This is a genomic window from Anaerococcus lactolyticus ATCC 51172 (genome assembly GCF_000156575.1).
Lineage (GTDB): Bacteria > Bacillota > Clostridia > Tissierellales > Peptoniphilaceae > Anaerococcus > Anaerococcus lactolyticus.
This window is the reverse complement of record NZ_GG666055.1, coordinates 1-57,671: the sequence shown is the minus strand read 5'-3', so window position 1 is coordinate 57,671 and position 57,671 is coordinate 1. Positions and strand designations below refer to the sequence as shown.

45 protein-coding genes, 2 pseudogenes and 1 other annotated feature (1 of these 48 running past the window's edge) are annotated in these 57,671 nt (G+C 36.0%); of the genes and pseudogenes, 31 read left to right on the top strand and 16 right to left on the bottom strand.

What is annotated here, in order from left to right; translation table 11 throughout:
• From HMPREF0072_RS11190 to glmS, 10 genes are all read left to right on the top strand, one after another.
• Positions 1-1,299, top strand: partial view of a peptidoglycan amidohydrolase family protein gene (locus tag HMPREF0072_RS11190; RefSeq protein ID WP_004829877.1) — the 3' portion only. Its footprint begins 582 nt before the window's first position; the window shows 1,299 of its 1,881 coding nt (coding positions 583-1,881); its start codon lies beyond the left edge, outside the window; the stop codon is at positions 1,297-1,299.
• Between the two features lie 172 nt (positions 1,300-1,471).
• Positions 1,472-2,404, top strand: coding sequence for a DMT family transporter (locus tag HMPREF0072_RS09415; protein WP_004829875.1), 933 nt, complete (start codon positions 1,472-1,474; stop codon positions 2,402-2,404).
• Between the two features lie 468 nt (positions 2,405-2,872).
• Positions 2,873-5,074, top strand: a complete 2,202-nt coding sequence (locus HMPREF0072_RS09410) for an ABC transporter substrate-binding protein (RefSeq protein ID WP_004829874.1) — start codon at positions 2,873-2,875, stop codon at positions 5,072-5,074.
• Between the two features lie 348 nt (positions 5,075-5,422).
• Positions 5,423-7,618 (top strand): ABC transporter substrate-binding protein, encoded by a 2,196-nt coding sequence (locus HMPREF0072_RS09405; RefSeq protein ID WP_004829872.1) that lies wholly within the window; start codon positions 5,423-5,425, stop codon positions 7,616-7,618.
• A gap of 565 nt (positions 7,619-8,183) precedes the next feature.
• On the top strand, positions 8,184-9,146 hold the full coding sequence (locus HMPREF0072_RS09400; protein ID WP_004829869.1) for an ABC transporter permease: 963 nt from the start codon (positions 8,184-8,186) through the stop codon (positions 9,144-9,146).
• Position 9,147: 1 nt separating this feature from the next.
• On the top strand, positions 9,148-11,100 hold the full coding sequence (locus tag HMPREF0072_RS09395; RefSeq protein WP_004829866.1) for an ABC transporter permease subunit: 1,953 nt from the start codon (positions 9,148-9,150) through the stop codon (positions 11,098-11,100).
• A gap of 8 nt (positions 11,101-11,108) precedes the next feature.
• Positions 11,109-12,107 (top strand): ABC transporter ATP-binding protein, encoded by a 999-nt coding sequence (locus tag HMPREF0072_RS09390; RefSeq protein WP_004829864.1) that lies wholly within the window; start codon positions 11,109-11,111, stop codon positions 12,105-12,107.
• Positions 12,097-13,713: an oligopeptide/dipeptide ABC transporter ATP-binding protein gene (locus HMPREF0072_RS09385; protein WP_004829861.1), complete on the top strand. Its 1,617-nt coding sequence runs from the start codon at positions 12,097-12,099 to the stop codon at positions 13,711-13,713. The genes HMPREF0072_RS09390 and HMPREF0072_RS09385 overlap by 11 nt, the downstream gene beginning before the upstream one ends.
• Positions 13,710-13,898 carry a hypothetical protein gene (locus HMPREF0072_RS09380; protein ID WP_004829859.1) on the top strand — a complete coding sequence of 63 codons (189 nt, stop codon included), beginning with the start codon at positions 13,710-13,712 and terminating at the stop codon, positions 13,896-13,898. Before HMPREF0072_RS09385 ends, HMPREF0072_RS09380 begins: the two co-directional genes overlap by 4 nt.
• Before the next feature lie 1,229 nt (positions 13,899-15,127).
• Entirely contained in the window at positions 15,128-16,951 is a 1,824-nt protein-coding gene (gene glmS, locus HMPREF0072_RS09375) for a glutamine--fructose-6-phosphate transaminase (isomerizing) (RefSeq protein WP_004829855.1), read from the top strand.
• A 61-nt stretch (positions 16,952-17,012) separates the two neighbouring features.
• On the opposite strand, the gene HMPREF0072_RS09370 is transcribed toward glmS, so the two are convergent.
• Positions 17,013-17,216: a YkvA family protein gene (locus HMPREF0072_RS09370; protein WP_282633193.1), complete on the bottom strand. Its 204-nt coding sequence runs from the start codon at positions 17,214-17,216 to the stop codon at positions 17,013-17,015.
• 173 nt (positions 17,217-17,389) lie between these two features.
• On the opposite strand from HMPREF0072_RS09370, the gene HMPREF0072_RS09365 reads away from it, so the two are divergent.
• The 8 genes from HMPREF0072_RS09365 to HMPREF0072_RS09330 are packed head-to-tail and all read left to right on the top strand — an operon-like array spanning position 17,390 to position 27,006.
• On the top strand, positions 17,390-18,376 hold the full coding sequence (locus tag HMPREF0072_RS09365; RefSeq protein ID WP_004829851.1) for a LacI family DNA-binding transcriptional regulator: 987 nt from the start codon (positions 17,390-17,392) through the stop codon (positions 18,374-18,376).
• Positions 18,377-18,423: 47 nt separating this feature from the next.
• Complete coding sequence (locus HMPREF0072_RS09360) at positions 18,424-19,323, top strand: ribokinase (RefSeq protein ID WP_081447041.1); 900 nt, start codon at positions 18,424-18,426, stop codon at positions 19,321-19,323.
• 40 nt (positions 19,324-19,363) lie between these two features.
• Positions 19,364-20,476, top strand: coding sequence for a BMP family ABC transporter substrate-binding protein (locus HMPREF0072_RS09355; protein WP_004829847.1), 1,113 nt, complete (start codon positions 19,364-19,366; stop codon positions 20,474-20,476).
• Positions 20,477-20,533: 57 nt separating this feature from the next.
• A complete protein-coding gene (locus HMPREF0072_RS09350) occupies positions 20,534-22,054 on the top strand; it encodes an ABC transporter ATP-binding protein (protein WP_004829844.1) in 1,521 nt (506 codons plus the stop codon).
• Positions 22,055-22,064: 10 nt separating this feature from the next.
• Entirely contained in the window at positions 22,065-23,135 is a 1,071-nt protein-coding gene (locus HMPREF0072_RS09345; protein WP_004829843.1) for an ABC transporter permease, read from the top strand.
• A complete protein-coding gene (locus HMPREF0072_RS09340) occupies positions 23,110-24,036 on the top strand; it encodes an ABC transporter permease (protein WP_004829840.1) in 927 nt (308 codons plus the stop codon). Before HMPREF0072_RS09345 ends, HMPREF0072_RS09340 begins: the two co-directional genes overlap by 26 nt.
• The gene (locus HMPREF0072_RS09335; RefSeq protein ID WP_004829837.1) at positions 24,033-24,974 is read left to right on the top strand and encodes a nucleoside hydrolase; all 942 of its coding nucleotides are present in this window, start codon (positions 24,033-24,035) and stop codon (positions 24,972-24,974) included. The genes HMPREF0072_RS09340 and HMPREF0072_RS09335 overlap by 4 nt, the downstream gene beginning before the upstream one ends.
• The gene (locus HMPREF0072_RS09330; protein WP_004829836.1) at positions 24,961-27,006 is read left to right on the top strand and encodes an ADP-ribosylglycohydrolase family protein; all 2,046 of its coding nucleotides are present in this window, start codon (positions 24,961-24,963) and stop codon (positions 27,004-27,006) included. Before HMPREF0072_RS09335 ends, HMPREF0072_RS09330 begins: the two co-directional genes overlap by 14 nt.
• A 187-nt stretch (positions 27,007-27,193) precedes the next feature.
• Here HMPREF0072_RS09330 and HMPREF0072_RS09325 read toward each other — a convergent pair whose 3' ends face one another.
• On the bottom strand, positions 27,194-27,430 hold the full coding sequence (locus HMPREF0072_RS09325) for a YkvA family protein (protein ID WP_039931409.1): 237 nt from the start codon (positions 27,428-27,430) through the stop codon (positions 27,194-27,196).
• Between the two features lie 175 nt (positions 27,431-27,605).
• On the opposite strand from HMPREF0072_RS09325, the gene HMPREF0072_RS09320 reads away from it, so the two are divergent.
• Complete coding sequence (locus HMPREF0072_RS09320) at positions 27,606-28,595, top strand: DUF4236 domain-containing protein (protein ID WP_004829832.1); 990 nt, start codon at positions 27,606-27,608, stop codon at positions 28,593-28,595.
• 1 nt (position 28,596) lies between these two features.
• Complete coding sequence (argF, locus tag HMPREF0072_RS09315; protein WP_037326552.1) at positions 28,597-29,616, top strand: ornithine carbamoyltransferase; 1,020 nt, start codon at positions 28,597-28,599, stop codon at positions 29,614-29,616.
• 80 nt (positions 29,617-29,696) lie between these two features.
• Here the strand turns inward: argF and HMPREF0072_RS09310 are convergent, their stop codons facing one another.
• A complete protein-coding gene (locus HMPREF0072_RS09310) occupies positions 29,697-30,023 on the bottom strand; it encodes a methyltransferase family protein (protein ID WP_231549499.1) in 327 nt (108 codons plus the stop codon).
• A gap of 474 nt (positions 30,024-30,497) precedes the next feature.
• On the opposite strand from HMPREF0072_RS09310, the gene HMPREF0072_RS09305 reads away from it, so the two are divergent.
• The 5 genes from HMPREF0072_RS09305 to HMPREF0072_RS09285 all read left to right on the top strand — a co-directional run bounded on the left by HMPREF0072_RS09305 (position 30,498) and on the right by HMPREF0072_RS09285 (position 35,939).
• The gene (locus HMPREF0072_RS09305; protein WP_004829824.1) at positions 30,498-30,830 is read left to right on the top strand and encodes a DUF6110 family protein; all 333 of its coding nucleotides are present in this window, start codon (positions 30,498-30,500) and stop codon (positions 30,828-30,830) included.
• Positions 30,830-32,905 carry a heavy metal translocating P-type ATPase gene (locus HMPREF0072_RS09300; protein ID WP_004829821.1) on the top strand — a complete coding sequence of 692 codons (2,076 nt, stop codon included), beginning with the start codon at positions 30,830-30,832 and terminating at the stop codon, positions 32,903-32,905. Before HMPREF0072_RS09305 ends, HMPREF0072_RS09300 begins: the two co-directional genes overlap by 1 nt.
• A gap of 143 nt (positions 32,906-33,048) precedes the next feature.
• Positions 33,049-33,278, top strand: a binding site (T-box leader).
• 47 nt (positions 33,279-33,325) lie between these two features.
• Positions 33,326-34,312 carry an ABC transporter substrate-binding protein gene (locus tag HMPREF0072_RS09295; protein WP_004829820.1) on the top strand — a complete coding sequence of 329 codons (987 nt, stop codon included), beginning with the start codon at positions 33,326-33,328 and terminating at the stop codon, positions 34,310-34,312.
• Complete coding sequence (locus HMPREF0072_RS09290; RefSeq protein WP_004829818.1) at positions 34,313-35,188, top strand: ABC transporter permease; 876 nt, start codon at positions 34,313-34,315, stop codon at positions 35,186-35,188.
• On the top strand, positions 35,175-35,939 hold the full coding sequence (locus HMPREF0072_RS09285) for an ABC transporter ATP-binding protein (RefSeq protein WP_004829816.1): 765 nt from the start codon (positions 35,175-35,177) through the stop codon (positions 35,937-35,939). Before HMPREF0072_RS09290 ends, HMPREF0072_RS09285 begins: the two co-directional genes overlap by 14 nt.
• A 137-nt stretch (positions 35,940-36,076) precedes the next feature.
• Here HMPREF0072_RS09285 and HMPREF0072_RS09280 read toward each other — a convergent pair whose 3' ends face one another.
• The 10 genes and pseudogenes from HMPREF0072_RS09280 to ahpC all read right to left on the bottom strand — a co-directional run bounded on the left by HMPREF0072_RS09280 (position 36,077) and on the right by ahpC (position 47,592).
• Positions 36,077-36,871, bottom strand: coding sequence for a metal ABC transporter permease (locus HMPREF0072_RS09280; protein WP_004829814.1), 795 nt, complete (start codon positions 36,869-36,871; stop codon positions 36,077-36,079).
• A complete protein-coding gene (locus HMPREF0072_RS09275; RefSeq protein WP_004829812.1) occupies positions 36,865-37,536 on the bottom strand; it encodes a metal ABC transporter ATP-binding protein in 672 nt (223 codons plus the stop codon). Before HMPREF0072_RS09275 ends, HMPREF0072_RS09280 begins: the two co-directional genes overlap by 7 nt.
• Positions 37,496-38,910, bottom strand: a pseudogene (locus HMPREF0072_RS09270) (metal ABC transporter solute-binding protein, Zn/Mn family). Before HMPREF0072_RS09270 ends, HMPREF0072_RS09275 begins: the two are co-directional and overlap by 41 nt.
• Positions 38,894-39,574 (bottom strand): ZinT/AdcA family metal-binding protein, encoded by a 681-nt coding sequence (locus tag HMPREF0072_RS09265; RefSeq protein WP_004829806.1) that lies wholly within the window; start codon positions 39,572-39,574, stop codon positions 38,894-38,896. The pseudogene HMPREF0072_RS09270 and the gene HMPREF0072_RS09265 overlap by 17 nt, the downstream one beginning before the upstream one ends.
• A gap of 514 nt (positions 39,575-40,088) precedes the next feature.
• Complete coding sequence (guaB, locus tag HMPREF0072_RS09260) at positions 40,089-41,540, bottom strand: IMP dehydrogenase (protein WP_004829805.1); 1,452 nt, start codon at positions 41,538-41,540, stop codon at positions 40,089-40,091.
• A 302-nt stretch (positions 41,541-41,842) separates the two neighbouring features.
• Positions 41,843-42,607, bottom strand: coding sequence for a MerR family transcriptional regulator (locus HMPREF0072_RS09255; RefSeq protein ID WP_039931407.1), 765 nt, complete (start codon positions 42,605-42,607; stop codon positions 41,843-41,845).
• Between the two features lie 108 nt (positions 42,608-42,715).
• A complete protein-coding gene (locus tag HMPREF0072_RS09250) occupies positions 42,716-44,047 on the bottom strand; it encodes a uracil-xanthine permease family protein (RefSeq protein ID WP_004829801.1) in 1,332 nt (443 codons plus the stop codon).
• Complete coding sequence (gene guaD, locus HMPREF0072_RS09245; RefSeq protein WP_004829798.1) at positions 44,048-45,397, bottom strand: guanine deaminase; 1,350 nt, start codon at positions 45,395-45,397, stop codon at positions 44,048-44,050.
• A 94-nt stretch (positions 45,398-45,491) separates the two neighbouring features.
• Positions 45,492-47,021, bottom strand: coding sequence for an alkyl hydroperoxide reductase subunit F (gene ahpF / locus HMPREF0072_RS09240; RefSeq protein WP_039931417.1), 1,530 nt, complete (start codon positions 47,019-47,021; stop codon positions 45,492-45,494).
• A 1-nt stretch (position 47,022) separates the two neighbouring features.
• On the bottom strand, positions 47,023-47,592 hold the full coding sequence (gene ahpC, locus HMPREF0072_RS09235) for an alkyl hydroperoxide reductase subunit C (RefSeq protein WP_004829795.1): 570 nt from the start codon (positions 47,590-47,592) through the stop codon (positions 47,023-47,025).
• 308 nt (positions 47,593-47,900) lie between these two features.
• On the opposite strand from ahpC, the gene HMPREF0072_RS11185 reads away from it, so the two are divergent.
• The gene (locus HMPREF0072_RS11185; protein WP_004829793.1) at positions 47,901-48,473 is read left to right on the top strand and encodes an FMN-binding protein; all 573 of its coding nucleotides are present in this window, start codon (positions 47,901-47,903) and stop codon (positions 48,471-48,473) included.
• Positions 48,473-49,768: pseudogene (locus tag HMPREF0072_RS12530) on the top strand (FAD-dependent oxidoreductase). The gene HMPREF0072_RS11185 and the pseudogene HMPREF0072_RS12530 overlap by 1 nt, the downstream one beginning before the upstream one ends.
• Positions 49,769-49,866: 98 nt before the next feature.
• Here HMPREF0072_RS12530 and HMPREF0072_RS09225 read toward each other — a convergent pair.
• Complete coding sequence (locus HMPREF0072_RS09225; RefSeq protein ID WP_004829785.1) at positions 49,867-50,769, bottom strand: DMT family transporter; 903 nt, start codon at positions 50,767-50,769, stop codon at positions 49,867-49,869.
• Between the two features lie 773 nt (positions 50,770-51,542).
• On the opposite strand from HMPREF0072_RS09225, the gene HMPREF0072_RS09220 reads away from it, so the two are divergent.
• From HMPREF0072_RS09220 to pepF, 4 genes are read left to right on the top strand one after another with little or no spacing between them, the layout of a single operon-like run.
• Positions 51,543-52,640: a glycerate kinase gene (locus HMPREF0072_RS09220; RefSeq protein WP_037326532.1), complete on the top strand. Its 1,098-nt coding sequence runs from the start codon at positions 51,543-51,545 to the stop codon at positions 52,638-52,640.
• Between the two features lie 15 nt (positions 52,641-52,655).
• On the top strand, positions 52,656-53,339 hold the full coding sequence (locus tag HMPREF0072_RS09215; RefSeq protein WP_004829779.1) for a rhomboid family intramembrane serine protease: 684 nt from the start codon (positions 52,656-52,658) through the stop codon (positions 53,337-53,339).
• Positions 53,340-54,164 carry a hypothetical protein gene (locus tag HMPREF0072_RS09210; RefSeq protein ID WP_004829777.1) on the top strand — a complete coding sequence of 275 codons (825 nt, stop codon included), beginning with the start codon at positions 53,340-53,342 and terminating at the stop codon, positions 54,162-54,164.
• A gap of 13 nt (positions 54,165-54,177) precedes the next feature.
• Entirely contained in the window at positions 54,178-55,956 is a 1,779-nt protein-coding gene (gene pepF, locus HMPREF0072_RS09205; protein ID WP_004829776.1) for an oligoendopeptidase F, read from the top strand.
• A 58-nt stretch (positions 55,957-56,014) separates the two neighbouring features.
• Here pepF and HMPREF0072_RS09200 read toward each other — a convergent pair whose 3' ends face one another.
• Together HMPREF0072_RS09200 and HMPREF0072_RS09195 are read right to left on the bottom strand one after the other, a co-directional pair.
• Positions 56,015-56,590, bottom strand: a complete 576-nt coding sequence (locus tag HMPREF0072_RS09200) for a zf-HC2 domain-containing protein (RefSeq protein WP_004829775.1) — start codon at positions 56,588-56,590, stop codon at positions 56,015-56,017.
• Complete coding sequence (locus tag HMPREF0072_RS09195; protein ID WP_004829774.1) at positions 56,580-57,071, bottom strand: RNA polymerase sigma factor; 492 nt, start codon at positions 57,069-57,071, stop codon at positions 56,580-56,582. The genes HMPREF0072_RS09200 and HMPREF0072_RS09195 overlap by 11 nt, the downstream gene beginning before the upstream one ends.
• Between the last annotated feature and the right edge of the window lie 600 nt (positions 57,072-57,671).

The window sequence follows — 57,671 nt, the reverse complement described above, 5'->3', positions numbered from 1 at the left end:
AGGATATATAGGGCTGATAAATTTGGTACTATTACAAATCCTAGGAATAAGTGGCTAAATATTGGCAAAGACATTTATTACAACAATAAAAATGGAAATATCCTTAAGGGTATTAACCAAATTGGTAAGTTTAAGTTCTGTTTTTCACAAGATGGTATTCTTGAGAGAAACAAAAAAGTTCTTACCAAAGATTCTTACTATGAAGTAGACAAGACTGGTAGGATGAAGACTGTTGCTAATAAGTGGGTCAATGTTAATAATGATATCTATAGGGTACTCGGTAATGGCAAGGTAGCCAGGGGTGTAACTAGGATTGGTAACAATGACTTCATGTTTGATAATGACGGCAAACTTCAAACCAACAAAAAAATGATTGTTTCAAACAAGTATTATGAAGTTAATGCCTCAGGTATAGTTACAAATCCAAAAAGCAAGTGGTTTGCTCTTGATGGCCAAACTTACTGGGTTAAGGAAGACGGCACTGTCGCTAAGGGTGCAGTTGAAGTTAACGGAAATACCTATGTATTTAACTATAATACTGGAGCAATGATTGCTGGTAGACCTTCCATAACTAATGGTCAATATTATATCACAGATGAAAAGGGTATATCTCAAATTATTAAGGATTCGTGGGTAACTTTTGAAGGTAAGACCTTCCACACAAATGAATCAGGCTATATCCAAAAGGGCCTTTGGGAAATTAATGGCAACCTATATTGTTTTGACAATGGTGGTTTACTTTTAAATTCTACCTATACTCAAAATGGAATCATATACAAGACAGATGAAAAGGGCATTGCAAGGATTGCAGGCTATACTGTAGTAGGCGATAAGGACATCGACTGCGTAATGCAATGGATGTTTGATGCTAAAAACAAACGCATGACTTACAATATGGGTCGTGGAAGAGTTACAGAAAAATCAGCAGACTGTTCATCAGCAGTGTTCAGATCCTTAATCTATGGTGGATTCTTAAAATCAGATGCCTATGTAGGCAATACCGAAACCTTATTTTCTATGGGAGATAAGGGAGAGGTAATGTACGAAATAGGCCCAGATGAGATAGACTATGGCGATATATTCGTAGCAGGTGTTCCAGGCAAGTCCTTAGGTGAGGGCGGCCACACAGGCTTTATCTTAAATAAAAACGAAGATACAATTATCCACATGAACTATTCAGGTAATGGAGTTTCAATCACTCCAAGGATAGGAAACATGGGAGATAAGTCAGGCAGACCTGTAAAATACTTTAGGCTAGTAGGTGGTAAGTCTGATAGGCGATTCGTTGATAAAAAATAATAAAACAAAAACTAGGTCAGATTGACCTAGTTTTTTTGTGGGTAATTTTATGATTAATAAATTTTTTATATAAAAATTTTTAATAAAATAGCTAAGAAAATAAGGCACAAGTATAATGTTAGGGTGTGTAGAAACCAAAAATAAGATAAGGAGGATTATGAATTAATAAGTTATGGAAAAGAAAAATATAAACAATGGTTTCTTAGGCAAGATAATGTTATTAATAGTAGCGATTCTTTGGGGCTCTTCTTTAACGGTAGTTAAATTAGCATCCGACACCTTTAGACCTAACATGATCCTTGCTATAAGATTTACTGTATCAGCTATAATTTTATCAATAATATTTTGGAAAAAACTAAAGGCTATGACCAAACACGACATCAAAAATGGTTTATTAATAGGAGTGTTTTTGTTTATGGCGTACTCTATCCAAACAATTGGTGTAGGATATACAGACCCAGGAAGGTCTGCATTTTTATCTGCATCTTATTGCGTAATCGTACCATTTTTGGCATGGTTTGCCCTTAGTAAAAAACCTGATAGGTTTAATATCATTGCAGCAGTCTTTACAATTGCAGGCATATACTTTGTATCCATGGCAGGTGGAAAGGGAGGTTCGGTTTTTGACCAAGGAAGAGAAGCCATAATTGGTGATGGACTTGCCCTATTAGCAGGACTTTTGTTCGCGGCCCACATAGTAGCAGTCACAAAATTATCTGAGGGCAAGGACCCAATCCTTATGACCATCTTACAATTCACAATGGCAGCAATCTTATCAATCATAGTGACCCTTGTATTTGAAGATAATTCTGCCATGGTTTTAAGTAAAAAAGCCATTTTTGGAGTAGGCTACCTTGCTATAATGTGCACAACTGTTGCCCTCCTCCTACAAAATATCGGACAAAAATATGCATCAGCATCTTCAGCCGCCATAATCCTGGCTACCGAATCTATTTTTGGCATCATAATTCCAGTATTTATGGGAATTGAGTCATTAACAACAAATAAGCTCATAGGCTTTGCCCTAATCTTTATAGCTATAATAGTATCTGAAACAAAGTTGAGTTTTCTAGGTTTCCAATCAAGTAAAGAAGGGATAGCTTAGAAATTAAAAATAAAACTTAAGAAGAAATTAAACATAAAAAAATCTCGGGAATATTGATATCCTTAAATTAGATTTTAGGTCTAACTTTTTTGAGGACAATTCATCTTCCCGGGATTTTTTAATTTAAAACCACCTCTTCTTGTGTAAATCTTTGTTAATATATTGATTTATGAAAAAAATTAAAATTATTTTTTGCATATTATACTAATAAAAGAATAGAACGAGTTAAAAAATAAAAAATAATGATAAGGCTTTTCCTAGTTAGCATAAAGAGGTTTAGCGCTATACAGTATTGTCAAATGTGAAAGAAGATACAAAATTTTTTAACATATTCCTTGAAATAATGATAGATGTTTGAATAAATATAAAACCAAATAAAAATAAATACGAAAATAACCCTTGACAAACTCACATCATCATAATAAAACAATAAACTATAAAAGCTAAACAAAATTTTAGGGGGAAAAAATGAAAATGAAAAGAATTTTCTCTTCCATGATGGCCCTTGGCCTTGCAGCAACCCTTGTTGCTTGTGGTGGAGATGAAGCTAAGAAAGATGATGCTGCTGATAAGAAAGAAGATCAAGCAGCTGATAAAGCAGACGATAAAAAAGAAGATTCTAAAGAGGGGCAAGAACTTTCAGATGATGATAAAAAAGCCTTAGATTCTTTCGAAAAACAAACTGCAGATGACACTCTTGTAATTGGTACATCTGAAATGAGTGGAGACTTCTACCCAGGTTGGTCTAACAACTCTTACGATGTTAAGGTTAGAAAACTAATCGGTATCTATGGCAATAACTCATATGATACTCTTGTTCAAGATGAGGCTGGTCAATGGCAATACAACTCTGCATGTCTAGACAAAGAGCCAGAAACAGTTAAAAATGCTGATGGATCAGAAACAACTACTTTCACACTCAAAAAAGATTTGAAATGGTCAGATGGTTCACCAGTAACCTCTGATAACTACCTATTTAGTGCACTTTTCCATTCTTATCCTTCTTACCAATTGGTAACAGGATCAACTAATATAGGTTCAAACTCATTAAAGGGTTATGAAGCTTACAAGAATGGTGACAAGGATGTATTTGAAGGTCTACAAAAAGTTGACGATCAAACATTCAAGGTAACTGTAGATGCTTCCTTCCTACCATACTTTGAGGAAGAATACCTAAAGGTAATAAGCCCATTCCCAACCCAAGCTATTTCTGAAAACCTAGCTGTTGCACCAGAAGGAAACAAGATTATAGCTAAAGATGGCTACAAACCAACAGATGCAGAAAAACAAGAATACGTTAAAAACATCGATGCTCAAATAGCTAAATCAAAAGAAGACTTTGATGAAAACAATCCAGCACCAAAAGAAGATGCAAAAGATGAAGAAAAGAAAGCATATGAAGAAGCTAAAAAAGCTCAAGAAGCAAAAGTAGCTGAACTTGAAGGCCGTAAGAAAGGCGATGTTGATGCAACAAGCATGCTAATTGAGGAAGCTATGCAAAAAGAATTCAACGAATATAGGACAGCACCAAAGATTTCTGCAGGTCCATACAAGTTTGATTCTTTTGAAAACAACATGGCAAAACTAAGCCTAAACGAATATTACCAAGGTAACTTCAAGGGTGATAAGGCTACAATTCCACACGTAATCGTACAAACAGTTAACAGCAAAATCGCAATCAACCTACTAGAAAATGGCGACATCGATATTTGGGATTCTGAAGCAGAAGGTGCTCTAATTGATCAAATGAGAGCTGCAGCAGACGAAGGAAAAATCGGTGGCTACAACACCTTTGAAAGAAATGGTTATGGTAACGTAACATTTATCACTGATAGGGGAGCTACAAAATATAAAGAAGTTAGACAAGCTATCGCTCACTTGATGGATAGGAACTCTTTCGTTCAATCATTCGCAGGTGGATATGGTGTAGTAACTAACGGTATGTACGGTACAAGCCAATGGATGTATAAGGAAAGAGGAGCTGACCTAGAAGCAAGCCCAGAATTCAACAAATACACCCTAAACCTAGAAGAAGCAAACAAATTATTGGATGCAACACCATATAAATTTGAAAAAGATGGTAAGACACCTTGGGATAAGAAAAAAGCTGATGAAGAATATTCTAAGAACCCAGATGGATTTGATTACTATAGGTATGATGAAAAAGGAAAGAAACTTCAAGTTAACCAATACGGTTCAGATGAATCTCCAATTACAACTCTAATTTCAAATCAAGTACCTGCTAACGCTAAACAAGTAGGTATGGAATACAATGTAACAGCAGGTTCATTTGCAACACTCCTTGATCTTTACTACTATCCAAAGGATGATGCTGAATATACAGCCTTCAACATGGGATTAGGATTTGAATCACCATACGATCCATGGTATCAATATTCTTCTAAGGGTCCAGATAACCACACAAAGACAAACGACCCTAAGGCAGATGAAATCACAGAAAAATTACGTAGAACCGACCCTAAAAATAAGGAAGGCTACTTAGACGCTTGGGAAGAATTCCAAAAATGGTACAACGACTACCTACCAGAAATTCCTCTATACTCTAACCAATACCACACAGGTTACTCAAAGAGGGTTAAAGGCTTTGACGTCAATACACCAGTTTGGGAATCACATGATCAAATTAATGCTATAAGAATAGAGAAATAAGTTACCCTTAACTAAATTAAGTACACAACGAAGCAAGGATTTATCCTTGCTTTTGTTGTGGGAAAATTTGTATATTATACAATCGAATTCATTATAAAAACTTTTTGAAATTAGATTTGCGTAAAGAGTTTACAAAAACCCCATATTATATCTTAGATTCGAAAGGAATATGAAGTGATTTGAAAAAAAATGCAAAGAAAAACTCGAAAATGATTGAAAAATTGGTGGGATATTAGAATATTTATGCAAAAAACTGAAAGGTCAAAGGCTCACAAACTTGACAAATTCAGTTTAATAAGATAAAATACTATACTATAAAAAGTTACTTAATTTTTAGGGGGAAAATTTATGAAAATGAAAAGAGTATTTTCATCACTTATGGCCCTAGGCCTAGCTGCAACTCTAGTTGCTTGTGGTGGAGATAAGGCAAAAGATGCCGAAGAAAAAAAAGACGACAAGGCAGCAGAAGCTCCAGCTGATAATAAAGAAGCACCAGCTGATGGCGAAGAAGCAAAAGATGACAAGGCAGAGCTTGACTCTTTTGACAAACAAACTGCTGATGACACCTTAGTAATCGGTGCTGTTCAAGAGTTTAACGGAGACTTCCTACAAGGTTGGACAAACAACTCAATGGACGTTAAGGCTAGAAGATTCCTAGGAATCGAAGGAAATAACGGATACGGTACAGTTGTTCAAGACGAAGGTGGTCAATGGGTTAACAATGCTGCCGTTCTTAAAGAAGATCCACAAGTTGTTAAAAATGCTGATGGATCTGAAACAACAACTTACAAGATTAAAGAAGACCTTAAGTGGTCAGACGGTAAACCAGTTACAGCTGATGACTACCTATTTGGATCCTTACTTCACACCTATCCATCATACCAATTAGTAACAGGATCAACATCAATCGGTGATGACCCACTAATGGGCTATGAAGCATACAAGAGTGGTAAAAAAGATACTTTTGACGGTCTAAAGAAGATTGATGACTATACTTTCAGCGTAACAGTTGATGCATCATTTCTACCATATTATGAAGAAGCAGCTCTAAAAGCCTTCGGACCATATCCAATGCACGCTGTATCTGACAACCTAGCTGTATCTAAAGAAGGTAACAAGATAGTAGCTAAAGAAGGTTACAAACCAACTGAAGAAGATAAGAAAAAATACATCGAAAATATCGACAATCAAATAGCAAAATCTAAAGAAGATTTCGAAGAAAACAACCCAGCACCAAAAGCTGATGCAAAAGAAGATGAGAAAAAAGCTTACGAAGAAGCTAAAAAAGCTCACGATGAAGATATAGCTAAACTTGAAAAGAGAAAAGAAGGCGATATCGACCCAACAAGCATGCTTATTGAAGATGCTATGATTAAGGAATACAACGAATACAGGATTAAACCAACTGTAACATGTGGACCTTACAAATTTGATTCATTTGGAAACAACATGATCAAAATGAGCATCAACGAAAACTATGCAGGTAACTTCAGAGGCGAAAAACCATCTATTCCACACGTAATTCTTCAATACGTAAACAAAAAAATCGCAATCGACCTACTAGAAAATGGCGACATCGATATTTGGGAAGCAGAAGGCGAAGGTCCACTAATCGATCAAATGAGAGCTGCAGCAGACGAAGGTAAAATCGGTGGCTACAACACATTTGAAAGAAATGGTTATGGTAACGTAACATTCTTAACAGACAGAGGAGCTACAAAATATAAAGAAGTTAGACAAGCTATCGCTCACCTAATGGATAGAAATAACTTTGTACAATCATTCGCAGGTGGTTACGGTGTTGTAACCAACGGTATGTACGGTACAAGCCAATGGATGTATAAGGAAAGAGGAGCAGATCTTGAAGCAAATCCTAAGTTTAAGAAATATCAATTAAACCTTGATGAAGCTAATAAACTTCTTGATGCGACTCCATACACATTCGAAAAAGATGGAAAAACTCCATGGGATAAGAAAAAAGCTGATGAAGAATTTGCTAAAAACCCAGATGGTTTCGAATATTACAGATATGATAAAGATGGTAAGAAACTTCAAGTTAATCAATACGGTTCAGATGAATCTCCAATCACAACCCTTATCTCAAACCAAGTTCCAGTAAATGCTAAGCAAGTAGGTATGGAATACAACGTAACAGCTGGTCCATTTGCAACCCTACTTGATTACTACACTAACCCAAAAGAAGATGCTGAATATACAGCATTCAACATGGGTACAGGATTTGGTACACCATTCGATCCATGGTACCAATACAACTCAAAAGGATCTGACAACAAGACAAGAACAAATGATCCAAAAGCTGACGAAATCACAGTTAAACTTCGTCAAACAGATCCAAAAGATAAAGAAGGTTACCTAAATAACTGGGAAGAATTCGAAATGTGGTACAACGATTATCTACCAGAAATTCCTCTATACTCTAACCAATACCACACAGGTTATACAAAGAGAGTTAAGGGATTCGATATCAACACACCAGTTTGGGAATCTGAATACCAAATCAATGCTATGAGCTTAGAAAAATAAGAAAATAGATAAGACAAGGCCAGCTGGTCTTGTCTTTTTTTATGAAAAAGAAAAAGATGATGGTTAAAAGAAATTATATTATTAGCTTGGAAGCTTAGAGGGGCTATCTTAAAATTTATACTAAAGTGAAAAATATTTTGAGAGTTTGAGAAATAATTTGTATAAAAGGATTAAATCATGTCTAATTAAATGTGCTAAGCTACCGCAAAGATGAAATAAATAGAGTATAATATAAATGTAATTATTAAAAAAATTTAGCGAGGCAAGTAATTACTAATTTAGCTGTTAGGTTTTTTTGAAAAAAATATGACTTACAGTAAATAAAAATTTATGCTAGCTATCCTTATCAATATTTACAAAACTTTATAAATATACAAAAAAACCTAGAAAGAGCCCTTATCATTTGGGAGAAAATAGGATTTTTATAAAGTTTAAGGTTGACAAAAGCGTCTAAATATAATACTATTGTAGGTATAAATTATATGATTGAGGACTGGGCCCAAAATTAATTGAAACGTTGACCAATACATAAAAGCCCGTCCAAATCAAAACAGGAAGGATATATATGTTACGTTATATAGTTAAGAGAATTTTAAACTTAATACCAGTAGCTCTTATAATATCTATCATGCTTTTTGCCTTTTCTAAGGCGATGCCAGGAGATCCTATCCAGGCTATGATCCCTACTACAGGTAGGATGACCAAGGCACAAAAAGAAGAGATGTATAAGAATTTACAAGCTAGGTATGGCTACGATAAGCCTCTACCAGAACAATATGTTAGATGGCTAGGTAGGACCCTTAAGGGCGACTTTGGTGAGTCTACTAGAGTTAGAAGACCAGTTAAAGAGTACCTATCCGAACCACTTAAAAATACAATTTATTTAAATATAGGTTCTACAGTAATTTCCTTTGTGCTTTCGGTGCTCATAGGAATTAGGTCGGCTACCCACAAGGGAGGCATTTTCGACAAGACGGCCCAGACTTTGACCCTAGTTGGTCTATCTGTACCGACCTTCTTTATTGGACTTATTTTGATATTCTTCTTTGCCTTTAGGTTAAAGATGTTCCCTGCAAATGGTATGCCTAGGGTTAATGCTTTTGCAGAATGGTTAAAATATCTAACCCTACCTACTTTGACCTTAACTGTAGGATCCCTTGCGTCCCTTTCTAGGTATGTAAGAAATTCTATGTTAGATGCTCTTGACCAAGACTATATCAGAACAGCTAGGTCTAAGGGTTTAAAAGAAAAGACAGTTGTATATTCTCATGCCTTTAGAAATGCTTTAATTCCAGTAGTTACAGCGTTGACATGGGCAGTACTTGGTATGTTCTCAGGTTCTGCTATTACAGAGAGGATTTTTTCCTACAGGGGAATAGGTAATGAGCTTATTACTGCGGTAATGGCGCAAGACTACAATATCATTCTTGCCCTATCAATGTTTTATGCCATCCTTACCCTTTTAGGAAACCTATTGATGGATATAGCTTACGCCCTAGTAGATCCAAGAGTTAAGTTGGAGGCTTAATATGAATAGAAAAATAAATAAACCATTTAAATCTTATCTTAGCTTCCTAAAAACTTATTTTTTAAGAGGGTTTACTTTTGCGACTGGCATGGAAGATGATATCCCAACTCCTAACAATGAAAAGGAACCAAATACAGATGTTCATGCAAATAGTCAAGGTGGACCTGACAAGGAACCAGAAAATGACAAACTAAAAGAAGAAGCTATCATGAGCCCAGGTAAGGTTGCTATTAGAAATTACTTTAGAAACCCTCTTGGTGTTATTGGGCTTGCTATGTTTATAGCTATAGTTCTTGTGATTTTTGTAGGTTCAAAATTATTACCATTTAACCAATATTATTCTCAAGGTAACTTAACAAACGTAGCCCCAGGTGCTGGATATATGAATTATCCAAGTGCAATGGAAAAAGAAGGTGTTGAAAAGATTTCTATAGGTAACACTTTTGCCGTAGGTCTTACAAAAGAAGGCAACATATATTATTGGGGCTCTGATAACGAGGATAAGGTCCTTTCTATGCCTGAAGGAGTTAAAAATAATCTAGAGGGTAAAAAGATAATAGATGTAGCAGCTGGTGATAGACACATTCTTGTTGCTACTGATGATAATAATGTATATGGTTGGGGTAATAAGACTTTCGACCAAACAAAAGTGCCTGGTATGCAGGCAGCTCAAATCAAAAAAGAAGGTATAGCAAAAATTGGTGGGGGTACCCAATATTCAGTGGTTCTAACTAAGGCTAACAATATTGTTATTTGGGGTTCTACCTTAGCATCAAGACTTGATATGATTCCTTCTAAGATTCAAGGACAGATTGTAGATTTTGATTGTAATACTATAAATGTAATTGTTGTTAAAAAAGATGGGTCTGTTGATCTTCTGGGTGTTAGAGGTGCAGAAAATGATACAGCTATGCCTGCTGAACTTAGGGAAGGCAAGGTTAAGGCTAAGAAGGCAGTTCTTACTGCAAATTCTGCTGCGGCTCTTACAGAAGATGGCAAACTTTATGTTTGGGGACCATCTAGAGATAAATTATCTGGTGACTTTGTACCAAAATTCGATGCTAAAATCGTAGATATTGAAGCCGGAGATTCTGTATTATCAGCTCTTGATGAAAATGGAAAATTATATCAATGGGGCGTTGATAATTACGGAGAAACTAAAACACCAGAAGGTGAATTTTCTCAAATATTTGAAAATTACTTTAATAACTATGCTGTAGATAAAGAAGGAAAAATTAAAACTTGGGGACTAAACGGTTTTAGGTTTGGTTCAGATGACCAAGGTCGTGATATCTTTACAAGACTTATCCATGGTGGCAAGATGACTATGATCATTTCCCTTATTTCGTCAATCATCCAAATTGGACTTGGTGTTTTAATAGGTATGGTTTCAGGTTTTGTTGGTGGTAGAGTTGATAATATTTTGATGAGGATTTCAGAGATTGTTGCGTCATTCCCATTCTATCCAATGCTTATTTCCCTATCAGCTCTTCTCCCACCAGGAGCTAGCCAAGAGCAAAGAATAACTATGGTTATGATTCTTTTGGGTGTCTTAGGTTGGACAGGACTTGCCCGTTTGGTGCGTGGACAAATCCTTGCAGAACGTGAGAGGGACTATATTACTGCGGCCAAGGCCCTTGGTGTTAAGGACTGGTCGATCATGGTTAAGCACATACTCCCTAACGTCCTTTCAATTGTAATAGTAAATGCGACAATTGGTTATGCAGGTAACCTTCTTACTGAAAGTGGTCTTTCATTCTTAGGTTTTGGTGTTCAAGAGCCTACACCTTCTTGGGGCAATATGCTTACAGCTGCCCAAAGTTCAGATGTACTTAACACTTACTGGTGGAGATGGGTATTCCCAGCCCTAGCAGTATTCTTGACATCATTCTCAGTTAACCTTATTGGTGATGCCCTAAGAGATGCAATTGACCCAAGAGCAAACGAGAGATAGGTGAAATTATGAGCTTACTTGAAATAAACAATCTTCATACCTACTTTTCTACTAGACGTGGTCTAATTAAGGCTGTTAATGACGTTACCCTCTCTGTTGATGAGGGTAAGACTTTGGGTCTTGTAGGTGAGTCTGGATCTGGTAAGAGTCAGACAGCGATGAGTATTCTCCAGTTGTTTGAATCTAATCAAAAAATCTATGGTGGTGAGATAATTTTCGAAGGGGAGAAAATCTCCGACTATAATACAAGCCAAATGGAGCATATCAGGGGTAATAAGATTTCTATGATCTTCCAAGAACCTATGAGTTCTTTAAACCCTGTATTTACTGTAGAAAAACAACTTTCTGAAGTGCTAATGCTTCATAAAAAAATGAATAAAAAAGAAGCTGCCGAAAGGGTTAAGGAACTTTTAGCGGCAGTTAAAATTCCAAACCCACATGTAGTTACTAAGCAATATCCATTTGAGTTATCAGGTGGTATGAACCAAAGGGTTATGATAGCTATGGCACTTGCTTGTGAGCCAAAGCTCCTTATAGCTGATGAGCCAACTACAGCCCTCGACGTAACAATCCAAGCTCAAATCTTAAGGTTGATGAATGACCTTAAGCATAAGGCTGGTACATCAATCCTCTTTATCACCCACGACCTTGGTGTTATTAACCAAATGGCTGATGAAGTAGCTGTTATGTATTGTGGACAAATCGTTGAGCAATCACCAGTAGAATTTATCTTCAAACGTGATATAACAGATTTCAACCACCCATACACTGTAGCGCTCCTAAATTCTATCCCATCTATCACCTCAGATAGGAATGAGAGATTGGATATAATACCAGGCAGCGTTCCTCACCCATTAAACTTACCAGAAGGTTGTAAGTTTGCTGATAGGTGTAAGTTTGCTACAGAAAGATGTATAAAAGAAATGCCAGAATTAAAGGCAGTTAATGAAAATCAATTGATTAGATGCCATTACCCAAATAGAAAGGAAAGAGAAGATGGAAAATAAAGACAAAAAGGTCTTATTTAAGATAAGAAACCTTAAAAAATATTTCCCTCTTAAGAAAAAGGGTCTTTTTCACAAGGGCCCGGGCGAATATGTCCATGCCAATGAGTCTATATCTATAGACATCTATGAGGGTGAAACACTTGGTCTTGTAGGAGAGTCAGGTTGTGGAAAGTCTACCTTTGGTAGGACTCTTCTACAGATATATGAGCAAACAGAGGGAACAACCCTATACTACGGAAAAACCCTAGAAGAACTTGCCCCAGAATACATGGGCAATATGATCAGTAAAATTCCATCAAAATTCCCTAACTACCACAAGGAGTTAGAAGAATTAAATAAGATTTATGAAGATTTAGAAAAATCTGAAACTGATGAAGCCAGGGCAATGAACAACGAAAAAGCCATGTTCAAACGTCGTGAAATCGAAGAAGAATACCTTAACATGATAAGGATTGCTGGTGGACTTCTTGCTTCAGATGACCTAAATAAGGTTTCAAAGATACTAAGTGACGAATACCAAATCTTAAAAGAAAGAGCCAAGGTTTATATCGAAATAGAAGAATTCGAGCAAAAGGCTCAGATGATGGTAAGAACCTGGGATGAATACTACAAAATTCTAGATGAAGATCCAAAATATAAGGAATTAAAAGAAAAGGCTGATGCCATAACCAAGAGAGTCGAAGAAAAAAGAGCTGAAATCGAGGCTTATAGAGATACTCTCAGGGATAAGGAAAAGTTCAATGAACTTGAAAAAGAGCTTGATCCAGGTATCGACCTATCAGAATTAAATAAAGAAGAAATGAGAGAATTACGTAAGGATTTACAAATGATTTTCCAAGACCCTTACGGATCTCTAGATACAAAGATGACTGTAGGAAATATAATTGGTGAAGGTGTACTAGGTCACAACCTTTTCAAATCAAGAAATGAAAAAGGTTACAACGAATACATCCAAGAAACTATGGGAAAATGTGGTCTTGCTCCATACTTCCTACACAGATATCCTCACCAATTCTCCGGTGGCCAAAGACAAAGAATAGGTATAGCAAGAGCCCTTGCCCTAAAACCAAGCTTTATAGTTTGTGACGAGGCAGTATCTGCCCTTGACGTATCTATCCAGTCACAAATCATCAACCTTCTTCAAGACCTAAAAGAACAAAACAACCTAACCTACTTATTCATTACTCACGACCTTTCAGTAGTAAAATATATATCTGACAGGATAGGTGTAATGTACTTAGGAGTAATGGTAGAGCTTACAGACTCTGAAAAAATATTTGCAAACCCACTCCACCCATACACAAAGGCCCTACTTTCAGCTATACCAAGAACTGATGTAGACCAAGGTCAGGAGCTAGCAGTAATCGAAGGAGATATACCGTCAGCAGTGAGACCACCAAAGGGATGTAGGTTCCACACAAGGTGTGAATATGCAATGGACATCTGCAAAAACTTTGAACCAGAACTTAAAGATGTTGGCGATGGTCACTACGTAGCCTGTCACCTAATGGACGTATCTGAAGAAGAAAAAGAAAAAGCTCATGCAGCAAACCTTGCTCGTAGAGCCAAAGAAGCTGAAGAATTAGAAGAAATAAGCGCTATATGAAAAGACCAATAGACAGGTTCAAGGGGAAAACTAGGGAGGAAATCGAAGAAAAAGAAGCCCTCCTAGATAAAGATAATTTAGAAAAAGGGGATAGGCTAGCAATGTTTCTAGCAGCAATGAGGGTCTTCATGCCCTTTGTTCTCCTAATCCTCGCCCCAATATTTTTAATAGCATATTTCATGTGAAAACCAGGATTTTATAAATTCTGGTTTTTTTGTTCCAGAAAACTATTAATAGTTTTTATCCTAGATAAATTATCAATTTTGTTAATCCTAGATTAACTATATCTTGTATATTTTTTAGCCATTAACGTGGCTGCTCCGTTCAAAGGGGAGGCCCAAGGGACCTTCCGCCGCTCTCGGCCGCTGGGCAAATTGTCCATCACCCGCCTCCCCTTAAATCCTGGAATAGCCCGTCGGCTCGTGGAGACCAACACCCCCGAGCGGCTCCTTGTGCGGAGTGCGGATAATGATGCTTGCCTTTCGGCAAGCTTTTTTGTGTAGAGTGAATTACTTTGTATAAGATTACGTATCTTCATACTGATTTCTTATCGTCGGGTTGCTAAAAACTGATAACTCGCTATCGCTCAAACAATCAGTTTTCTTAACGCAACCCTAGATTAGAAATCTTTACCCAATAAAAAGGAGAATTAGTCTCGAAGTTCCAGATTTTGCTGGGCTCGTTTGGCTTCGCCAAACATTGCTAAATTAGTGTTTGTTTTCAAACAAAGAAGAAAAAATCACAAGACTATATATTTTAAAATACCAAGCATCCGTAAAGAAAATTGCACTGACAGCTTTTTACGAATACAGAAAACAATAAATACTGTGAACTAATTTTTAAATAAAAAATATAAGTCAGACTAGATTGCAATTTTTAGGAGGATTGGGATTTTAAAAAGTAAGAAGATAGAAATACTAAAACGAAGACGAAAACCATATTTAAAAAAGATTTTCGAAGAAAATCTACCCTATTTGCTCCCCGCTATAGGGGCCGCTCGGGGGTGTAGCGGAAAGGGGGCCTGGGGGAACCCAGTGAGGGACCCTGCGGAAGGTCCCTTGGGGTTCCCCCAGTTACGGAGTGGTCATGTAAATGACCTAGAACATTTATAAGATAAGTTCAATCTCGGATTGAATAAAAAAGATGTTAATCCTGGATTAATAGACTCACCTAGTGAAAAGATAATTTATCTCGGATAAAAATCTTGGATAATAAAGAAAAAAGAATATAATATTTCCTAATGAGGTAAAAACAACAAAGCGCCAGATCCCTTTGGGATGACGAGGGAGGAAGTTATCGAAAATTCGGCGGGAGCTTCCTGGGTTCACAGCCTTAGTGTTAGACAAAAGCAGAGAGCAATTTCTGCGACAGAGAAGACACAGTGGCCTCATGAAAAATTTAATAAGGAGGCACTATGTGCGGAATAGTTTGTTATAGTGGCAAGCTTGATGCTAGGGAAGTAATCGTAGATGGTCTTGAGAAACTTGAGTATCGTGGTTATGACTCGGCGGGGCTTGCTGTCATTGATGAGGGCAAAATTTCTGTGGTTAAAAAGGCAGGTAAGCTTGCAAACCTCAAAAAAGCTCTAGAAGAAAATCCGATTGATGGAAGTATTGGTATAGGCCATATTAGATGGGCAACCCACGGAGAGGCGAGCGATATTAATAGCCATCCCCATCTTTCAAATAATGGAAAAATTGCTGTAGTTCACAACGGAATTATTGAGAATTATAGGGAATTAAAAAAAGAGCTCGAAGAAGAAGGTTATACTTTCAGTTCAACTACAGATACAGAAGTTATAGCCGTCCTACTAGAAAAATATTATGACGGGGACCTTTTAGAGGCTGTAAAAAAAGTTAAGGATAGGCTTGAGGGTTCTTTTGCTTGTGGGATAATCTCAGCTGATGAACCAGACAGGCTAATTGGCATGAGAGTCGAAAGTCCACTTGTAGTTGGTCTTATGGAAGAAGGGATAATAATGGCAAGTGACATCCCTTCCCTTCTAAAGTATACCAAGGATGTAATTTACCTAGAAAATGGAGATATAATCGACATCAAAGAAGGTAGCTACACAATTTATGATAAAAATAATAAGGAAATCCAAAGAGAAATCAAAAAGATAAGTTGGTCAGTAGATGCAGCAACCAAGGCTGGTTACGATCATTTTATGATTAAAGAAATCAACGAGCAAGCTGCAGTTGTCAAAGAACTTTTAAACTTAAACATCAAAAATGACAAAGTCGACTTTGAAGGAGATTCTTTTAGCAAAGTTGAAATAGAGAGCTTTCAAAGAATTTATATAGTTGCATGTGGTACAGCCTACCATGCTGGACTTGTGGGAAAGGTTGCAATAGAAAAACTTGCTAAAATTCCGGTTATATGCGACCTCGCATCAGAATTTAGGTACAATGACCCATTTTTGGACGAAAGAACTTTGGTAATATTTATATCCCAATCAGGGGAAACAGCAGACAGTCTAAAAGCCCTAAGACTTGCCAAGGAAAAAGGAGCAAAAACCCTTCTAATCACAAACACCTTGGCGTCATCCATGGACAGGGAAGCAGACAAGTCTATTTATTGCTATGCAGGACCAGAAATTGCAGTAGCATCAACTAAAGCCTACACCAGCCAAATCCTAAACCTCTACCTACTCGCCCTAGACTTTGCTAGGAAATTAGTTAGGATTTCTAAAGATGATTACGATAAAATAATTGAAAATTTGAAGGAAATTCCAGAAAAAATCGACCAAATCCTAGCCAAGGATGAAATAATAAAAGATTTTGCCAGAGAAATAAAAGACCAACAAAGTCTATTCTATATAGGCAGAGGGCTTGATTATGCAACAAGCATCGAGGCAGCCCTAAAGCTCAAGGAAGTATCCTATATTCACACAGAAGCCTTTGCGGCAGGGGAATTAAAGCATGGAACAATTTCGCTTATAGAAGAAAAAACTCCAGTCATAGCAATAATGACCCAGAAAAACCTCACAGGCAAGAGCCTATCAAATGTAGAGGAAGTAGTTGCAAGGGGAGCAAATGTATTTATAATCACATCCCACAAAGACGCAAGGATGGAAAAAATAACAGAAAAAATCTGCGAAGTGCCAGAGACCCTAGACATCCTCTACCCACTCCTAACAGTAATCCCGGCCCAACTAATGGCCTACTACACATCAACAGCTAAAGGCATTGACGTTGACAAACCAAGAAATCTAGCAAAATCTGTAACAGTTGAATAGAATTTTAAGACACAAAAGCCTAGGCTAATTTTGCCTAGGCTTTTAAAATTATTATCAGATCTTAACCCTCTATTGACCTTGTTTCTTTTTTTATTTCTTCTGGTATTAGTTTGTTTGAAAAATAAATTAGGGCTGCTGTTAGGACTGTGTCATCTACATAGCCTAAAAATGGGAAGATGTCTGGGATGACATTTGCTGGCATGGCTATATAGACTAGGGTAAAAGCTACGAGGAGTTTGGATGTGGATGGCGTTTTTTTAGATATTAAGATTTATTAATAAGACTTTATATTTAAATAAATTTAAATGTTTTGATAGATCTACAATTTTTGAAAATAAAGCTTATATAATATCATTGACTTTTATGTATAAAGTATTGACAATTTTATAATAAAGTATTATACTTACAATTAATAAAACGTTTTAATAAGAGGTATAAATGAGTACGATTAAGGATGTTGCTAACTTAGCAAACGTTTCCACAACTACAGTTTCAATGGTTTTAAATAATACTAATGATAAAATATCAACTGAAACCCGCAAAAGAGTTATAGAAGCAGCAACAAAATTAAATTATAGGGCAAATTATATAGCCAGAAGTCTAGTTAGTGGTAAGACTAATGTCATAATGTTAATAATACCTGATATATCAAATCCTTTTTATGGGCTCCTAGCTAAGCAACTTTCTAGGTATATGAGGTTAAAAGGGTATTTTCTATATATCTTTAATTCAAATAATGAAAATCTTGATGAGGAATTATTCCAAAACTTAATCGAAGATAATTTTGTTGAGGCAACCTTTGTTGTAGATAGAAGAGTTAAGGTTTTTTCAAAAAAAATATTAAATAACAATAAAATAGTATTTCTAGATGAATTCGATTATGAAAATAAGGATACATATACAGTCACGGGTGACAACATAAAGGGAGGATACTTGGCTGTTAAGTATTTGATACAAAGAGGATTACGAAAAATCGCGTTGGCTCTAGGACCAAGGGACTCGGTTGTATCAAACAGGAGATTATCAGGAGCTTTGGCTTGCGCTAAAGATTATAAGATTAAAATAAAAGAAGAAAATATTTTTTGTGCTGACTTTACTTTCGAAGGCGGTGTAAGGGCTGGAGAATATTTTATAAACAAAGATATAGATTCAATATTTTGCTTCAATGATATGTGTGCCTATGGCATTATGGATTATTTTAATACAGAAAAAATAAAAATCCCTAATAATTTATCGTTAATTGGTTATGACAATCTCTATATAAATAATTTATTAGGCACCAAACTTACTTCAGTAGATCAAAATCTCAGCAAGATAGCAGAAGAAGCTGTATTTATGATTGATAAATTAATTAAAAATGATAATATAGCAAATAAAAATATTTTTATAGAACCTAAATTAGTTATTAGAGAAAGCATAATATAGGATTTTCATAGTTATTAAAACGTTTTAATGATGAAGAGAGGTGAAAAATTATAAAAGAACATATAAAAGTTTTAGATTTCGGTTCATTAAATGTAGATAATACCTACAGTGTGTACAAAATTGTAAAAGAAGGAGAAACAATCGCCTCTAATAAATTTGAGAAATTCATAGGTGGTAAGGGATTAAATCAAGCAATAGCCCTAAAAAAAGCTGGTGCAGATGTGATATTTGCTGGTCAAGTGGGCAATGAAGATGGTGATTTATTAATAGATTATATAGAAGAAAATAATCTGACCCATAGGATTAAAAAAATTTCTGGTTCCAGCGGTCATGCTATTATCCAGATAGATAGTTGTGGACAAAATTCAATAATAGTATATGGAGGTGCTAATAAAAAGATAGAAAAATCATATGTAAATGAAGTATTAAAAGGTTTTAATAAAGGTGATTACATCCTTTTGCAAAACGAAATAAACGATGTTGATTACATTGTGAATGTAGCTAGTGATAAGGGACTAAAAGTTTTTTTGAATCCCTCACCGATTAACGAAAAAATTTATGATATTGATTTTAATAAAGTAGCTTGCCTAATTCTAAATGAAACAGAGGGTGAGTCTTTGTCTGGCATGGATAACAAATCAGATATAATATCGTATTTTAAGGAAACTTATCCTGCAATGGAGGTGATACTTACTTTGGGAGAAGAAGGTGGATATTATTGTAATGGGGAGACTTTGGTAAAATATAAGGCTAACCAAGTCGATGTTGTGGATACAACAGCAGCAGGAGATACCTTCTGTGGGTATTTTTTAGGCTTACAAGCGCAAGACTATAGCCTAGAAGATAGCTTGGAAATTGCTAGCCTAGCTGCAGCTATTACATGCAAGAGTAAGGGAGCTTCTTCCTCAATACCAACAATAAGCGAAATAATCAAAAACAAACAATAAGTAGCTAACAATTAGAAAAAATATTAATTAAGGAGAAAAAATGAAAAATTTTAAAAAAATTCTAACACTTGTAATGACTTTGGTCATGGCTGTGGCCTTTAGTTCTTGCGGAAACAAAATAGAATCTGAAACAAGTTCAAAAAAAGAGGGGGAAAGCTATAAGGTAATTTTGTTAATACCTGGAAATTTGGGAGATAAGTCTTTTTTTGATGCTGCCAATAAGGGTATGGAAGAAGTTGCACAACTTGAAGGTGTAACAACCAAAGTAGTTGAGATGTCTCCTGATGAGAAAAAATGGGAACCAGCTTTTTTGGATGCCATTGATGAAGGATATGATTTAATAATAAGCGGTAACGCTGCTAGTGATATCATGAACAAATTAGCAGAAGAAAACCCAGATTCAAGATTTTTAAATTTTGATAACTCTGGTACAGAAGCACCAAGTAACGTATATTCTGTAACTTATGCGACAAACGAAGGTTCATTCCTAGCGGGAGCATTTGCAGCAATGGTTACAAGCAATAAAGAAATGAAAAATACAAATGATGAAAAACTTATAGGATTCTTAGGTGGAATGGATATACCTGGAATAAATGACTTCTTGGTTGGATATATACAAGGTGCTCAATATATAGACAAGGATATAAAAGTTGCAACAAGTTATGCTGGAACTTTTACAGATCCTGCCAAAGGTAAAGAATTGGGCATTGGAATGTATAATATGGGCGTTGATATTGCCTTTAACGTAGCTGGACAAACAGGACTTGGATTGATAGACGCAGCTTATGAATCAAATAAGTATGCCATAGGAGTAGACTCAGATCAATCAAAACTTTATGGGGAAACAGAACCAGAGAAGGCTAAACTAGTTTTGACATCTGTTGTTAAGCAAATAGATACAACAATCCTAGAAGGAGTTAAAAAAGCTAGAGAAGGTAAGCTTGAGTTTGGCAAACATGAATTATTAGGTCTATCAGCAAACGCTGTAGCATTAGCAGATAACGATATTTATCAAACAGTACCAGCAGAAATAAGGGAAAAAATGAGTGCCTTAGCCAAAGATATTATTGATGGAAAAATCAAAGTTAAATCAGGATTTGAAATGAGTACTGATGAAATTTCAAAATATAGGGACAGCGTATCAAACAATTAATTTTTAATATAATGTTACTAAGTTTCGATAGAAAATCCATTATTTAAGAGGGGAAAATTGGAAAAAGAGATATTAAAATTAAGCAACATATCTAAGATTTATGAGAATGGAATAATCGCTAACAAGGATATTAATTTATCAGTCAACAAAGGTGAAATACACGCCTTGGTTGGGGAAAATGGTGCTGGCAAATCAACTTTAATGAAGATTATTTTTGGTATGGAAAAACCAACAGGAGGTGAATTTTTATTAAAAAATGAACCAGTAAACTTTTCTAATGTTGAAGAAGCTATCCAAAAAGGAATTGGAATGGTTCACCAGCATTTTATGCTCATTAATTCGCTAGATATTATTGATAATGTAATGTTGGGCGTTGAAAAAACCAAGGGCTTATTTTTAGATAAGCATGCATGTACAAAAATAGTTAAAGAAATTGCTGATAAGTATAATTTTAGATTAGATTATAATAAAAAAGTATCTGATATATCTATAGGGATGAAACAAAAAGTTGAAATTATAAAAGCCCTAGTAAGGGGAGCGGAAATAATAATTTTAGACGAGCCAACTGCAGTACTAACCCCTCAAGAAACCGAAGAACTTTTTATTCAAATCAAAACTTTGGCAAAATCTGGTCATACAATAATTTTTATTTCACATAAGTTAAATGAAGTTAAAGAAATATCAGACAAGATTACAATCATTAGAAAAGGCGAAAGTAAGGGAACTTATTTGACCAAAGATATAGATGTATCTCAAATTGCTGATCTTATGGTCGGAAAAAAACTAAATAATGAAATGCCAGTTAGAAATGAATCGTCTGAAAATAAGATTGTAGAGGTAAATAAGGTAAATTTATCACATGAAAATAAAAAATCACTCAATAATATAAATTTCAGTATAAACGCTCGTGAGATACTAGGTGTGATAGGTGTAGAAGGCAATGGACAAGCGGAATTAGTCAATCTTCTCACCCTAAAAGATAGAAGCTATAGTGGCGATATCAAAGTTTTGGGCAAAGACTTAAAAAGCTATGTCTATGATAATTATAGAAAAGATGCCTTGGCCTATATACCAGAGGATAGGATGAATGTCGGCATATCTGAGTCTCTTTCAGTAGCTGATAATTTATTGAGTACCAGGTATAGAGAAAAAATCTATTCAAATAGGTTTTTTTTAAAAAAAGATGCAATAAATTCATACTCTAAGGAAATCATTGATGATTATGAGATAATAGTAAATGGTCCCGATCAAGTAGTTGGCTACTTATCAGGTGGAAATATACAAAAAGTGGTCGTAGGTAGGGAGTGCTATGAGAAGCCAAAATTTTTGCTGTGTGAACAGCCCACAAGAGGGGTAGATTTAGGAGCTGCAAAAATTATTCATAATAAACTGATTGAATTAAGAAATCAGGGAACTGCTATATTATTAGTTAGTGCAGATATTAATGAAGTTCTAAAAATAAGTGATAGAGCCTTGGTAATGTATAATGGAGAAATCGTAGCACGCATTGATGATATGGAAAATATAGATATATCAGAAATAGGAGAGTATATGCTTGGGCTAAAGGTTCAAGCTTAGAGGAGTTGTTATGAAAAAAGTGTTGAAAAAATATGAAATGGTGAGAACTATGATGGCTATATCTATAGCCCTCTTAGTTGGATTTTCTATAATATTACTATTAAGCCAAAATCCTGTATCTGCCATTAATAACTTTATCATAGGACCTATAACTAAAAAAAGATATATAGGTAATGTAGTTACTACAGCAATTCCTCTAATATTCTCTGGACTTGCTATGAGCTTGTTATTTGCTAGCAGTCAGTTTAACATGGGTGCAGAAGGAGTATTTTATTTTAGCGGACTTATCGCCGCTATTATAGGAATAGTTATCAAACTTCCTGTAGTAGTGCACGCTGGCCTCGCAATAACAGTAGCAGGAATAATTGGAGCTTTGGTCATAGGTTTAATTGGTCTTATGAAGGCTAAGTACGGTACAAGCGAACTGGTTGTATCTCTGATGTTTAATTCTATATTGTATGGAATTGGTTTATATATATTAAATTACTATTTCAGAGAGTCAAATACAGTTGTTCTAAAATCATTTGCTATAAACAAATCGGCACTTTTGCATAAAATATTACCAGGGACATCAATTCACTCTGGCCTTATTTTGGCTTTGCTAGCTATATTTGTATGTCATTTTATAATGGAAAAAAGTAAACTTGGTTATGAAATAAATCTAATAGGTACAAATCCTGAGTTTGCAAAATATTCTGGTATAAACATCAAGAAAGTAATAGTTTCTGTAAGTCTTATAGCTGGACTATTATCTGGAATAGGAGGCGGAGTTGAAATCCTCGGCATCTACGACTCCTTTAAATGGACAGCCCTTCCAGGGTTGGGATTTGATGGAGCATTAATAGCTATGCTTGCAAAGAACAAGCCTAAAAACGTCTTGCCAGCAGCCTTGTTTTTATCTTATATAAGAATAGGCGCAGACTTGATGAGTAGATTAACAGATATACCAGCGGAAATGGTTGGAATAATGCAAGGTATAATCATTTTGTTGATTTCTGGTAGAAGATTTTTGCAAAATTACAAGAACAAACTTATTTTGGAGGAAGTTAATAAAAATGAACTTACTAAATCAAATTCTTAATACAGCTTTCCTGTATTCTGCAATAAGAGTTACTATACCAATTTTATTACCAGCAATCGCAGCCTATGTTACTAATAAGGCTGGAGTTCCAAATATAGGTTTGGAAGGAATTATGTTAACTGCTTCATTTTTTGCAGTAATAGGCAGCGCCTTTACAAGTTCGATAATAATGGGTGTCATAATCGCAGTAATATCAGGCGTTGTTATGGCTAGCATCCTTGCCTTTTTTACATTGAAATTAAAAACTGATGTTATTTTAGGCGGTATCGCCCTTAACCTTTTTTCTTCAAATCTAACAGTATTTTTGTTATATTTGATAACTGGAGATAAGGGGACATCAGCATCCCTTGCTAGTAAAGTAGTACCAAATGTACAAATACCAATAATAAAAGATATTCCATTTTTAGGAGAGGTTATTTCTAACCAAAATGCCCTGGTATATTTTTCTATCTTGCTTGTGATTATAGTTTATATAATACTAAATAAAACAAAACTTGGTAGACACATTATGGCGGTAGGAGAAAATGAAGAAGCTGCAAGATCGGTAGGTATAAAGGTTAACAAAATAAGGTTTATTGCTTTTATAATCAGCGGCATTTTGTGTGGTATAGCCGGAGCGTTTTTATCTATGGGTTATGTTTCTTGGTTTTCAAGGGATATGACAGCTGGCAGAGGTTGGATAGCCTTAGCTGCTGAAGCCATGGGTATGGGAAGTATGGTTGGCACAACTCTATCCTCAATCTTATTTGGTGTGTCATCAGCCCTTTCAAATATAGCTCAATTCTTTGGAATACCAACAGAATTGGTTTCTATAATACCTAATGTGATTACAGTAGTTGCTCTTCTTTTGTATTCTATCAAGCTATATAATAACAAAAAAGTAAAAGTGAGTAATACATGACTAGAGATAGAGAATTAATAATTGATTGCGATCCGGGTCAAGATGATGCAATCGCAATAAGTGTTTGTAAAAACATAGATAGGTTAAAAATCAACGGGATTGTAACTGTTGCGGGTAATAACGATATTGATAATATAACAAATAATGCAAGACTATTGATGCAAACTTTAAAGTCTGATATAAAAATTTTCAAGGGATCCAAGGGGTCTTTGTTAAATAAAGTTTATTCTCAGGATGTCCACGGAACTACTGGCATGGATGGGATGAGTCAGATTCCAGAAATTAATTATCAAGTAGAAAAGGGTAACTTTATAGATTTCTATAAGGAGACTTTAAAGTCAAAAAAAATTACCATAGTTGCCATTGGACCTCTGACTAATATTGCTTTATTAATTAAAACTTATCCTGAATATATCAAAAATATTGAGGAAATAGTTATAATGGGAGGCGGTTTGCAGAAAGGCAATGTCACTGATTATGCCGAGTTTAATTTTTATGCTGACCCAGAAGCTGCCAAAATTGTTTTTGATTCTGGAATCAAAATCACCTTATTTTCTCTAGACGTAACAGAGGATGCCTATCTTTTGGAGAGAGAATACGAGCAGCTAAAAAAAGGGAATTATTTAGCGAAAGCTATGTTTGAACTAATAAATTATTACCATTCAAATGGTAAAAAATTTGGATACACCAAGTGTTCCTTGCACGATGTATGCACTATTTTATATCTAGCGGATTTGAATATATTTGAGATGGAAGATAGGTACATAGATATTTCTCTTCATGGACTTACTAGAGGGATGACTCTGTCTAATAAATCTAAAGAAGAAAAAGCTATCTATAATGCTAGGGTTGGGAAAACAATTGATAGGGTTAAATTTAAAAATGCAATTATAAATAATATTTTAGAATTGGATAGTAAATTATATGGAAAATTATAAAGAGCGCATCTACGCTGGCTTACTAGGTAAGGCTATAGGGGTCAGACTTGGAGCCCCCTTAGAAACTGAAAATTGGACGAAAGAGAGAATAAAAGAATCTTTTGGAGAGTTGAATAATTATATAAAAGATTCAAAAAGATTTGCGGCAGATGATGATACCAACGGGCCAATATTTTTCGCAAGAGCCCTATATGATTATGGTAAACCTTTAACATATGAGAAAATTTCTCAAACATGGCTTAATTATACAAGAGATGGTCAAGGCATGTTTTGGTGGGGTGGAGTAGGAATCAGTAGCGAGGATACCGCATATAAAAATCTCAAAAAAGGAATACTGGCACCACTTAGCGGAAGCTCGAATCAAAATGGAAAGGCTATTTCTGAACAAGTGGGAGGGCAAATCTTTATTGACTCTTGGGGACTGATAAATCTCGGAGACATTGACAAAGCCATGAAGGATGCAAAAATTGCAGCAAGCATCTCACATGATGGAGATGGGCTGATTGGTGCACAGTTCATATCAGCTTGTATAGCTGGTGCAGTTTATTATGACTCAACTGTTAAGTTGGTTTATGATATCCTAAAAAAATTAGATCAAACTAGCCAATACGTCAAGGATATGTGGAAGGTTTATGAATTCTACTTAAATAATACTTCTGATTATAGGTTGGGCATTGAATATGTTTATGAGAACTTTCCTAATGAAAACTATGAAGGGATTTGCCATATTATACCAAACGCTTGTATAGTCTTGCTTGGACTTTTATATAGCGAAAATGATTTTTCTAAAGCTATAGAAATTACAGTAATGAGTGGTCTAGATACAGACAGCAATGCTGGTGTGGTTGGTACTATAATGGGAGTTATGAATGGCTTGGATGGTATAGACTGGAAATATAGGGAGGACATAAATGATCTAATCATATGTTCAAGTTTTAGCCCAGATCTTAATATCACTAATATCGTAGACTTTACAAACTTTTTGTGGGCTATAAGAACTAATTGTAAATATAATCCAAATATATTAACCTTTGATTTTAAAGGCTCTAGTAATGGATTAATTATAGGAAATGATTTTAGAATCCTAAGAGACCTTGTATCAAAAAATAGTGAAAATTGCTATGATGTCCTGGTAGACAATCTAGTAGCAAATGATGAGGCATCGATATATCTTAAAACAAATTATTTGCCAAAAGACTTTCCGGATTCAAGATATGACCCGATAGTTATGCCTCATGCATACCCTGGAGATAGATATTCTTTCGAAGTTAGTGTGGAATATTTACATTCTAAAAGTTTATTAGTAAATTCTTTTATCGAATTGATAAATGGAGAAATAATTAAATGCTCTTGTGAGTATGAGTTGGAGGATGGAGAAATAAATATAATAGATTTTACTATTCCCAACACAAATAGTATTGATATAAACAAGGTTGGTCTAATGTTGACTACAAGAGTCAGTTCAAAAGATGGCGCAGGTATTTTGGCGAGATTTAAAATTAATAAAATTAGAAAAAAATTAAATACAAATACAGTAATTAAATTTAAGAATCAAAATAGCTATTTTTTAAACAATGTTACACCTTTTTCTAATAATAACATTTCCACTAAATTGCTAGGTGATAGCTTACTAATCAAGGCAAAAGATTCATATGGTATTGCTATTTCAGGCTCATATTATTCGGAAAACCAAGTGGTAAAGACTAGGATAAGTAATGTAGAAGGGGATATATTTAGGATTGCTTTTAAAGTTATTGGGTTAGCAGATTTTTATAGTTTTGACATTTATAAGGATAAGATAAAAACTTATAAAAATAAATTCAACACATCTATATTACTAGATGAATTAGAATTTGATAGAAGAGAATGCTTTGATATTGAGTTGAGGGTAACTAAAGATGAAGCTTTTCTAAGAATAGACAATTATAATATTTTATCTGTAAATGGCATTGAAAATGAATATGGACATTTTGGCTTTGGGGGAAAGAATATTTCTGCAGTAATTGGAGATATTCATGTTGAATATTCATAATTGCATGGAATTATTTGAAATATTAGAGGTAAGGAACTTAAAAAATATTATATTTTATATTTTAAGTTATGATTTATAAGTATTTATAGATCATAAAATTTTAAGCTTATTACAAATTAAAAAATCAGGAAAATAGAGGTTTTTCCTGATTTTTTTAATTTGTACATATTTCATTAATTTTATATTTTTATACTTCTAGTTTCTTGACTTCTTCAGGTATCAATTTATTTGAAAAGTAAATCAGACCTGCTGTTAGGACTGTGTCATCTACATAGCCTAAAAATGGGAAGATGTCTGGGATTACATCTGCTGGTAGGGCGATGTAGATTAGGGATAGGGCGGCGAGGAGTTTGGCTAACATGGGTGTGTCCTTGTTGGTTAGGGCCCTAAAATATCTTAGTATTAATCTTCTTAATTTATTCATAAGCTTACATCCTTTATATAAAACTTTAATTTTCTTAACTTCTAATATCATTATACTAGGAAAAATTAAAAATCAAGTGAATATTATTAATGTGTTATTTTAATTTATTCAAAAAGCCTAGTCTTTATTTAAAAAGATGGCTTTGGGTATAATAATATAAAGAAAGAAGGTAAAAATGGGAATTAGATTTAGAAAAAGTATAAATTTAGGCAAGGGATTTAGGATAAATATGTCTAAGTCTGGACCAGGATTTTCTTGGGGTGGCAAGGGTTTTAGGATTACAAAGAAAGCGAGCGGTGGCTTTAGGACTACTGCCTTCCTACCGGGGACAGGTCTTTCCTACCAAAAAGATTTCTCAAATCCTTTTGGGGGAGGAGTTAAGAAAAAATCCAGCCCTAAAAATGAAATTTTTAGCAATGATGATTCTAAAATTGAATCTAGAGACTTCGGGCTTGATTTTAAAAACTTGGAATCAACTGGACTTAAAGATGTTATAGACGAAGCTGGCTACAAGTATCCATTAAGAAGTATGGGGCTTTTGGTCTTTATACTTGGCATTGTCCTTACTTTCATAAGGCCCTTTCTTGTGATTGTTGCAATAATAGGGGCTCTTATGTATTTTTACAAAAAGAAAAGTTCGGTTGAAATCGAATACGATTTTGAAGGTGATTCGGGCAAGGAATACGACCTTACCAACAAGCTTCTTCGAGGGATTTTAGAAAGCGACAAGGTTTGGTTGGTTGATAAGATTGAAGCAGATGATGATAAGAACCTAATTACAGCTAGGAAAGAATTAAGGCTAAGAGAAGGTCTCGCTGGTGATTTAAGTACAAATGTAAAAGTTTATAGCCTAGAGGCAGGGGATTTGACCCTATCCTTCCTACCTGATGCCCTTTTGATAAACAAAAATGGAGCGAATAAGGCTATTGATTACAAGGATATGGAAGTGGATTTGAGAAGCGAAGTATTTCTTGAAGAAGAACTGATATCAGATGCTACTTTGATAAATAAGACATATCTCCACGTAAATAAGGACGGAACAGCTGATAAAAGATACAAAGACAACCCCCTTATAAACCACGTAGAATACGGGGTTTTAGAGATGAAAAATAAGGATATGACCCTGGTAATTGTCTTCTCAGACACAGTCATAGATGGTGAATAAGATGGATATTGATTTAAGAAAAAGAAATTTTATAGCCCTTAAAGATTTTTCTGAAAGGGAAATACTATATTTAATAGACTTGGCCGCTGAATTTAAGGAATTAAAGGTTCAGAGAAAGCTCCACAAATATCTAGAAGGACAAAATATCATCCTTCTTTTTGAGGAAGCTTCAGCAAGAACCAGGACTTCTTTTGAGATAGCTGCGGCTGATTTGGGAATGACTACATCTTTTATTAACTACACCCAGGCAAAAATGGGCGAAAACGAATCAATTGAGGACACATTTTCTGTTTTCGACAGATATTATGATGGAATAGTCTATAGGGGACACGAGCAGAATCTACTAGAAAAACTTGTAAAGATAACAGAAGTTCCAATTTATAATGCTATGACTGATATGTTCCACCCTTCTCAGATGATTTCAGATATGCTTACCATTAGGGAAAAATTTGGCTATCTAAGAGGCTTGAAACTCGCATATCTAGGATATCCTGGCGATATTATGCCAAACTCTCTTGTCATCACTTGTTCAAAACTTGGTATAGATTTTGTAGGTTGTGGGCCAAGGAAGTTTTTTCCGAGAAGAGATTTGGTTAGACTTTCAAGAAAGTTTTCCGACAAGCACGACTCAGATGTTATTTATACAGATGATCTTGAGGAAGCAGTGGCAGATGCCGATATAATCTACACAGATATGTGGATTTCCCTTACAGAAAAAGAAAATCCACCTATGGATAGGATAAGAAGACTTTATCCTTATAGGGTGACAGATGAGGTTATGGCAATGTGCGACAAGGATGCGATTTTTATGCACTGCCTGCCAGCCTTCCACGATAAAAAGTCAAATCTTTCCCAAAAGGTACTGGCAAAACTACCAGAAGATATGAAGGATTGGGATTTTAACGGGATGGAAGTTGCTGATTCAGTTTTTAGGTCAGAAAGATCCATGGTTTTTGACCAAACAGAAAACAGGATTCCTGCCGTAAAGGCAATTTTATATTCAACCTTAAGATATGATTAGAAAAAAAGCTGGTAAGAGATTTGTAAGCAATCTTTGATTATCAAAGACCGCCTACTTATCCTATGCCAGTTTTTAAATGTTTATTTTTTGAGAAACCAAGGAATTACTCGATTTACCCTCCTGCAATATAGATCATATTCTTTCCCGAATTTAGCCTTTAGATATTTTTCTTCGCTTGCTTTCATCAATATTGTCAAAAACACCCAAGAGATTATTGGCAAGGTCAATAAAAAATAATTTTTCGCAAATAAGAGTATGCCTGTAAAGATAAATATAAAAGCTGTATAGACTGGATTTCTAACTGTGCCGTAAACTCCATCAGTAATTAGGATATCAGCTTTGACATTTGCATGTATTTTTTGTATCAGGACAGCTCTTACCCATATATATAGGCTGAAAAATATCATAAATATTCCTAGGGCTACAAAAAGCAGACTAATTTGACTAGCTTCCCCTAATTCTAAAAATCCCTCATAATCTAAAATTAAGCTAGGGTCAAACAAGATAGGACGTAAAGAGGCTTCACTCCAAAGATTGAAAGATGTGGCTTATTTGATTTCATTTAATCCTCCATTTAAAAAATAGTATAAATTTCATTTATATTATACGCGCTAGGATAAGCTTTAAGTAAAATTTTATGCAAGAATAGGTGTTAACACGAATGAATATTCATTTTTTTGAAGCAAATGATGGCAGGAATTGTTATCAATATCAAATGAATAAAAAAACTAAAATTAAGAAAAACGATAGGTATATTTATGTTATTTCAATGTTTTATCTTATGAATTATTTTGCATAAAAACTTGAATTAAAAAAAATATCAAATATAATGATGGTGTGATATTTATACAATATTAATATGTTTTATAAAGGAGAGTAATATGTTAAACAAAAAGATTTTAAGAATCGGTGCAGGAGTTTTAGTTGGAGCTCTTGGGGGAAAGATTTTAAGCTCAGAACTTGCTAAAAAAGCAGCTGTAGGCGCTGTTGCAGGTGGTCTTAGAGTTAAAGAATCTATTGATAAGACAGTAGAACAAGTAAGAGTTTCTGCTGATGATATAGTAGCAGAAGCTAAGGAAGCAAATGCTAAAGAAGATTTAGAAAGAGCTAAAAAAGCAGCTGAACTTAACCTAGATGAAGTTGCTAAAGAAGACCTCATTAATCAAATCAAAGAAGAAGTTAAGGCTGAACTTAAAGAGGACGAAGATAAATAATGAGGGCAAGTTTAGCCCACAGGCTAGATACCAGGGCTAGGTTTGTCTATGAAGAAGATCTTAGCTTTGACCTAGCTAATAATTTAAAGTATTTAGTCCAAGGTCAAGATGGAGTTAAGTTTTGTAAGGTAAATCCTCTTGCAAATTCTTTTACAGTTACATTTGAAAAGGGAAGCCTTCCAAACCTTGCTAGATTTATCCTAGACCTTGATTTAAAAACAATTAAAGACTTAGTTATTGACGATTCTGATTTTTACCCACAAGAGGAAGAGGACGTTTTTAGGATTCTAAGGAATGCCTTTTATAGGAGGATTTTCTTTAGGTATTTCATACCAGCACCTCTGAGTCCATATTTCATTATGCTCAGGGCTTATCCATTTATTAGGGATGGTCTAAAGGCAATCCGCCAAAGAAAGTTAAATGTAGATCTCTTGGATGCTACAGCTATTTCTGTTTCCTTGGCAACAGGTGAATTTGGAGATGCAGCTAATATTATGTTCCTCTTAGATTTAGGTGAGAAACTCGAAGAATATACTCTCAAAAAATCTCAAGATGACTTGGCTCATTCCCTTGCCCTAAATGTTGACAAGGTATTTGTAGTAGAAGATGGCAAAAAAATTCTAAAGCCTCTCAAGGAAGTAGAAGTAGGCGACCTTGTTTCAGTAGAAATGGGTTCTACAATCCCAGTGGATGGAGAAGTTGTAGAAGGCCTTGCCATGGTTAACGAAGCATCCTTCACTGGCGAAAGTGAAGCTGTTAAGAAAAATAAAGGCTCCGTTGTATTTGCAGGAACTGCCCTAGAAGAAGGTGGCATCCTTGTTAAGGTTAATAAAAAATATGACGATTCAAGGTTAAGCCACATCATAAACCTTATTTCTGAAAGTGAAAGAAATAAATCACTTTCTCAAAAGAAGGCAGAAAATATGGCTGATTCTCTTGTTAAATATTCCTTTATAGGTGCAGGTCTTACCTACCTACTTACAAGAAATTTCATCAAAGCCAAATCATTTTTGATGGTAGACTTTTCTTGTGCCCTAAAATTAACAATTCCTATAGCAACCATGAAGGCCATTAGCCAGGCTTCAGATATGGATGTTATAGTAAAAGGTGGTAGATTTTTAGAAAACCTATCTCAGGCTGATACTATAGTCTTTGATAAAACAGGCACCTTGACTAAGTCAGAACCAAGACTTGCCAAGGTCATTGCCCTTACAGATATAAGCGAAGATGAGTGCTTGAGAATTGCAGCTTGTCTCGAAGAGCATTTCCCACATTCAATCGCAAATGCTGTTGTAAAGGCAGCCAAGGATAAGGACCTCCACCACGAGGAGATGCATTCAAAGCCAGAATACATCGTAGCCCATGGTATCAGGTCATATATAGTTGATAAACCAGCCCTAATTGGATCAGAACACTTTATCCTAGAAGATGAAGGCATAGAAATAAGTGATGAAACTAGGGAAATGATAGATCAACTTAAGGAACACTATTCACTTTTATACCTAGCCTTTGCAGACAGGCTAATAGCTGTTCTTTGTATAGAAGATCCAATAAGGGAAGAAGCAGAAAGTGTTATAACAGATTTAAGAAAGCTAGGCTTTAAAGAAATAGCCATGCTAACTGGCGATGCAGAAAATGCGGCAGCTTCTGTTGCTAACCGTCTAGGCCTTGACCACTACCAGTCTCAAGTCCTTCCTGAAGATAAGGAAGCCTACATTAGAAAGAAAAAGGCTGAAGGCAGAAAGGTCATCATGATTGGCGATGGTATTAATGATTCTGTAGCCCTATCAGCTGCAGATGTTGGTATAGCTATGCATCAAGGAGCTGATATAGCCAAGGAAATTTCAGACATATCCATAGGCACAGATAGCCTAGAAGGATTAATAGAAGTAATTAAACTTGCTAAGTCCATGGACAGGAGAATTAAGGCTGACTACAGAAAGATAGTAGGAATAAATTCTGGTCTAATTATCCTAGGAGTGTTGGGAATCTTGTCAAATACAAATTCATCCCTAATCCACAATATGTCAACAGTAGCCATAGCTGGACAAAATATGAATAATTACAGACTATAAATTTTTTGAAGGTGACAAACCAAAAGGCGAGTCACCTTTTTTATTTAAAAATAAAGGGTTAAGGGAGCTTGAATTTCGTTTTGAATTTCTTTGCTATTTATTCCTTGACATATTATAAATTCAGTTGTATTATTATACTAAATAAAAATGTGATTACAGAAAGACAGTTTGAATGAATTACCCTAGAGAAAAGACGGTTGGTGCAAGTCTAGTAAGGATTAAAACTTATTCCCTCTGTATGCAGAATAGCCGAAACAAGTAAGCTATTACGGAAGCTACCGTTATCAGAAGCAAGGAGTTGTTAGACTCCTGTTGAGGTAATCTTTTAGATTATAAAATTAGGTGGTACCACGAATTTACACTCGTCCTATATGGACGGGTTTTTTTTATTAGCATTTTTATTTGAAGAAAGGAGTTCTTATGAAAAAAATATTCACAAAAATGGTCGGAACAATCTTTGTGCTGGTTGGCCTTATCATTTTAGGCTCATGTGGTAATAAGGAAGGCAAAAAAGAATACATAATTGGGGTCATACAGATAGCCGACCATCCGTCACTTGATGCAGCCAGGGAGGGATTTTTGGAGAAACTTGACAAGGAAGGCATATCTTACAAGTTAATTGACCACAGGGCAGGTGGAGATATTTCTCTAATTCCTCAATTAGCATCCGACCTTAAGATTAAGGGGGCGGATTTGATTTATACCATAGGCACACCTGCCGCCCAGGGAGTTTACAATATAGTCAACGACAGGCCGATATTATTTACAGCCGTCACAGACCCTATAGGTGCAGGCTTGGTTGATGAAAAAACAAGGACAGGCAAAAACATAACAGGGGTTTCAGATTATGTGGATCCGGCCAAGGTTATTGACGATTTTTTAAAGGTTTATCCAGAAACTAAAACTTTCGCTACTATGTATAACACAAATGAGCAAAATTCTCTTGTGCAAATCGAGGCTTTAGAAAGGGCTATCAAGGAGCGTGGCCTTAGTTTAAAAAAACAGGGAGTTTCATCAATTAATGACATTCCCCAAGCCCTTGCTAGCCTAAAGTCAGGTACAGATGCTATGGTAACTGTCACTGACAATGTGGTTGTAAATGCCATGCCAGTTATAGCCAAGACTTTGAAAGATGAAAAAATTCCAAGTCTTGCCTTCGATGAAGGTTCGGTGGAAAATGGTGCCCTTATTGCAGAGGGTGTTAATTACAAAAAAATTGGACAAAGGGCAGGTGAGATGGCAGGGGAAATCCTAGAGGCAAACAAGGATATAAAAGAACTCCCATTTGAAGATGCCAAGGACCTAGAAATGCTTGTAAACAAAGATACAGCAAAGGACCTAGGACTTGATTTAAAAAATGAAGGTCTTAAAGATGCTAAGATTATGGAAAAAAAGGAAGGAAAATAGATGACAGTTTTATTAAATATAATGGCCTCATCGGTTGAAATAGGCCTTGTCTTCGGCGTACTCGCCATGGGCTATATGCTCACTTACAAAATTTTGGAATACTATGACCTAACACTTGAAGGATCCTACCCACTAGGAGCCTTCCTAACAGCAGCTGCGATTACAAGTGGTTTAAATCCCTATTTGGGACTTATCTTATCAGTTATTGGTGGAGTGGCAGCGGGTTCTATTACCTATTTTCTCTACAAAAAAGTGAGGGTTGAACCACTCTTAACTGGTATTTTGACCCTAACCATGCTTTATTCAGTGAATTTAAAAATTAAGGGTGTATCTAATATCCCTGTTGCCCAGTATCCATCAATTTTTGGAAGCGTACCTAAATGGATAATCCTAATCGCCTTTGTTCTTATTATTAAAGTCCTAATTGATTATTTTTTAAGAAGTGAGCAGGGATATCTTTTAAAAGTAACCGGCAACAACAGAAAGCTTGTTAAAGCCCTTGGCAAGGACCCTGACACCTACGTATTTTGGGGACTTATTATTTCAAACGCCCTAATCGGTCTTGCAGGAGGTCTTATGACCAACTACCAAGGCTTTGCCGATATAGGCATGGGCACAGCTATGATTGTTACAGGTCTTGCTTCAATCATAATAGGAGATACAATTGCAAAAAATTCGAACAAACTAAGAGATACAACCAGGGCAATTTTAGGCGCTATCGTCTATAGGATTATTTCAGGAATAGCCATTTATTTTGGCCTAAATCCTAATGACCTAAAGCTAATTACAGCCCTAATCGTAATCGCCTTTATCGCCTACAATAACTACCTTGGCAAAAAACAGTACAGAAAGTTGGTAAGAGATGTTAGAAATTAAAAATATATCAAAAACTTTCAACCTTGGCACTGATGAAGAAGTGACAATTTTTGATAAGTTTTCACTTAAAATAGAAGAGGGAGTAGCAACTACCATTATAGGGCCAAATGGTTGTGGCAAATCGACCCTTATGAATATAATCTCTGGAGCCCTTAGGGTTGACGGGGGTTCGATTTTAATTGACGGGGAAGATGTGACCAAGCTTTCCGAAGAAAAAAGAGCAGCTTATATTGGTAAGGTCAACCAAGACCCTAAGGATGGAGTCGCTACCAACCTTGATATCTACGAGAACATGGCCCTCGCCTTAAAAAAAGGCAAGAGATTTACCCTAAAAAACCTAAAGAAAAACGCTGACGAGAAAGAGATTATAGAAAGGCTTAAGTCCTTGAATCTAGGACTTGAAAACAAACTCCATACCAAAACTGGACTTCTATCTGGTGGTCAAAGGCAGTCCCTATCGCTTCTTATGGCAACAGCCAAGAGGCCAAAGCTCTTGCTCCTTGATGAGCACACAGCAGCCTTAGATCCTAAAACTAGTCGTAACATCATGGACAAGACAAGAAGCTTAATTGATACAGAGAAAATAACTACCCTACTGATTTCCCACAACCTTAGGGATGTTGTGAGATATTCTGACAGGATAATCATGCTCAACAAGGGAAAAATCGCTATAGATGTGATGGCAAAAGATATAACAGAACCTGAGTTAATTAGAAAATATAAGGAAGAACTCGGCGAATACGAAGGATAAAAAACTGGCTAGGAATGAAAATTCGTTATAGAATTTCATCCTAGCCAGTTTTTGCTAAACAATTTTAAAGGGTTAACACTTAGCTTTAGACTTTAAACTAAGCCTTGGGAAAAATTGGAGGGTTCCAAGGCTGTAGCTTATTTCTTTATAAATTTTTTATAAAGAGCGAATGCTGCCATGCCTATAATTGCATTTACCACTATAGATCCGCCTGGCTTGATGTCGAAATGATAGGAAATTATTATTCCTACCATCATGTAAATAACACCAAGGATAGTAGTTATGAAAAAGGTTTGTTTGTAGGATTTGGCGACTATAAGTGATGTTGCCACCGGAAGAACAATGAGGCTTGTTACCATCAAAGCTCCGATTATCTTAACAGACAAGGCTATGGTTATAGCTGCAAGAAGGGTAAAGATGGCATCAAGAGCCTCTACCTTAACCCCAGAAAGCCTTGCAGTGTTTGGGTCAATGGCGATGGCTAAGAGCGCTGAATATCTGGTAACAGAAAGGACTATAACCAAAATAAATACTACAGAAGTATTTATGATATCAGTTGTAGTTACCGATGAAATCGAACCAAAAAGGTAGGATTCAAAGGAATTGCCACCGGGAGCGAAATCTGATAGGATGGCTGCTATGCCAAGACCTGTAGACATGATTACCGCTGTTGCCATATCCCCATATTGAGGGAATTTTTTTCTTATTAATTCTATTAGGAAGGCTGCCAGTACACAAATAATGGCAGAACCTACAAGTGGGTCAAAACCGAGAATAAGTCCCATACCAACACCAGCAAGGGCTGTGTGGGAAAGGGCATCTCCGATCATGGATGTCTTTCTATTTACCATGACTATCCCTATAATAGGAATCATAATTGAAAGAAGGAAGCCTAAAAATAAAGCTTTTCTCATAAAGGCAAATTCTAACATCTTATTAGCCTCCCTTCTACCATTTCATATTTTTGCATATTTAGGTCAAGACTTTCCATTTCCTTTAATTCGTGGGTAACCATAACAATGGTAATGGAGAATTTCTCTGAAAGTATATCAATGGTTTCAAAAAAGTTTGCCTTGCTCTGTTTATCAACACCTGCTGTAGGCTCATCAAGGATAAGGATTTGAGGGTTGTTAATCATAGCCTTGGCAATCATTGCCCTCTGTGCAAGACCACCAGACAATTCATTGACTGGAGTGTTGATATATTCTTCCATACCCATTTTTGTAAGGATATCTCTAGCCTTTTGATAGTGGGCTTTTTTTGGGATTTTGATAAATCCAAAATCCTCGTAAAGATTTAAAGATACTAGTTCTAGGCAAGTTATAGGGAAGGATATTTTATTTACTATATTTATTTGGGGAACATAGCCTATATCCTTATAGGACTTGTAATCTTCGATATTCTTGCCCAAAATTTTTATAGAACCTGTATCTTTTTTTAGTTCACCTAACATTAATTTTATTAAAGTTGACTTACCACTGCCGTTACCACCAAGGATAAGGGCCAAATCTCCCATTTCTAATTCGAAATCACAAGATTTTATGACGGGGATTTTATTATAGGCAAAAGTCACATCTTTTATTTCTATTGCTTTCACTTTTCCTCCTCGACCATAGACTTGTAGAGATTTTCAAGATTCATTCTCATTAAATCAATGTAAGATTGGTTCTTATCTTTTTGTTCTTTGCTCAAATATTCCATAGAGGCAAGGGGAGAAATCTTGCCACCTATCTCTTCTGCTAAGGCCTTTGCTTGTTTTGGATTTTGCCCGTATTCATAAAAGACAGTCGAGATGTGGTTAAATTCTGAAAAATCAATTGCCTTTTTTATTGTCTTAAGACTTGGGCTTTCTAAACTTGTTAGGCCCTGGAGAGGGTATTGGGTTAGGTCAAAATCTCTAGCCAGATAGGCGTAAGCGTAATGTATGGTTAGGAAATTTTTCCTAGTCTTATCAAGCTTTGCGAATTTTTCTTTATATTCTGCGTCTATATCTGTCAATTGGTCTACATATTTTAGTTTGTTTTTTTTAAATTCTTTCGTTTTTAGGATATTTTTCTATTAGCTTTTCCTGGATAGCATTTAGATATTTCTTGGCATTTACAATAGAAATCCAAGAATGTGGGTCATAGGTAATTTTATCAAAACCCGATGAGGAGCCTTCCATAAGGGAGACTTCCTTGCCTTCATCTTTTAGGAAATTGCCCTTGCCATCTACAAAACTGTAAGGCAGCAAGTCTTCGCTAATCCTATCAGATATAAAAATCCACTTACCCTTATCTGGGAAATCAAAATAAACTTCGCCAGATTCGTGACCCATCTCTACTCCATAAACCTTGCCCTCTTCTACCTTGTTAGTAGATTTTTGGTGGACGAGTTCGCCTTTTTGGCTCATTATATCCTTGGCTTTTTTAACCAAGTCTTTTTGCTCAAGGCCTTCATCCTTGATAAAAGCAACCCTCATCATGTCTTCATGGGTGTGGCCAAAGTCGATTTTATTTTTACCAGCTTCGATATCAATCCTTGCTAGGTATTGAAAATCGCCTATAGCTGCAGCACCCTTATAGGTAATAAGGTCTACAGAATCAGAAAGCTTTAGAATGTCAAGATTTGGCAAGTTTTCTTTTACAGTATCAAGCCAAGGCTCCATGTTGGCCCCATTTACAACTAAGAGGTCGCAGGAAGCAAGCTTTTTCATATCCTTAGGAGAAGGCTCCCAAATGTGGGGATCCTTATCTAGAGGCATAAAACTCTCAACCCTTACAGTATCCCCACCAATCATCTGAGTAAGGTCGTGGACTGGGTAAAATGAAGTATAAATTAGGGGTTTATCGCCAGTCTTTTTTTCGTGTTTTGAGCAGGAAGTTGCTAGGAGAAGAACAAGGATAGGAAAAATCGCTAAAAAGTTTCTACTCCCTTTTTTTAGGCCAAGCAAACCTTGGCCCAGGGAGAAAATCTTATTCAGTAATTTCATCTATGATTTGTTGGTCAGTTGAAGATGGTTTTACAAAAGTTGGGTACCATCCTTCTTCCTTAAGTAAGCTATCCTTATCATCACCATATCTCATGTGGAAGTGGGTTAGACTTTCTTCACCGTGGATAGGCATCATTAAAAGAACCTTGTAAGGAGCATCTTTGCTTGTAGCTTCAAATACATCCCACTCAAGCTTATGACCACCGTGTTCTACTTCTATTTTGTCTTTATAGGTATAATCAGCTTCACCGATAACTTCACCTTTAGCATCTGGGAATTCTTTTAGGAATTTAACATGGTCGCCAGAGATTTCTAGACCACCAAAATCACATTTTCTCTTCTTTAGATAGCCTTCTTTGGCAGATTTTTCATCTGTATTTTCTTTTTCAGCAAGAGTTTTGAAAGCGCCTTGGATTTCAGGTTTTTCTAAGTAACCACCCATATTGTTCCATTCGCCTTCCCAATCAGCTATGCTTGCCTTATCAGCTTCTTCAGCTGGTTTTTCATCTTCAGCAGGTTTTTCGTCCTTAGCTTGTTCTTCTACTTTGGTTTCTGCCTTAGTATCTTCTTTAGTTTTTGTATCAGCAGCATCTTTTTGACAAGCTGCAAGGATAAGACCTAGTGAAAGTAGGGCTGTAATAGTGTATTTTTTATTAAATTTCATATCATTTACCTCATAATTTTTACATTATTTTCATTAATCGATTAACTGACTATGATAATGATAACATCTATTAATTAGAATGTCAAGAATGATTTGCATTATCAAAAAATAATAAAAATTTAACAAGAAAAAAGATGCTTGAGCACTCTAGAGAAATATTGGAAATAAGAGCTTAGTAAGGATTGGATTTAGAGTTAAGTGTGTGCTTAAAAGCTGACTAAAAAAACAAAAAACCAGTTGATTTTGAAAAAAGAAATATAAAATCACAAAATATTTGAAGAATTAAATCGAAAAAATAGTGGGAGATGAAAGTAAAATATACAAAATTTATAGGGAATGAAAAATAAAAATCCAAGCCGAAATGGAAGATGGAATTACAAATGTAGGATAGATTAAAAAAAGTTAGTTAACTAAGCTTAAAACTTGATTTTATACTAAAAATATTTTTATTAGGTAATTACCGAGCAAAAAAAGTGACTGGACCTTTTTAAGATGCCAGTCACTTTTAAAATCCCTACTTCTTTGTATAGTTTGGAGATTCTCTTGTAATTTGAATATCGTGTGGGTGGTTTTCTACTAGGGAGGCTGGGGAGATTCTTACGAATTTTGATTTTTCGTAAAGTTCCTTGAGGTTGGCAGCTCCTACGTAGCCCATACCAGATCTGAGGCCACCGAGGAGTTGGTAGATAACGTCACCAACATATCCCTTAAAGGCTACACGGCCTTCAACGCCTTCCGGTACGTATTTTTTGGTATCATTTTGGAAATATCTATCTGATGAACCTGATTTCATGCTTGCGAGTGAACCCATGCCGCGGTATTCTTTAAATTGTTTACCTTCGAACATGATTGTCTCGCCTGGGCTTTCCTCAGTTCCTGCAAAGAGGGAACCAGCCATTACAACATTTGCTCCACAGGCTAGGGCTTTGGTTATATCGCCAGAATATTTGATACCACCGTCTGCTATTACTGGAATGCCGTATTCTTTGGCAACTTCCACGCAGTCGACAATGGCAGATATTTGTGGCACACCAACACCAGTTACAACCCTGGTTGTACAAATTGATCCAGGACCAATTCCGACTTTAACACAGTTGACGCCAGCTTCTATTAGGTCTCTTGCGGCTTCGCCTGTTGCGATGTTACCAGCTATTACTTGGAGGTCTGGGTATTTGGCCTTGATTTTTTTAACAGCTTCTATAACGCCTTTAGAGTGTCCGTGGGCAGTATCAAGGGCGATTACGTCAACCTTTGCACCGACAAGAGCGTCAACTCTTTCCATCATATCAGTTGTTATACCAACACCTGCACCAACTAGGAGTCTGTCTTGGTCATCTCTGGCTGAATTTGGATATTGTCTGGTTTTTTCTATATCCTTTATAGTGATAAGGCCCTTTAGCTTGCCTTCGTCATTAACAATTGGGAGTTTTTCAACCTTACCAGATTCCATTTTCTTTATAGCATCTTCCATGCTGATACCTTCTTTGCCTAGGATTAAATTATCCTTGGTCATAATATCGTCAATTAGGACACTTTCATCATCTTGGAACCTTACATCTCTGTTTGTTAAAATTCCCTTTAGGCACATATCATCGTCAACTATTGGGACACCAGAAATTCTGTAGTGGGCCATGATATCAAGGGCATCACCGAGGTTGTTGTATGGGTGCAAATAGAAAGGATCGGTTATAACTCCGTGTTCACTTCTTTTAACCCTGTCAACCTGAGCAGCTTGCTCTTCAATAGACATATTTTTGTGGATAATACCAATTCCACCTTGTCTAGCCATGGCAATCGCCATCTCATACTCGGTAACAGTATCCATTGATGCTGACATTAATGGGATATTTAGCTTGATTTTTTTTGTTAAGTTTGTTTTGATTTCTACTTGATTTGGTAAAACTTCAGATGGGCCTGGTACAAGAAGTAGGTCATCGAAAGTTAAGCCGTCGCCTATAATTTTCATATTAATCTCCTCTTTTCTTTGATTCTAATAGAAACAATCCACTCTTTTAAAGCAAAATCATTGCTTTTTGCAACACTCTATTCAATTATTTTTCTTACTATACCTTTAAAAATATGACTCGTCTAATGATTTTCCCAAGAGTTTTAAAATTGGTAAATTTACAAGGAAATTAGGGGTCTTGTCCCTACAAATAAAAAAAATCGCCCTGGCGGACGATTTTAATTTATTATTTATCTAGCAAGATGGTTAATAAAGATATAAAGCAAATAAAAGATATGAGCGACTATATAGCAATTATATATTTAACTACAAATAGGAATATGTATTTCTGTCAAATACCTATCTACCATATTTTCTAGGAAGGGATCTAAAATATTTATGCAGATAAAATCTTTGGAGAAATTCTTATCTGGAAATTTTTTCTTAGCCTCTTCCACAACCCTTGGTATATCGGCATAAGGACCTTCATAAAAAAATCTTAGGGCCTGGTATTTGTCTAGATATTTTATAAAGTCTTCGTATTCTTCTTTGACATAATTAAAGCCAACTAGGGCCCCAAAAACTTTATCGTAGGATCTAATTTCTTTTTTGTAATTATAAAAAACTAGGGTTGGATAGTTGAAAAACAGGGAAGAGTTGTAGATGTTCTCTTCATAGCCAAGGGAATAATATATCCTGGGTGGGCTAGAAATAAAATCATAGTCTATATTTTTGCTGATTTTTAGTTTCTCATCAACAAAATCCAACTTTCTATCTATAGTCTGTATAATTTCTGATAATCTCTCTTGTTCTTTAAGGATCATATCTGCCTGGAAATTTAGTTCTTCTTTTAGGGTGTTTAGGTTATCATGGCTTAAAAGGTCCTTGATTTTTTCTATAGAAAATCCTAGGCTCCTAAGAAATTTTATAAAAGAAAATTGAGAAAATTGATTGTAGGTGTACTTTCTATAACCGGTCTTTGGATCAACCTCACAGGGTTTAAATAAGTCTATTTTGTCATAATAAATCAAAGTTTGCCTGCTGACATTAAACATATTGGCAAATTCACTTACGGATAAATATTTCATCACAACCTCCTCTATTATCATACTAATTTTTATCGTCATTTTAAGCAAGAAAACTCCCACATTTGCCATAAAAGTGAGAGTTTAGAAATTTTATTATAATTAATAATATTATGAGATTTTGCCATCAGGAATAATTTTATTTAAGATGATAGCTACTAGGGCAGAGCTTGCTATAGATGATCCTAGGATATATTGGATTATAACAGGTAGGCTTTTTATAAAGTCTTCTGGGATTAGGTTTAATCCTAGGGCAAAAGACATAGATATGATCAAAATATATTGACCCTTACTATCAAGCTTTATGTTTTTGACCATATTAATCCCTGCTAGGGCAATAATACCACTTGTTACCAAAAATACTCCACCAATAGCAGCTGATGGGATGACTGTGATGATGGCTGACAATTTGCCTGAAAAACCTATTAGGATAAGGATGGCGCCAACAAAGGTCATTATGTGCCTGCTAAAAACTTTGGATAGGGCAAGGACTCCCACGTTTGAAGAGTAAGCTGTCATTGGGCTTACTCCAAAAAGTGAAGATATCATATTGGCAATTCCAAGCCCTGTTACACCCTTGTTGACCCTTTCTTCTGTGAGTTCTGTTTGGGTTGTAGAACTTGTTGCAAGCCATGACCCAACAGTCTCTGTCATTATTACAAAGTATAAAATAATCATAGTAAAGACTGACGCTAGGTCAAATTTTATAGAAAAGTCAATAAAAGGTAGGGCAGGCCTTGCAAAAAAGCTAGCGTTTTTAACTGGTTCAAAATTGCCATAACCATAAGATAAATAGACTAGAAACCCACATAAGAGAGCAAAAATACCAGACCCTATCCTAGAAATAGAACCTACCTTATTATTTTTTTCACCAAGGATAGAAAAAACCATCATGGCGAGCATTGTTATAAGAGCGATTATTATATTTTCTCCCAAGCTAGCTTCATTTTCTACAAAAATTTGTGAATTTAGAGCTAGGGGTATGAGGGAAAGCCCGATATTTAAAACTATACTTGCTCCAACAACTGGAGATATCAAGGACTGGAGGATTTTGTTAAATTGCTTTGATAACCCTATCATAACTTGGACAAAGGCACCTATTAGACAAGCGCCAACCACATAGGCCCAAGAACCGATATTGCCACCATTTATCATGTAAATTCCGATAATACCGCCAACAGGCACAAAACTTGCACCGTAGACAAGGGGATATTTCATAAAAACTAAGGCTTGAATTAGGGTTGTTATTCCTGATACCAAAAAGGTTGATTGGATTATGCTCACCTTTTGGGCGTCGTCAAAAAGTAAAATTGATGCTATGATTAAAGGCACAACATAAGCATTCATAACTAAAGTGTGCTGGAGGGCAAGGACTAGGGCCTTGCCAGTGGGGATTCTTTCTTCTATTTTTTTCTCGTTGGGATTTTGTATATTATTTTCCATCTATTTGACCCTTTCTCCTTGGATGTAGACTTCTTTTATGTTTGAAGATTCTGATAAGAGCAATAATTTGTGGAGGACATCTATATCAGAGAGCTCCTCATAAAAGTGTGGAATTGCCTCATCTATTTTCAAAATTTGTATATCAAAGGCATAGCCTTTTTCAAGTTTTCCTATAGGTAGTTTTAGGGCCTTGCCACCTCCTGCTGTCGCAAGGTAAAAGGCTCTATTTAGAGTTATTGACGAGTCTTTTCTGCCTCTTTTATCACTAGCTAGGGCTGGATCTACTCCGTCGTTTAGCATCCTAGATGAGATAACAGCTTGTCTTATAGCTGTATACATGCTAGGGCTATAACCACCGGAAATATCAGTAGCAAGACCTACATTTAGGCCGTTTTCCTGGCAAGTTTTGACAGGTAGGACTGCATTTGCAAAATAAGCATTTGAAATCGGACTGTGGGCGATACTTGCGCCTCTTTCTGCCAAAAGTTTCATATCTTCTTCTGATAGGTGGCAAGCGTGGGCTAGGATAGTTCTTTCATTTATAAGCCCAAACTTATCTAGAGCCGTAGCATCGTGGATTCCGTACCTCTCTATAGCATAACCATGCTCCCAGTCGCTTTCGCTGACATGGCTTTGGATATGGATATCTTTATAGGTTTTAGCAAGCTCTCCAAGGCCTTCTAGGGCCTCATCTGAACAAGAAGGTATAAACCTAGGCGTGATTACAGGATATACTTTTTGCTTGTAGGTATCCTTTATGGCTAAAACCTCATCTATAAAGAGCCTTGATTCTTCAATAGCATCTTTGGCTGACTTGTCCCTGCAATAATCAGGGTTGGCAGTAGGATCATCCATAACAACCTTGCCAACAAGACCTCTTTGGCCAAGAGTTCCACAGATTTGGGCGAGAAGAGTAGATGGCGCCCTATCAACGCTTGAAAAATACATTGCAGTTGTTGTACCGAATTTCAAAGTTTCTTTTACCAAATCTCTATAAACCATGTTGGCAAATTCTAAATCCCTATACTTGCTTTCAAGTGGGAAGGTATATTTACCAAGCCAAACTTCTAGTGGACTATCTAGGGCAGTACCAGCTTGTGGCCACTGGGGAGCGTGGTTGTGAAGGTCTATAAAACCTGGCAATATGTATTCATCATCAGCTAAAACCCTGAGTTTGCCATCTTCTAGTAGCTTTTGTCTTATTTCATCATAAGCAGCATGAGATTTTTCATAAATTTCTTCTATAAAACCATCTTCGTTTATTAGAAAAATCCCCTTGTTTATAAATTTAACTTGGTCAAAACTTTTGCTATAAAAAGCTTTGGCTTCTATTGCAAATGACTTATTCATTGTTACCTCCTGAAGATTTTGGAAATATCATATAGCCTATAGTAGCTATACAGTCAAGGAGAAAATAAAAAAATCGCCCCGAAGGACGAATTTTTTATTCATTTACCATTAGGTAGTTGTAGGCACCTAGGGCTGCTGTGGCACCAGAGCCTGCTGCGATTACGATTTGTTTGAACTTGCTATTGGTAGCATCACCTGCGGCGTAGATTCTTTCGATGTTGGTAGCTCCATCATTACCTGTGATGATTTCACCCATCTTATTTTTTTCTATGCCTGAATCTCCCATCCAATCGGTGTTAGGTATTAGGCCGACTTGGATAAAGCAACCGGCTATATCAAGCTTGTTCTCTTCTCCACTAACTCTGTCTGTATATTCGAGTCTTTCAACCTTGCCTTCGCCGTAAAGACCAGTTGTTTGGGCGTTGGTTATGACTTTCACATTATCAAGGGATTTTAATTTCTTTTGTAAAATCTCATCTGCCTTTAGTTCTGGCAAAAATTCTAGGACTGTTACGTGTTTTACAATGCCTGCAAGGTCTATAGCTGCCTCTATACCAGAGTTGCCGCCCCCGATTACAGCGACGTTTTTACCCTTAAAGAGTGGACCATCACAGTGGGTACAATAGGCAACGCCCTTGTTCCTAAATTCAGTTTCACCAGGGATGCCAATTAGTCTCCACCTTGCACCTGTTGCGATTATTGCAGTCTTGGCAAAAAGTTTTGCTCCATTATCAAGGCTTATTTCAACCTTGTCGCTAACTGCCTTTATTCCATCTGCAAGGACACCCGTCATTAGGTCAACATCTAGGCTTGTCACTTGCTCTTTCATTTGAACCATGAAATCAGGGCCTTCTGTGTATTTAAAACCAGGAATATTTTCTATGGACAAAGTCTCATTGACTTGACCACCAAATTCGCTGGCAACAAGGCCGGTTTTGATGCCCTTTCTTGCAGCGTAAATTGCAGCTGTAGCAGCTGCTGGACCACCACCTATAATTAGGGTATCGAAAAGTCCCTTGTTGGCAAATTCGCCCTTATCAACCTTGGTTCCAAGTTTGTCTAAAAGACTTGCTAGGGATTGCTTGCCACCTTCGAAAAATTCTCCGTCTTTGAAAATGGCAGGAACAGCTAGAACATCTCTAGACTCTGCCAAATCTTGGAAGGTGCCACCGTCGATCATAGTGTGGTTGATTTTTGGATTTAAAATCGCCATTATATTTAGGGCCTGAACTACGTCTGGGCAATTGTGACAGGAAAGGGAAACGATGGTTTCAAAGTCTGCTGGGCCCAAGGATTCAATTCTTTTTTTGTCAGAATCGTCAATCTTTGGAGCGATGCCTCCAGCTTGGAGCATAGCTAGGGCAAAGGAAGCAAACTCGTGGCCAAGAGGAAGACCAGCAAAAATAATTCTTCCGTGGTCAAAAGCACCCTTGATTTCAAAGGAAGGAGTATATGGCAAATCTTTTTCGACAAGCTTAACCTTATCTGAAAGAGCCACAACTTCTTCTACAAATTCTCTAACTTTTTTTGACTTTTCATCATGAGCAGAAAGCCCAATAGTGACCTCTGTTTTCAAGAGGCCAAAGTATTGGGCTAACTGGTTTTTTAGATTAGTATCTAACATATTAGATTTTACCAACTAGGTCAAGTCCTGGTGTAAGAGTTGCGTCAGCTTCGCTTTCCCATTTAGCAGGGCAAGCTTCACCTGGGTGACTTGCAACGTATTTTGCAGCCTTAACCTTGTTTATATTAACATTAGCTTTTCTACCTATACCATCAGCGTTGATTTCTATAGTTTGGATAACATTTTCTGGGTCGATTACAAGAGTAGCCCTGTGAGCCTTGCCTGATTCGTCAAGAAGGTCAAGTTCTCTAGTAAGTTCTTTATTAGAATCGCCAATCATTGTGTACTTAATTTTGCTAATAGCTTCTGAATTATCATGCCAAGCCTTATGAACAAAATGAGTATCAACAGAAACTGAATAAACTTCAGCACCAAGAGCCTTTAGTTCATCATAAGATTCTTGCATATCTTCAAGTTCTGTTGGGCAAACAAAAGTAAAGTCAGCTGGGTAGAAGATAAGAACTGTGTAAGAACCCTTTAAGTCCTCGTTAGTTACAGTTACAAACTCTTCCTTAGCTGGATTGTAAGCGTCTAGTTTAAATTCTGGTAATGTTTTTCCTATTAAAGCCATAATATTCTCCTTTTAAAAAATTTTTCAGATAAGCATCTGTAGTAATAACTATAATCATTCTAAATACAAAAGTCAAGTTTTGCAGTCCCTACAAAGAAAGAAAAGTAAAAAATCGTTTTACTAAAATAGATTTTAATGAGTATTGGGATAGGGGAAGAAATAAAATCCCTAACCAAGCCTCAGATATGGATTTTTAAAAGTTATCACTTTTACGTAAATATAAGGCTTGCAACATATTGATAATTGTTTACTCGGCTAAAAAATATGATATTCTATACTTATAGAAAGTATTATGAAAGGAGTAAAGTATGAACAACAAGAAAAGGATTTCTTTAGCCTTGGCTTTACTTTTGGGGCTGTCCAGCTTAACAGCTTGCCAAAAATCAGAAGAAAAGCCTGCTGAAGAAAAAAAGCAAGAAGAAAAATCAGATGAAGCTGACAAAAAAGAAGATTCTAAAGAGGAAGAGAAAAAAGAAGGCGAAAAAACTGAAGGAAAGTTTGAAGCCACAGGTCCAGGCTACGGCGGGGATATAAAGGTAGCTGTTGACTTAAAAGATGGAAAAATCGAAAACATCGAAATCCTTGAGAACTTAGAATCAGCTGGTGTTGGTAAGGTCGCAATGCCAATAGTTGCAGAAAGAATCAAGAAGGGCCAATCTGTAAATGTGGATACAGTTACTGGCGCTACTGCTTCATCAAAGGGACTTATGCTAGCAGTTACAAACGCTCTTAAAGAAGCAAACATAGCTGATAAGTTCAAAGAGGAATACAAAGAAGATAGGGAATATCCAAGTGAACTTGATGCTGATGTAGTAATCCTAGGTGGAGGTGGAGCCGGTTTAGCAGCTGCTGTTGAGGCTGTAGAAAAGGATCTTTTGTAATAGTTGTTGAGAAAAATGGCTATGTTGGTGGAAATACCATCCTATCTGGATGTATATATAATGCACCAGATCCAGAAAAACAAAAAGCCCAAGGTATAGAAGATTCAAATGAATTATTCTTCAAGCAAACATATGAAGCGGGAGATAAAGCTGTAAATCCAGAACTTGTAAAAACTTTGACAGACAATGCTTATAATGGACTAGAATGGCTTAAAAAACTCGGAACTGAATTTGAAGATAAGATAATCCAAGGAGCAGGCTCACTTTATCCTAGAACTCATCAAGCAGTAAAACCAAACGGTACAGGCCTAATAGAAGCCTATGAAGAGAACTTAAAATATAAAGAAGATTACAAGCTTTTAACCGAAACAACAGCCAAGAAGATCTTGATGGATGGCGATAAGGTAAGTGGAGTTGTTTGCGAAAATCACGATGGGTCAGAATTAAAGATAAAGGCAAACAAAGCAGTTATAATTTCAACTGGTGGCTTTGCTAAAAATGCAGATATGGTTGTAGAATACAAAGATGCTGAGAAATGACCAAACCTAGATAAAAACACCATATCTACCAACCTCGATTCCATAAGAGGCGATGGTATCACTATGGGCAAGGAAGCAGGAGCTGACCTAGTTGACATGGGTCTAATGCAATTTTTATACCTAGGCATACCAAAGAAAGGTCAAATAACAGGTCTTGTAGATTTAGGCGCAGAAAAAACTTTATTTGTAAACAAAGAGGGCAAGAGGTTTGTCAGAGAAGATGGCAGACGTGATGTAATATGCAAGGCAATATTTGATCAAAAAGACGGTGAAATGTGGCTAATCCACTCATCAGATGCTCTTGATTTTGATAATGAAAAGACTATTTAAGGCAAAGACTTCAAAACCGTATTAGAAAATGGAGAATTTGGTTGGGTTAAGGGTGACACCCTTGAGGAACTAGCAGAAAAAATGAATGTTCCTTACGAAAATTTAAAAGAATCTATAGACAAATATAACAAAGCTGTTGATGACAAAAAAGATGAATTTGGTCGTGAAAATCTCACAATCAAATTTGAAAAGGGTCCATTTGTTGCGGTACCTAGAGTTCCATCTCTTCACCACACAATGGGAGGTTTGAGAATTGACAAAAATTGCCATGTATTAAATAAAGATGGCAATGCAATCAAGGGCTTGTATGCAGCAGGCGAAGTTACTGGAGGCATCCATGGTGCCAACAGAGTAGGTGGAAATGCAATAGTAGATACAGTAGTGTTTGGTAGAATAGCCGGACAGAACGCTGCAGATAAAAAATAAGACAAAAGGATGTGATTTTTTCACATCCTTTTAGCTTGCGTTATTTTAAAATGGATTCAAGAACCGGTAAGTTAAGCAGAATTCTTTATCTTAAGTTATTAATTTTTATTTGAATTTAAGACTAGAGAGCCTCCCAATACAAGGACCATGCCGATGGCAAGGTTTAATGTGAAGGCTTCCCCAAGGATTAGAACCGAGAGTATAGAGCCAAAAAGTGGGACAAAGAGTTTGTAAATTCCAAACTCGCCAGCGGAATGGTATTTAAGCACAACTGTCCAAATAGTAAAGGCTGTAGCCGATATAAAAGCTGCGTAAATTAATAAAATAACTGCCCTAATATTAAAAACGAGGCTTCCGTCCTTAAGGAGTAGACCAGTAATAATCATTAAGATTGAACCGATAATAAATTGGTTCGCCATAAGAAAATAAGAATTTTCCTTCTGGCCGTATTTTCTGATCAGAACTGTGCAAAGGGCGTTAATTGAAGTTGATATAAGGATAAAACCATCGCCAGTAAACTTAAAACCTTCAGAACTCGCCCCCTTGCCCAAGTTAGTAACTATAATACCAGCTGTCCCAAGGATTAGGGCTATGATCATATTTTTATTTATCTTATCTCCAGGCAACAAAAGCAAGGATAAGATAACAACAATGAAGGAGTTAGAAGCCTGGATTATAGAAGACTTCACCCCAGCTATATGAGATAAGCCAATATAGTATAAAATATATTGGATGAAAGTCTGAAGGATACCAATTATTATAATAAATTTCCAATTAATTTCGCTTTTTACAATCTTCTCCTTATTAAAAAGTCTTAAATATAAAAAAGTAATAAGGCCGGCAAGGAAGAACCTCATACCAGCAATAAGGATTTTTGCCCCTGTATCGGTGGTACTGACATCAAGAACATGGTAGGTTGTTTTTATGGTTGGAATCGCAGAACCCCATAAAAGCATGGCGAAAATTGAAAAGATAATCGCATTTTTTTTATTTTTTAACAAATTAACCTCCTGATAAAAATTTCTTAATACTATTAAGACTTTACCAAATAAAAAGATATTAGCAAAAAAGGGGGGGCAAGCTTAAGGAAATAAAAAAGAGGCTGTTGCAAAACTATGAATAACTATCTTCCCATCACTAGAGGGTTCTTGTGGGAAATTTTTGGGCCGACCGTCGGCTTCAGGTTACCTGCCGGTTCGTGGAGGCGAAATTTTCCACAAGGTTTCTCTGGTGATTTGGGACGATTTATTCATTCTGTAACAGCCCTAATCTTTTTAAAAGGAATGTAATATTTTTATTCCGGATGCTCCTATTCGTCGCATGTCCTCCCCGATTCGGACGGGCTTGCCTCAAAAATTACATAAGGTTTTTCATCAATATTCCTGTGGACTTCGTCCTTGTAAAATTGTGAGAACCTTAAAAATTTTGCCTGCAAAATTGAAGTAAAATCTTGTACCAAGATTTTGTAAAGAACGTAATGTTTTTTATCAATCTATCTCCGCACCTTTGGTGCTCGATATATTGTGAAAACTAGCCAAACATTACTTGCAACGTTTGGCTTACCATTAAAACAGACCACTAGCAATTATTGCTAATGGTCTCTAATGGTGGGATTTCTCCCTGAGTTAAACAGCGAAAGTTTTTACTTTCTTATCTAGTATAGCAAGAATTAGCCTTTCTGTAAAGCTTTTAGTTAAATTTATTGGATTTTGTTAAAGTGTTAGCAATATTTTGCTTGATTTCGGGTATAAAAATATTAGAGATTGGAGTTGTTATGAAAACTTTAGTAGGAATAGATTCTATAAAAACATTTGAAAACTCAGTTGAAATTGGAAATATTTTTAAGGTTAATTTGTTGTCTGATGTTGAAGTTATGCCTTTTCTTGATGGGGGCGAGGGAACTGTTGAGGCTATGCAGGCTATTATCAAGGGCAAGTATAAGTATGTAAATGTCCACAATCCTCTTAACGATGTGATTACTGCTAGGTATATTTTAAAAGACGATCTTGCAGTGATGGAGATGGCAGAGTCATCTGGCATTAGACTTTTGTATAAGGAAGAACTTAGGGTGATGGAGTCGTCTTCACTTGGTTTTGGAGAGATGGTTCTTGATGGTCTTAATAATGGGGCCAAGTCTTTTTATATTGGCATTGGAGATACAGCGACTAACGATCTTGGCATGGGTATGCTCTATGCTCTTGGCGTGAGATTTTTTGATGAAAATGACAATGGCCTAAATCCTATCGCTGAAAATATGGGAAGAGTTGCTAGGGTTGACATAGGTGGACTCGATGAAAGACTTAGGGGAGTTGAGATTAGGATAGCAACATCTACTAACCAAACCCTTTTTGGTAAAAATTCTTTCCTTGAAGACAGGGTCTACAGGAAGGGCGCGAGCGATTATGACACAGCAAGACTTTTTAATGGTTGCAAGCATTTTAAAAAAATTATTGAAGACACCCTAGGCACTGGATCTGTTGATATGCCAGCTATGGGTTCTGGTGGTGGTGTTGCTTGGGCTCTTTATATGTTCTTTAGGGCAAAAATTTCTAAGTCTATGGATTTTATCTTAGAAACTATAGATTTTAAGGATTTGATTAGGGATAAGGATGTTTTAATTCTTGGAGAAAATGTAGACCAATTTAACGGTGCAGCTTCAATTAATGTGGCAAGTCTTGCCAAGAGATATAAAAAAGATATAAAAATAATTTTCCTCCAAGACAAGGATGGAAGGAAAATTGAAAATAGGGGAGATTTTGATCTTATTTTTACCTACAAACTCAAGGATTCCTACGACAGGAAGGATATCCACAAGGCGATTGCAGGCCTTGCTATAAGTCTTGATAAGTCCATTTTAGCGAGGGAAAATTAGGGGTATAGTAGACATATGAGTATAAATTTAGAACGACTTAGCCAAGCTAGGGTCACATCGGTTTTGATGGTTATAAATATAATCGTCTTTGTCTTGATGAGCCTGAGTGGTGGAAGCGAAAATATTGAAAACTTAATAAGATTTGGTGCAAATTCCAAAATTCTTGTGGCACATGGTGAGTGGTGGAGGCTTATTACAGCGTCCTTCATCCATATTGGTTTTTTCCATATATTATTTAATATGTATTTCTTTTATAGTTTAGGTCCGATTTTTGAAAGATTATTCGGGTCTTTCAACTTTTTGATCATTTATTTAATATCTGGAATTTTTGGCAACCTCTTATCCTTTGCCCTTGGTAGCCCTTATACGGTATCTGCTGGTGCATCAACTAGCCTTTACGGTATGCTAGGCCTTGCTATTGGCCTTATGGCGACCTATAGGAATGATGAAATCATAAGAAGTTTCGGAGCTAGTTTTATATCTATTGTAGTTATAAATGTGGTTTATTCACTTCTTGCACCAGGGGTTGGAGTTTATGGTCATTTAGGTGGTTTTATTGCAGGTTTTCTTTTAGCGGGAATTTTTCCTATACTGGCAAGAGAAATCTCAAGCCCTAGAAGACTTATTTCTCTTATAATTTTATTGGCAGGAAGTTTTGCCCTTTACAAGATTGGCGTTAAGTCTATGATAGGAGTCTAGATGAAAATAATTTTAGCACTAATTCTCACCCTTATCCTTTCTTCTTGTGGTTTTGAATCCAAGAGTGAATTTAAGAAAGATATGGGAGAGACTGCGAGTGAAGAAAAAATGAAATTTCCAGAGATTAAGTATGTTTCAAATACTGAGTCTGAAGATGATGTGGACTTTGAGAAGGTCTATGGCAAGGGGCATATGTCTAGCAAGATTTACCTAAAAGATGCCTTGGGTTTTCTTAAGAAGTTTGATTTTGCTGGCAAGAAAATTGGGGTGGAAGTTCTTGAGTCTTCCTATAGCCCAAGCTCATATACAGCCGTTCTTGCCTTTAAGGATAAGGACAATATAGTTGAGAAAGAATATGGCCCTCTTGTTACTAGCGATAATGTTTTTAGCCAGGTGAACTTTGACCTTGTAGAGGCAGAGTCTGGTCCATGCCTTATTGCAAGCCAAGTTGTGATAGATGGCAAGGAGACTAAGAGTGCCTACTATATTTATAACAAGTACATGTCTTTGATAGATTCATTCCACTTTGAAAATTCTACTGATGACGTAAATGTTAATGTTTATAGGATGAGCAAGCCTGTAGAGGCAAGCGAAAATCCAAAGCCAGGCGATCTTGAGATGGCGATTTCCAAAAGGATTGACAAGGAAGAAGAATACCTAAAGGAAATCTTCAGTGTTTATAAAATAGAAAGCCAAGACGTAAAGGCAGAAATAAATGGCAGGAAGGTCTTGGTTGGCCTCATGCCTGCTACAAGTTCGAATAGGATTATCGAACTAAAATTACTCGATAAAGATAAAAACGACGCTATTTTAAGTATAAAATAAAAAAGGAGAAAGTATGAAAAGAAGCGAAGTTGAAGAAAGATTAAAATGGGACACCTCATCAATCTATACTGATGATGAGGGATTTTATAAGGATATAGAAGAAGTAAAGGCCCTTGTAGAAGAGCTTAAGAAATTTAAGGGCAGACTAACAAGCGACCTTGAAACTTTCAAGAAATATTTAAAACTTGAAGAGGAATTTTCAAGAAAAATGGAAAAGGCCTACGTATATTCATCACTAAGATCAGATGAAGATACCACCGTAGCGAAGTACCAAGAAATGAGCCAAGTCGCTCAAAACACCTATGTTTACGCAGCAAGCGAACTAGCCTTCATCTCACCAGAAATTTTATCTACAGATGAGAAAATTATTGATAAATATCTAGAAGATCCTGAGATTTCCTACCTAAAACATCATTTTGAAGATAAATTCAGGGCCAAGGACCACGTTCTAGATGCTAAAAGTGAAGCAATCCTTGCAGCTTTTGGTAAATTAAAAAACAACCCACAAAACACCTACATGATTTTTAACAACGCTGACCTATCCTTCCCAAGTGTGGAAAAAGACGGTGAAGAAGTTAAAATTTCAAATGCAAACTTTGTAACCCTTCAAGAAGACCCAGACAGAGACTTTAGACGCAAGGTTTACGAAAAATATTACGAAACATATAGGCAATACTCAAACACCCTAGCATCTACCCTTGACGGGGAATTTACTGCCCACAATGTAGAAGCAAAATTAAGAGGCTACAAATCAGCTAGGGAAATGAGCCTATTTGCCAACAACATTCCAGAAGAAATATACGATAATTTACTAGAAGTAATACACGATAACGCAGACATCCACAGAGACTACACCACACTTAGAAAAGAATACTTAGGAGTAGACGACCTAGGCTTCCACGACATCTATGTGCCATTAGTAGAAGATTATGACAGACAAATTGACTTTGACGAAGCCAAAGAAATTGTCCTTGAAGCAATAAAACCACTTGGCGAAGAATATGTAAAAGTTGCCAGAGAAGGTTTTGAAAAAAGATGGTTTGATGTAATGCCAAATGAAGGCAAGAGGTCTGGCGCATATTCATCAGGATCTTATGATACCCAACCATTTATCCTCTTAAACCACACCAACACAATCAACGACGTATTCACCATAGTTCACGAACTAGGCCACTCTATGCATTCTTACTACACAAGAAGCACCCAACCATATGCCTATGGTTCATATTCAATTTTCTTAGCAGAGATTGCATCAACAACCAACGAGCTCTTATTATTAAACTACATGCTAGAGCACAGCCAATCAGAAGCTGAAACAAAATACCTACTAAACTACTTTGTAAACCAATTCAAATCAACAGTATTCAGACAAACCATGTTTGCAGAATTTGAACACAAGGTAAATAAATTAGTAGAAAACGCAGAGCCAATCCCAGCAGAAAGACTCCACGGAATCTACAAAGAATTAAACGAAGAACTCTTCGGTAAGGATATAAAAGTAGATGACTATATAGCAGCAGAATGGGCAAGAATCCCACACTTCTATATGTTCTACTATGTATTCCAATACGCAACAGGCTTCATGAGTGCAGTAGCCCTATCACAAAAAATCCTTCACGGCACAGACGCTGATAGACAAGCCTACTTAGGCTTCCTAAAGGCAGGCGAAAGCGAATACCCAATAGAAGTCCTCAAAAAAGCAGGAGTCGACATGACCAACAAGAAAGCCATGGAATCCGCAATGGAAGTAGCAAGAAAAGCTATGAAAGACCTAAGAGAAGCAATTCTTTAATAAAAGCACAAAAATACCCTCCTTGCAAGTGCAAAGGGGGTATTTTTTAATAGTGAATCTATTTATCCTTCTTTTCCCACAAAAGGATTCCGCTCTCGTCATAAACTTTTTTTGCCTTATAAAGAGGCATCAAGTCATTATCGTATTTTTCTTTCTTATATAATGAAGTTACATATTTCTCCCATGGGGTCTGCCAAAACCTTATAGTCCAGACTTTTCTATTCTCCCAAGACGCTCCTGCGCTGTATAGGAGATCGCCCTGGCCATCGTATTTAATCATCAAGTAATCGTCTTTTTCGTAAAAATTCACCTTAGATGAATCAACTGGAATTTCATATCGAGTAGCAAAAATAAAGCTTCCTACAAAGAATCCTATCACAAGGACGACAGCCAAGACTCTTTTAATAATTTTCCTAGAAAGGCTTGCCTTTAAATATTCAAGAGGTTTAAGATCGGCTTTTCTGGCGTCTTTACTAGAAGGGATTTTAACTTCACTAGATAATTTTTTGTAATATTTCCTGCAAGCTTCGCAAGAGTCAATGTGGTCTTTTACAAAAATCTTTGAATTTTCGCTTAAAACATCATCAATATATAAAGGCATCAAATCCTTAACTATATCACATTCATATTTCATTTTCTTCCTCCAAATAATCGATAATCATATTCTTGGCCCTGTAAAAAGTAACCCTAGCCCAATTATCAGTCTTGCCAAAAATTTGGCCTATGCTTTTAAAATCAAGCTCTCCAAAAACTCTAAGATTGAAAACTTCCTTGTAAGGTTCATTCATAGAATGGAGAAAGGTGTGGACTTTAAGGGCGAGATCCTTATCGGCAATGTTTTCGACAAAGGATATTTTCTTATCTTCGACTAGATTTAAGTCAAAGCCGGTGTTTGTTTTATTATGTTTTCGGTAAAAATCATAGAGGGTATTTCTGGCAATGGTAAAAAGCCAGGCCCTTATATCTTGTGACCCATCAAACGTATCAATTTTATCCATAGCCTTGGCAAAGGTCTCGTGGCAAATATCGACAGCCAAATTGTGATTTTTGCACAAACTTAGGACAAACCTATATATATCCTTGTTGTAATCCTCATAAATTTTTGCAAAATCCATATCCTTCTCCTCGTTTATATGAAATACTCTACTTCATTTAAGAGCCTTTCTACAATAATAACGAATAAGATTTGAAAATGTTACAAAAATTCATCATTAATTTTAATATTTTATAAAAAAACTAATGATAGATTTTTGTTTATATATATAGAAGGGAAAATTGATAGTAAGAAAAATGAAAAGATTTTAGGAAAACTAGTTGACAAGCTATGTATAGGGTAGTACTATATAAAGGCACGATGTTAAGGGACAGTCTTTATAGACTAATAAAACTTAGCAAAAATATTTGACAAGTTTTACCTCGCATTGTATACTAATATTAATGCTGCTAAAGGCATTTGTCGTAAACAGTTAAATATTTTAAGAAAAACTTCAAAAAATATTTGACAAGATAAAAGCTTGGTGGTATTATATAAAAGTCGCAACAACAAAGCGACATTGAACCTAGATAAGACTTAGTCTTGTCGATAAAATTATATAGAAGATTGATAAAGTTAATTACTACTATTCCAAAAAGGAATATTAATAATTACTTTAAAAGAATAACAACTATAACCTAGTTAAATTTCTTTACAGTAATGATTCTTGAAAAAGAATTTT

Bases quoted from the DNA above. Each gene is read 5' to 3' on its own strand.
- HMPREF0072_RS09335 (WP_004829837.1), top strand. From the start codon at position 24,033: ATGACTAGAGATAGAGAATTAATAATTGATTGCGATCCGGGTCAAGAT.
- HMPREF0072_RS09280 (WP_004829814.1), bottom strand. From the start codon at position 36,871: ATGTTAGAATTTGCCTTTATGAGAAAAGCTTTATTTTTAGGCTTCCTT.
- HMPREF0072_RS09320 (WP_004829832.1), top strand. From the start codon at position 27,606: ATGGGAATTAGATTTAGAAAAAGTATAAATTTAGGCAAGGGATTTAGG.
- HMPREF0072_RS09415 (WP_004829875.1), top strand. From the start codon at position 1,472: ATGGAAAAGAAAAATATAAACAATGGTTTCTTAGGCAAGATAATGTTA.
- HMPREF0072_RS09325 (WP_039931409.1), bottom strand. From the start codon at position 27,430: ATGAATAAATTAAGAAGATTAATACTAAGATATTTTAGGGCCCTAACC.
- HMPREF0072_RS09200 (WP_004829775.1), bottom strand. From the start codon at position 56,590: ATGAAATATGAATGTGATATAGTTAAGGATTTGATGCCTTTATATATT.
- HMPREF0072_RS09255 (WP_039931407.1), bottom strand. From the start codon at position 42,607: ATGAAATATTTATCCGTAAGTGAATTTGCCAATATGTTTAATGTCAGC.
- HMPREF0072_RS09265 (WP_004829806.1), bottom strand. From the start codon at position 39,574: ATGAAATTTAATAAAAAATACACTATTACAGCCCTACTTTCACTAGGT.
- HMPREF0072_RS09345 (WP_004829843.1), top strand. From the start codon at position 22,065: ATGAAAAAAGTGTTGAAAAAATATGAAATGGTGAGAACTATGATGGCT.
- pepF (WP_004829776.1), top strand. From the start codon at position 54,178: ATGAAAAGAAGCGAAGTTGAAGAAAGATTAAAATGGGACACCTCATCA.
- HMPREF0072_RS09355 (WP_004829847.1), top strand. From the start codon at position 19,364: ATGAAAAATTTTAAAAAAATTCTAACACTTGTAATGACTTTGGTCATG.
- HMPREF0072_RS09410 (WP_004829874.1), top strand. From the start codon at position 2,873: ATGAAAATGAAAAGAATTTTCTCTTCCATGATGGCCCTTGGCCTTGCA.
- HMPREF0072_RS09340 (WP_004829840.1), top strand. From the start codon at position 23,110: ATGAACTTACTAAATCAAATTCTTAATACAGCTTTCCTGTATTCTGCA.
- HMPREF0072_RS09365 (WP_004829851.1), top strand. From the start codon at position 17,390: ATGAGTACGATTAAGGATGTTGCTAACTTAGCAAACGTTTCCACAACT.
- HMPREF0072_RS09295 (WP_004829820.1), top strand. From the start codon at position 33,326: ATGAAAAAAATATTCACAAAAATGGTCGGAACAATCTTTGTGCTGGTT.
- HMPREF0072_RS09220 (WP_037326532.1), top strand. From the start codon at position 51,543: ATGAAAACTTTAGTAGGAATAGATTCTATAAAAACATTTGAAAACTCA.
- argF (WP_037326552.1), top strand. From the start codon at position 28,597: ATGGATATTGATTTAAGAAAAAGAAATTTTATAGCCCTTAAAGATTTT.
- HMPREF0072_RS09285 (WP_004829816.1), top strand. From the start codon at position 35,175: ATGTTAGAAATTAAAAATATATCAAAAACTTTCAACCTTGGCACTGAT.
- glmS (WP_004829855.1), top strand. From the start codon at position 15,128: ATGTGCGGAATAGTTTGTTATAGTGGCAAGCTTGATGCTAGGGAAGTA.
- guaD (WP_004829798.1), bottom strand. From the start codon at position 45,397: ATGAATAAGTCATTTGCAATAGAAGCCAAAGCTTTTTATAGCAAAAGT.
- HMPREF0072_RS09405 (WP_004829872.1), top strand. From the start codon at position 5,423: ATGAAAATGAAAAGAGTATTTTCATCACTTATGGCCCTAGGCCTAGCT.
- HMPREF0072_RS09300 (WP_004829821.1), top strand. From the start codon at position 30,830: ATGAGGGCAAGTTTAGCCCACAGGCTAGATACCAGGGCTAGGTTTGTC.
- ahpC (WP_004829795.1), bottom strand. From the start codon at position 47,592: ATGGCTTTAATAGGAAAAACATTACCAGAATTTAAACTAGACGCTTAC.
- ahpF (WP_039931417.1), bottom strand. From the start codon at position 47,021: ATGTTAGATACTAATCTAAAAAACCAGTTAGCCCAATACTTTGGCCTC.
- HMPREF0072_RS09330 (WP_004829836.1), top strand. From the start codon at position 24,961: ATGGAAAATTATAAAGAGCGCATCTACGCTGGCTTACTAGGTAAGGCT.
- HMPREF0072_RS09290 (WP_004829818.1), top strand. From the start codon at position 34,313: ATGACAGTTTTATTAAATATAATGGCCTCATCGGTTGAAATAGGCCTT.
- guaB (WP_004829805.1), bottom strand. From the start codon at position 41,540: ATGAAAATTATAGGCGACGGCTTAACTTTCGATGACCTACTTCTTGTA.
- HMPREF0072_RS09380 (WP_004829859.1), top strand. From the start codon at position 13,710: ATGAAAAGACCAATAGACAGGTTCAAGGGGAAAACTAGGGAGGAAATC.
- HMPREF0072_RS09215 (WP_004829779.1), top strand. From the start codon at position 52,656: ATGAGTATAAATTTAGAACGACTTAGCCAAGCTAGGGTCACATCGGTT.
- HMPREF0072_RS09400 (WP_004829869.1), top strand. From the start codon at position 8,184: ATGTTACGTTATATAGTTAAGAGAATTTTAAACTTAATACCAGTAGCT.
- HMPREF0072_RS09210 (WP_004829777.1), top strand. From the start codon at position 53,340: ATGAAAATAATTTTAGCACTAATTCTCACCCTTATCCTTTCTTCTTGT.
- HMPREF0072_RS09310 (WP_231549499.1), bottom strand. From the start codon at position 30,023: ATGATATTTTTCAGCCTATATATATGGGTAAGAGCTGTCCTGATACAA.
- HMPREF0072_RS09385 (WP_004829861.1), top strand. From the start codon at position 12,097: ATGGAAAATAAAGACAAAAAGGTCTTATTTAAGATAAGAAACCTTAAA.
- HMPREF0072_RS09395 (WP_004829866.1), top strand. From the start codon at position 9,148: ATGAATAGAAAAATAAATAAACCATTTAAATCTTATCTTAGCTTCCTA.
- HMPREF0072_RS09250 (WP_004829801.1), bottom strand. From the start codon at position 44,047: ATGGAAAATAATATACAAAATCCCAACGAGAAAAAAATAGAAGAAAGA.
- HMPREF0072_RS09305 (WP_004829824.1), top strand. From the start codon at position 30,498: ATGTTAAACAAAAAGATTTTAAGAATCGGTGCAGGAGTTTTAGTTGGA.
- HMPREF0072_RS11185 (WP_004829793.1), top strand. From the start codon at position 47,901: ATGAACAACAAGAAAAGGATTTCTTTAGCCTTGGCTTTACTTTTGGGG.
- HMPREF0072_RS09390 (WP_004829864.1), top strand. From the start codon at position 11,109: ATGAGCTTACTTGAAATAAACAATCTTCATACCTACTTTTCTACTAGA.
- HMPREF0072_RS09195 (WP_004829774.1), bottom strand. From the start codon at position 57,071: ATGGATTTTGCAAAAATTTATGAGGATTACAACAAGGATATATATAGG.